45 protein-coding genes and 1 tRNA gene (1 of these 46 running past the window's edge) are annotated in these 57671 nt (G+C 55.9%); 18 read left to right on the top strand and 28 right to left on the bottom strand.

Annotated elements, in window-relative coordinates; translation table 11 throughout:
- Together KUA11_RS14860 and KUA11_RS14855 are read left to right on the top strand one after the other, a co-directional pair.
- Positions 1 to 1237, top strand: the 3' portion of a protein-coding gene (locus tag KUA11_RS14860; protein WP_217411627.1) for a helix-turn-helix domain-containing protein. The gene continues 266 nt to the left of window position 1, outside the view; 1237 of the gene's 1503 nt are visible here — the last part of the coding sequence; its start codon lies beyond the left edge, outside the window; it ends in the stop codon at positions 1235 to 1237.
- Between the two features lie 527 nt (positions 1238 to 1764).
- Positions 1765 to 3639 (top strand): hypothetical protein, encoded by a 1875-nt coding sequence (locus tag KUA11_RS14855; protein WP_217411625.1) that lies wholly within the window; start codon positions 1765 to 1767, stop codon positions 3637 to 3639.
- A gap of 18 nt (positions 3640 to 3657) precedes the next feature.
- On the opposite strand, the gene KUA11_RS14850 is transcribed toward KUA11_RS14855, so the two are convergent.
- On the bottom strand, positions 3658 to 4578 hold the full coding sequence (locus KUA11_RS14850) for a DMT family transporter (RefSeq protein WP_242006149.1): 921 nt from the start codon (positions 4576 to 4578) through the stop codon (positions 3658 to 3660).
- A 366-nt stretch (positions 4579 to 4944) separates the two neighbouring features.
- On the opposite strand from KUA11_RS14850, the gene KUA11_RS17890 reads away from it, so the two are divergent.
- On the top strand, positions 4945 to 6180 hold the full coding sequence (locus KUA11_RS17890; protein WP_217411623.1) for an MFS transporter: 1236 nt from the start codon (positions 4945 to 4947) through the stop codon (positions 6178 to 6180).
- Positions 6181 to 6194: 14 nt separating this feature from the next.
- Here KUA11_RS17890 and KUA11_RS14840 read toward each other — a convergent pair whose 3' ends face one another.
- Genes KUA11_RS14840 through KUA11_RS14825 form a run of 4 tightly spaced genes read right to left on the bottom strand, consistent with a single transcriptional unit; the run spans position 6195 to position 11184 of the window.
- The gene (locus KUA11_RS14840) at positions 6195 to 6929 is read right to left on the bottom strand and encodes a pirin family protein (protein ID WP_217411621.1); all 735 of its coding nucleotides are present in this window, start codon (positions 6927 to 6929) and stop codon (positions 6195 to 6197) included.
- Positions 6926 to 8449 carry an efflux transporter outer membrane subunit gene (locus tag KUA11_RS14835; protein ID WP_217411659.1) on the bottom strand — a complete coding sequence of 508 codons (1524 nt, stop codon included), beginning with the start codon at positions 8447 to 8449 and terminating at the stop codon, positions 6926 to 6928. Before KUA11_RS14835 ends, KUA11_RS14840 begins: the two co-directional genes overlap by 4 nt.
- A gap of 4 nt (positions 8450 to 8453) precedes the next feature.
- Positions 8454 to 9530: an HlyD family secretion protein gene (locus tag KUA11_RS14830; protein WP_217411619.1), complete on the bottom strand. Its 1077-nt coding sequence runs from the start codon at positions 9528 to 9530 to the stop codon at positions 8454 to 8456.
- A gap of 16 nt (positions 9531 to 9546) precedes the next feature.
- Positions 9547 to 11184, bottom strand: a complete 1638-nt coding sequence (locus KUA11_RS14825) for an MFS transporter (protein WP_217411617.1) — start codon at positions 11182 to 11184, stop codon at positions 9547 to 9549.
- 120 nt (positions 11185 to 11304) lie between these two features.
- Here KUA11_RS14825 and KUA11_RS14820 point away from each other — a divergent pair, with 120 nt between their 5' ends.
- Positions 11305 to 12237: a LysR family transcriptional regulator gene (locus tag KUA11_RS14820; RefSeq protein ID WP_217411657.1), complete on the top strand. Its 933-nt coding sequence runs from the start codon at positions 11305 to 11307 to the stop codon at positions 12235 to 12237.
- A 57-nt stretch (positions 12238 to 12294) separates the two neighbouring features.
- On the opposite strand, the gene aldA is transcribed toward KUA11_RS14820, so the two are convergent.
- From aldA to KUA11_RS14775, 9 genes are all read right to left on the bottom strand, one after another.
- Positions 12295 to 13743, bottom strand: a complete 1449-nt coding sequence (gene aldA, locus KUA11_RS14815) for an aldehyde dehydrogenase (protein ID WP_217411615.1) — start codon at positions 13741 to 13743, stop codon at positions 12295 to 12297.
- A 209-nt stretch (positions 13744 to 13952) separates the two neighbouring features.
- On the bottom strand, positions 13953 to 14723 hold the full coding sequence (locus KUA11_RS14810; RefSeq protein WP_217411613.1) for an ABC transporter ATP-binding protein: 771 nt from the start codon (positions 14721 to 14723) through the stop codon (positions 13953 to 13955).
- Positions 14720 to 15778 carry a FecCD family ABC transporter permease gene (locus KUA11_RS14805; protein ID WP_217411655.1) on the bottom strand — a complete coding sequence of 353 codons (1059 nt, stop codon included), beginning with the start codon at positions 15776 to 15778 and terminating at the stop codon, positions 14720 to 14722. Before KUA11_RS14805 ends, KUA11_RS14810 begins: the two co-directional genes overlap by 4 nt.
- A complete protein-coding gene (locus KUA11_RS14800; RefSeq protein WP_217411611.1) occupies positions 15778 to 16428 on the bottom strand; it encodes a Smr/MutS family protein in 651 nt (216 codons plus the stop codon). The genes KUA11_RS14805 and KUA11_RS14800 overlap by 1 nt, the downstream gene beginning before the upstream one ends.
- Positions 16429 to 16599: 171 nt before the next feature.
- Positions 16600 to 16983 carry a VOC family protein gene (locus KUA11_RS14795; RefSeq protein WP_217411653.1) on the bottom strand — a complete coding sequence of 128 codons (384 nt, stop codon included), beginning with the start codon at positions 16981 to 16983 and terminating at the stop codon, positions 16600 to 16602.
- Positions 16984 to 17081: 98 nt separating this feature from the next.
- A complete protein-coding gene (locus KUA11_RS14790; protein WP_217411609.1) occupies positions 17082 to 18524 on the bottom strand; it encodes an efflux transporter outer membrane subunit in 1443 nt (480 codons plus the stop codon).
- Positions 18521 to 21634 (bottom strand): efflux RND transporter permease subunit, encoded by a 3114-nt coding sequence (locus KUA11_RS14785; protein WP_217411607.1) that lies wholly within the window; start codon positions 21632 to 21634, stop codon positions 18521 to 18523. The genes KUA11_RS14790 and KUA11_RS14785 overlap by 4 nt, the downstream gene beginning before the upstream one ends.
- On the bottom strand, positions 21612 to 22694 hold the full coding sequence (locus KUA11_RS14780) for an efflux RND transporter periplasmic adaptor subunit (RefSeq protein ID WP_254454966.1): 1083 nt from the start codon (positions 22692 to 22694) through the stop codon (positions 21612 to 21614). The genes KUA11_RS14785 and KUA11_RS14780 overlap by 23 nt, the downstream gene beginning before the upstream one ends.
- On the bottom strand, positions 22691 to 23329 hold the full coding sequence (locus KUA11_RS14775; RefSeq protein WP_217411603.1) for a TetR/AcrR family transcriptional regulator: 639 nt from the start codon (positions 23327 to 23329) through the stop codon (positions 22691 to 22693). The genes KUA11_RS14780 and KUA11_RS14775 overlap by 4 nt, the downstream gene beginning before the upstream one ends.
- Before the next feature lie 578 nt (positions 23330 to 23907).
- Between KUA11_RS14775 and KUA11_RS17885 the strand changes: the two genes are divergently transcribed.
- Entirely contained in the window at positions 23908 to 25590 is a 1683-nt protein-coding gene (locus KUA11_RS17885) for a DUF6538 domain-containing protein (protein ID WP_217411601.1), read from the top strand.
- A gap of 150 nt (positions 25591 to 25740) precedes the next feature.
- On the top strand, positions 25741 to 27183 hold the full coding sequence (locus KUA11_RS14765; protein ID WP_217411599.1) for a replication endonuclease: 1443 nt from the start codon (positions 25741 to 25743) through the stop codon (positions 27181 to 27183).
- An 84-nt stretch (positions 27184 to 27267) separates the two neighbouring features.
- Here KUA11_RS14765 and KUA11_RS14760 read toward each other — a convergent pair whose 3' ends face one another.
- Positions 27268 to 28008, bottom strand: a complete 741-nt coding sequence (locus tag KUA11_RS14760; RefSeq protein ID WP_217411597.1) for a hypothetical protein — start codon at positions 28006 to 28008, stop codon at positions 27268 to 27270.
- A gap of 201 nt (positions 28009 to 28209) precedes the next feature.
- Between KUA11_RS14760 and KUA11_RS14755 the strand changes: the two genes are divergently transcribed.
- The 5 genes from KUA11_RS14755 (at position 28210) to KUA11_RS14735 (ending at position 31477) form a co-directional block, all read left to right on the top strand.
- Positions 28210 to 28515, top strand: coding sequence for a plasmid mobilization protein (locus KUA11_RS14755; protein ID WP_217411595.1), 306 nt, complete (start codon positions 28210 to 28212; stop codon positions 28513 to 28515).
- A gap of 15 nt (positions 28516 to 28530) precedes the next feature.
- Entirely contained in the window at positions 28531 to 30108 is a 1578-nt protein-coding gene (locus KUA11_RS14750) for a relaxase/mobilization nuclease domain-containing protein (RefSeq protein WP_217411593.1), read from the top strand.
- A 48-nt stretch (positions 30109 to 30156) separates the two neighbouring features.
- On the top strand, positions 30157 to 30492 hold the full coding sequence (locus KUA11_RS14745; protein ID WP_217411592.1) for a hypothetical protein: 336 nt from the start codon (positions 30157 to 30159) through the stop codon (positions 30490 to 30492).
- A 135-nt stretch (positions 30493 to 30627) separates the two neighbouring features.
- Positions 30628 to 31152, top strand: a complete 525-nt coding sequence (locus KUA11_RS14740) for a hypothetical protein (RefSeq protein WP_217411590.1) — start codon at positions 30628 to 30630, stop codon at positions 31150 to 31152.
- 1 nt (position 31153) lies between these two features.
- Positions 31154 to 31477, top strand: a complete 324-nt coding sequence (locus tag KUA11_RS14735; RefSeq protein ID WP_217411588.1) for a hypothetical protein — start codon at positions 31154 to 31156, stop codon at positions 31475 to 31477.
- A 7-nt stretch (positions 31478 to 31484) separates the two neighbouring features.
- Here the strand turns inward: KUA11_RS14735 and KUA11_RS14730 are convergent, their stop codons facing one another.
- Complete coding sequence (locus KUA11_RS14730) at positions 31485 to 32054, bottom strand: hypothetical protein (protein WP_217411586.1); 570 nt, start codon at positions 32052 to 32054, stop codon at positions 31485 to 31487.
- Between the two features lie 163 nt (positions 32055 to 32217).
- On the opposite strand from KUA11_RS14730, the gene KUA11_RS14725 reads away from it, so the two are divergent.
- The 3 genes from KUA11_RS14725 (at position 32218) to KUA11_RS14720 (ending at position 34672) form a co-directional block, all read left to right on the top strand.
- On the top strand, positions 32218 to 32931 hold the full coding sequence (locus tag KUA11_RS14725; protein WP_254454965.1) for a recombinase family protein: 714 nt from the start codon (positions 32218 to 32220) through the stop codon (positions 32929 to 32931).
- A gap of 143 nt (positions 32932 to 33074) precedes the next feature.
- Positions 33075 to 33416, top strand: coding sequence for a DUF5677 domain-containing protein (locus tag KUA11_RS17880; RefSeq protein ID WP_368041038.1), 342 nt, complete (start codon positions 33075 to 33077; stop codon positions 33414 to 33416).
- Between the two features lie 581 nt (positions 33417 to 33997).
- Positions 33998 to 34672, top strand: a complete 675-nt coding sequence (locus tag KUA11_RS14720) for a recombinase family protein (RefSeq protein ID WP_217411584.1) — start codon at positions 33998 to 34000, stop codon at positions 34670 to 34672.
- Positions 34673 to 34748: 76 nt separating this feature from the next.
- On the opposite strand, the gene KUA11_RS14715 is transcribed toward KUA11_RS14720, so the two are convergent.
- Positions 34749 to 35576, bottom strand: coding sequence for a hypothetical protein (locus tag KUA11_RS14715; RefSeq protein WP_217411582.1), 828 nt, complete (start codon positions 35574 to 35576; stop codon positions 34749 to 34751).
- A gap of 726 nt (positions 35577 to 36302) precedes the next feature.
- Positions 36303 to 36376: transfer RNA gene (locus KUA11_RS14710), tRNA-Gln, on the bottom strand.
- Positions 36377 to 36547: 171 nt separating this feature from the next.
- Between KUA11_RS14710 and KUA11_RS14705 the strand changes: the two genes are divergently transcribed.
- Both KUA11_RS14705 and KUA11_RS14700 read left to right on the top strand, forming a co-directional pair.
- Positions 36548 to 37774 carry a Ppx/GppA phosphatase family protein gene (locus KUA11_RS14705; protein ID WP_217411580.1) on the top strand — a complete coding sequence of 409 codons (1227 nt, stop codon included), beginning with the start codon at positions 36548 to 36550 and terminating at the stop codon, positions 37772 to 37774.
- A 42-nt stretch (positions 37775 to 37816) separates the two neighbouring features.
- On the top strand, positions 37817 to 38650 hold the full coding sequence (locus tag KUA11_RS14700; RefSeq protein WP_217411578.1) for an RlmE family RNA methyltransferase: 834 nt from the start codon (positions 37817 to 37819) through the stop codon (positions 38648 to 38650).
- A gap of 9 nt (positions 38651 to 38659) precedes the next feature.
- Here the strand turns inward: KUA11_RS14700 and KUA11_RS14695 are convergent, their stop codons facing one another.
- From KUA11_RS14695 to lptF, 6 genes are all read right to left on the bottom strand, one after another.
- Entirely contained in the window at positions 38660 to 39628 is a 969-nt protein-coding gene (locus KUA11_RS14695; protein ID WP_217411576.1) for a D-2-hydroxyacid dehydrogenase, read from the bottom strand.
- Positions 39629 to 39704: 76 nt separating this feature from the next.
- Positions 39705 to 40532: a 16S rRNA (adenine(1518)-N(6)/adenine(1519)-N(6))-dimethyltransferase RsmA gene (gene rsmA / locus KUA11_RS14690; protein ID WP_217411575.1), complete on the bottom strand. Its 828-nt coding sequence runs from the start codon at positions 40530 to 40532 to the stop codon at positions 39705 to 39707.
- A 10-nt stretch (positions 40533 to 40542) separates the two neighbouring features.
- Entirely contained in the window at positions 40543 to 41937 is a 1395-nt protein-coding gene (locus KUA11_RS14685; protein WP_217411573.1) for a peptidylprolyl isomerase, read from the bottom strand.
- An 88-nt stretch (positions 41938 to 42025) separates the two neighbouring features.
- Positions 42026 to 44353, bottom strand: coding sequence for an LPS-assembly protein LptD (locus KUA11_RS14680; RefSeq protein ID WP_217411571.1), 2328 nt, complete (start codon positions 44351 to 44353; stop codon positions 42026 to 42028).
- 84 nt (positions 44354 to 44437) lie between these two features.
- Positions 44438 to 45559, bottom strand: a complete 1122-nt coding sequence (gene lptG, locus KUA11_RS14675; RefSeq protein ID WP_217411569.1) for an LPS export ABC transporter permease LptG — start codon at positions 45557 to 45559, stop codon at positions 44438 to 44440.
- 1 nt (position 45560) lies between these two features.
- The gene (lptF, locus tag KUA11_RS14670) at positions 45561 to 46664 is read right to left on the bottom strand and encodes an LPS export ABC transporter permease LptF (protein ID WP_217411649.1); all 1104 of its coding nucleotides are present in this window, start codon (positions 46662 to 46664) and stop codon (positions 45561 to 45563) included.
- Positions 46665 to 47082: 418 nt separating this feature from the next.
- On the opposite strand from lptF, the gene KUA11_RS14665 reads away from it, so the two are divergent.
- Entirely contained in the window at positions 47083 to 48069 is a 987-nt protein-coding gene (locus KUA11_RS14665) for a DMT family transporter (protein WP_217411567.1), read from the top strand.
- Positions 48070 to 48373: 304 nt separating this feature from the next.
- Entirely contained in the window at positions 48374 to 48853 is a 480-nt protein-coding gene (locus tag KUA11_RS14660) for an Hsp20/alpha crystallin family protein (protein ID WP_254454964.1), read from the top strand.
- 81 nt (positions 48854 to 48934) lie between these two features.
- On the opposite strand, the gene KUA11_RS14655 is transcribed toward KUA11_RS14660, so the two are convergent.
- From KUA11_RS14655 to KUA11_RS14640, 4 genes are all read right to left on the bottom strand, one after another.
- The gene (locus tag KUA11_RS14655) at positions 48935 to 50488 is read right to left on the bottom strand and encodes an efflux transporter outer membrane subunit (protein WP_408744222.1); all 1554 of its coding nucleotides are present in this window, start codon (positions 50486 to 50488) and stop codon (positions 48935 to 48937) included.
- 12 nt (positions 50489 to 50500) lie between these two features.
- Positions 50501 to 53818: an efflux RND transporter permease subunit gene (locus KUA11_RS14650; protein ID WP_217411561.1), complete on the bottom strand. Its 3318-nt coding sequence runs from the start codon at positions 53816 to 53818 to the stop codon at positions 50501 to 50503.
- Between the two features lie 45 nt (positions 53819 to 53863).
- Positions 53864 to 57040 carry an efflux RND transporter permease subunit gene (locus tag KUA11_RS14645; protein WP_217411559.1) on the bottom strand — a complete coding sequence of 1059 codons (3177 nt, stop codon included), beginning with the start codon at positions 57038 to 57040 and terminating at the stop codon, positions 53864 to 53866.
- A gap of 7 nt (positions 57041 to 57047) precedes the next feature.
- A partial coding sequence (locus KUA11_RS14640; protein WP_217411557.1) for an efflux RND transporter periplasmic adaptor subunit occupies positions 57048 to 57671 on the bottom strand: 624 nt, incomplete at its 5' end.

The following is a 57671-nucleotide window of genomic DNA, read 5'->3' as shown; positions in this document are numbered from 1 at the left end:
CAAATCGGCTTCACTTCGTCCAGCGGAACTTCAGACAGCGGTGAAAGGTGCGCCTGCGCTGGTGGATCGCTTCGTGACGCTCTACCGCGCCTATCGCACATTGGCTGAGCGCGGCGCATCTGAGAGCCTGCATCCGGTCGCAGGAGAAGGGCTGGCCGCTCCACAGGTGGATACGGCTGGCGCACGCGTGGCTTCAGGCTCTGCGATGGATGTGGTGGGGCCTTATGACGCCGTGGGTGACTGGGTGCAGCGCGAGCGCAACTATTTCGATGAGATCGATCGCGCGGCGGAAGACCTGCATGAGAGGGAAGGTTTTTCGGACGGGATGCTGTCGGTCAATCTGGCGCGCTATCTTCAGGACCATCATGGCATCCGCGTCGTAATCGACAATGAACTCGACAGCCGCGCGATGTTGTGGCGTTTCGACAAGCGTGGACGGCGGCTTCTGTTGTCGGATGGTGTGCCGTCGGAAAGCAGCGTGTTCTGGATGGCGCAGGTCATTGGGCGTCTGGGGTATGGCAAACTGCTCGATCGCGTGGTGCGGCGCTCCGGCCTGTCCACGGAAGATGCGCGTGATCTGGCGCGGGTGGGCATGAGCAACTATTTCGCGGGCGCGCTGCTGCTACCTTATCGGCGCTTTCGTGATGCTACGCGGTTTAGACGGCATGATCTCGATCAGTTGCAACGACAGTTCGGCGTGAGTTTCGAGCAGGTCTGTCATCGCCTCTCCACGCTTCAGCGGCCGGGAGAGGAAGGTATTCCCTTCTATTTTATCAAAACGGATATCGCGGGAAATATTCTTAAAGGATATAGCGCGACGCGATTCAATCTGCCACGGTTTGGTGGATTGTGTTCGTTGTGGAATGTCTTCCGCGCCTTTGCCACGCCGGGCGAGTTGCAGGTGCAGGTGTCGCGTAACACGGATGACGCCGTGTTTCTCAACGTGGCGCGAACGGTCGGACATGCCGGGGTGTCATATTTCGACCGTCCGCGTCGGGTGGCTGTGGTACTGGGCTGCTCCATCGCACACGCTTCGGAGCTGGTTTACGCCGCCGGATTGGATCTGTCGGACGAGCGCACCATCATTCCGATTGGGCCGGGGTGCCGCGCCTGTATCCGCACAGAATGCCGTCATCGCGCCATTCCGGCATCCGGGTTCCAGATCGATGCAGGTGGGGAGGAGAGGGGCGTACTACCCTACCACATGGTGCCGATGGATGAGGCACCTATCCTTTAATGTGGCCTGATAAATCAAGATAATTTCTTGAAAGATTGTGTAAGATGAAGTCCTTTTTTCTGATTGTTGTGACGGTTCTTCTGAGCGGTGTGGTTTCTTTTCTTGTTTCATCAGCCAATCTCCCGACGTCATCGATCTCCAGATTGGTTTTTGGAGAAAAGATAAATCCGCAAGACAATATGCCGCATGTTTCCCTGTCGCTTGCAACATCAGATGGCCGCAATCTGAAGACATCCTTTGAAAAAACATCCACGCTGGTCTCAGTGCGGGATTATGCGCCTCAGCACATGGTGGGGGAAGCGTCCGATTTCACTCTGGACCGGCAGGTGAAAGCGGGAGCCAATAGTGTGTTTCTTATCGAAAACAGTTTGATCCATCAGGGTGAACATGTGGTCGGTGAAAACATTCCTCAGGATACAGTCGTTACATCCATTGAAAGCTCTCATCCGGTTTCGAAGGATTTTACATTATCCAAAACAACCTTGATGACAGCTGATGAAAATCCTTACGCTCCGTCCAACGGAGGCATGAGCACGCTTCTTATCGTCAATGAAAATGCACTCGTTCCTATGGGAGCGGATGTCGCGGGCATTGGTATTCCGGCGCATACGCATGTAATCAAAACGGACGGAAACAGAATCTATATCGATAATGATGTAACGCAGACGCTGACGTCTGGTGTGAATATAAAAATATCATGGAAATCCATGAAGGTTTCTCTCTCCGGATCTGTGTCATCAGACATCAATGTGGGTGCCTTTATCGGATTTTACACCCAAGACGATGCTGATGTTTTCCAGCGTGCCGTCAATGCCATGAATGATGGCAAAGGCGGCAATGTGTATGTTCCGGGTGGCGTTTATTATCTTGGGCATATGGTGGTGACACGCCCCAGATCGTCTTTTGTCGTGGCTTCGAGCGTGCAGTTCATTCATGGCTCCGCATCCATAGATTCCGATAATGGCGGATCTCCCTATTCGCAGTACAACCTCTACAGTTCGGCTCATACCCAGCAGCCGGTCGTGATGAATATTTCGCAGAATATTTATAAGACCAATGTTCCAAGTATTCAGGGACAGGCGTTGAGCATCACGCAGATGAACTCGAACTGTGTGCATGATCTTGATGTATGGGGATGTGGAGAACTGGGAGAAGAGATTCACCAGAGTGCTGCCGCCAACGTTCGGCGTGGGCAGTTATGGGCCTATCACAGTACGGCTTACGCATCCGTCGGACAGCTTCTGCACTGGACGGGAGCGGAGCTTGAGTATGAGAACAATTCCGGCTGGTACGGGGCGTTTTCGGGCAATCCGCTTTTGCCCGGCCAGAATGGTCTGCACATCGATGACATAGGCGATACGCCCAATACCAATGCCCTTGAACCAGCAGGGGCGTGGCATGTGGGTGTAGCGTGCGATGGTAATATCATGGACTGGTGTGTGGAGATGGGGGCCGGCCGAAACTCGAACCAGCAGGGCCTGCCAAGCGCCGGAATTGACTCCGCCGGCAGAGTATTTGGCAACAGATTCATAGCCTCGGTTCCCGGTCCCGACACGTTCGACAGTATCGGTGTGGTCACAGCCGAGACACGCTACGCCCAGATGGCGAGTGACGGTGCGGTTTCGGGACAGATCTTCAATGCTGGGACACTCGAAAACATCACAGCCGGCGTGTCGTCTGTCGATATTGTGGATGGCGGCATGTTCAATGCACCCGTTTCACTGGTTGTGGGCGCCCCTCCAGTGTCCGGCGTGCAGGCTGCCCTTTCTGTCGATACTTATGCCTTGAGAGCTGTTCAGGGTGGGATTGCGATAAACGCAACGACGCGCGGGAACGCACCCGATGGGGTTGAGTCGGGAATGGTCTTTGATCTGCCCGGAGGAGAATGCAGGGTTCAGCCGCAGGTGGTGTATGACGGTGCGCGTTTCGCTATCCGCCAAGGAGGGGAATGTGCGCGATTGCCAGATGCCACGATCCCGCTTGGGATGGAGCGCACACGCCTCACGCTGCGCTATGTTTCTGGCGGCTCAGGAAAGCCACAGACTCTGCCAATCATCGAACCGTTATATGGGGTGAGGACGGTTTCCGTGCGTGAGTCCGGAGCCGGATACAACATTGCTCCGGGCGTTCTGGCGATTACGGATCATGTGGACAATAAATGGCGGGGGATCATTTACACGCCGGTAAAAATGAACGTGCATTTGAATGCTCATCCACGCGCCAACGCCATTCATGTTGGATCAAGCCTTATGAGCAGTGAACTGCCTCTACGCTGCTCTCCGGGAGATCTGGTTTATGTTCCTGACGGGCGAAATGCCGGAGAGAGTTCCGGCACAGGTGCCCTTGCGTATTGCAACAATCGCAACGTCTGGATGGTGAATGGCCAGCCTGTCCGGCATTGAAGGAAGCGTGTTGTTCCTTCAATCCTGATTGGCGATATGCGGGTTTTTGGACAGAGCCGTGCCATGCAGGGCGAGGTAACGTGTCACGATCTTCTGGCGGATCCAGTTCACCAGCCCTGAAAGCGTGACAATGGTCACCCCCACGATCTCCCAGATATCGAGGGGTTGCCGGAACAGGGTGTAACTGAGCGCCACGCCCCAGATCATCTGGCTGTATTGTGGCAGAGCCACGCGGTTGGCTGGGGCACTGGCGGTGGCCATCATCAGCAGAAGCTGGCCGAGAGCCGCAAGGAAGCCATAGCCAAAGAGATACGCCCAATCCACGCCCTGCGGCATGGTGGCCCCATGAGCCATGAGAATGCCGTTACCGATCAGTGGGCCGAACAGGCTGGAGCCGAAGAGGGAGAGGCGAGGCGTGTTGTTGCCTGCAAGACGGTAGGCGATCACGCCAACAGCATTGGCCACGGCGGCAACCAGAGCGCAGAGATGCCCAAATCCGAGAGCGCGAAATCCGGGTCTGAGCACGATCAGCACGCCAATGAAGCCCAGCGCGACCGAAAGCCATGCCCAGCCGTTGACCTTCTCACGCAGGAACGTCACCGAGAGAATGGTGACGAAGAACGGCATGAGGAACATCAGCGACAGGGCTTCGGGCATGGACAGCAGCATGAAGGCTTCCACGCTCGAGGCTGTGGCGAGGAACACGGCCAGCGCGCGAACACACCACATCCCGAAATGGGGCGTGTGCACCATATCGGCCCATGATTCATGCTTGAGCTTGATGAAGGGCAGAATCAGGAAGCCAAACACGCCACCGGAAAAGGCCACTTCAAACGGATCGAGACGTCCAGCCAGCAGCTTGGAGAAGGCGTCGCTTATGGAAAAGGACGCATAGGCCAGAAAGGCCTGCAGCATTCCCGACATGGCATTGGTGTACATGACCCGTTCCGTTCTGTTCCGGGGCGGCGGATAGTGCCCGATGCCCTGTAAGAATGACTGCCCCGCTTACTCCTGCTCGATGGTAGGAGAGAAGCCGTTTCCATTTCCATGTCGTGCAAAGCAGCCTTGCGGCGTCCCGATAGGGAGGAATGCTCCGGGCGACCAGCGGAAATCACGCTTGCGTGTGCATTGAGTGGGCATGTGTTGCAGCAAAAGAACACTTCGTTTCCGATAGGTTACATTCCCGATCACGTTCACGGGAAAGGAAATGCGAAATCCTTGCTCGGTTTTCGCCCGTTTCCCTACGGTGAGCGCGCCTTGGCGTAAATCGCCGGTGTGGACGCTGACAAAGGGAAAGAGCTTTCTGTGGATCAAAGGAAGACCGTTCCCCGACTAACGCGGGCTTCATCGCAATATCGCCGCGCCAGTGTGGCGCTTTTCCTCGCAGGATTTGCCACCTTTTCACTTCTTTACTGCGTGCAGCCGTTGCTTCCCGTCTTCGCAAGAGATTTTGGGGTCTCCCCGGCTTCCAGTTCGTTGCCTCTTTCATGTTCCACGTTTGCGCTTGCCGTGGCCATCGTGCTGGCGGCGATCCTGTCCGAGCGGGCAGGGCGACGGGAGCTAATGTTTGCGTCCCTGCTCGCGTCCTCGTTGCTCAATATTGCCTGTGCAGCCGCTCCCACATGGTCCTTTTTGCTTGGCCTGCGATTGCTGGAAGGCTTCACCCTTGGTGGTGTGCCGGCAGTCGCCATGACGTGGCTGGCAGAAGAAGTTGAGCCTGCCGAGCTTGGGCTGGCGATGGGGCTTTATGTGGCGGGCACGGCCTTCGGCGGCATGGTCGGCCGCGTGGGGGCCGGTGTGCTGGCGGAGCACTACGGTTGGCGGGGTGCCTTGGGGAGTGTGGGACTGCTCGATGTGGCTGCCGCTGCAGGTTTTGTGCGCCTTCTGCCGCTTTCACAGCATTTCGCGCCCCGCCGGAATCTCGGAGCGGCCTATCACCTGAAAGCGTGGCGCGGTCATATGGGCACTGCGGAACTCAGGACAATCTATTCGATCGGCGCTCTGGTGATGGGCTGTTTCATGGCTATCTTCAATTATGCGGGTTACCGCCTGATGAGGCCGCCTTACGGTTTTACCCAGACACAGCAGGGCTACCTGTTTCTGGTCTATGTTTTCGGCATTGGCGCCTCGTCTTTCGCAGGGTTTCTGGTGGACCGGATGGGACGTGGCAAAGTGCTGGTCGCAGGCATCGTCACGATGACGCTTGGTGTGTTGTTGAGTGTGTTTGCCCAGATCGGATTCATCGTGGCGGGTGTGGCGTTGGTGACCATCGGCTTTTTTGCGGCCCACGCCGTGGCCAGTTCATGGGTAGGACGACTGGCGCGTACGGACCGGGGGCACGCGACCTCACTTTATCTGCTGTCCTATTACCTTGGCGGCACAATTGCCGGAACGATGGGCGGGTGGTTCTGGAGCCATGATGGCTGGAACGGTGTTGCGGGATTCAGTCTGCTGCTGATGGCGGCGGCCCTCGGTGCCGCCGGGTGGATGCTGAGTCGTGAAAAGCAAACTATGTCGCTTGCCCCCGAAGCCGCCGAGTGATGCTCCGCAAAGTCCTATGCTGCCGCGATGTCCGTGAGCAGCACGACGCCGTTCTCTTCCGCAATAACGATCAGATTGTCCTCGTCTTCTACTGCGGCTCCGTCACCCGGTATGAGCACCTCATTCCCGATGCGCATCTGTCCTGACACTACGACCAGATAAAGATCGCGCCCTCTGCTTGTCTGGTAAGCCGCTCCCTCACCAGTCGGGATCGTGGCCTGAAGAAAACGCGCCCGGGCGCGGAGCACGGCGGGGCTTCCATCTTCCACCACTGTCTTGTCCTCAGGGTCATCCTCAGGGAAACCGGAGGCGAGGATGTGGAAGCCTCCATCCGCCTGAGTCGGATCAGCGGCACGGACGGTCTGCAGCGGCGTGTCGCCTTCCGTATCGTTCATGAGCCAGAACTGAAAGAACTCGGCTCCCTCTTTGTCCGCCGTCCATTGTAGGTAAGTGCAGCCGGTTCCGGTGCTGGCAAGATGCAGATCACCCGCGGACAGATTTTCATGGGGAAACTCATCAATCTGCACGTGCAGGCTACCACGTTTCACCCAGGTCAGGATGTCCACATTGGTTTCCGGCCCAAGGCGACAGGTTGCACTCGACATGAGAGTGGCCTGATTAACCACGCGCAGGCGTCCTTCATGTACATGCGTGGCGTCCTGCCAGTCCGCAAAAGCGAAGTGGCAGTGAAAAGTGACGCCTCCATCATGGGCAATGCCAAGTGTATCGGCGCGGCGGACGGTGATCATGCGTGGCTTCCATGATGGGTGCGGACAGGATAGGCGGTCTCCCAACCGCCCCCGAGCGCACGATAGAGATGGGTAACGGACTCTGCCACACGGGCCGTTGAGGCAACCAATGTGCTCTGGGAGTTCAGCAGCGCGTTCTGCAAAGTCAGCACGTTCAGGAAGTCAGCCGAGCCTTGCACATATTGCGCCTTGGCCGTCTCCACCGCGATCTCGTTTTCATGCACGGCCTCGGCCAGACGGTCACGCTCGTTCTGAGCGGCGGTGAACGCGGCCATCGCGTCGTCGATTTCTTCCCATGCCTTGAGCACGGTGCGCTGAAACACGGTTGCGGCTTCCTGCTGCTGGGCCTTGCGCAGATGAAGTTGGCCGGTCAGGCGCCCGCCCTCGAAAAGAGGCAAGGTGGCTGTCGGACCGAAGCCATATTGCCGCGAGGCCCATGAGCCGAGGCCACTGAACTGAAGCGCCTGCACGTCCAGACTGCCCGAGAGCGTGATGCGCGGGAAGAAGTCTGCAATCGCCACGCCGATGCTGGCAGTTGCGGCATGAAGGCGCTCGACCGCCATGCGGACATCGGGGCGGCGTTCAGCCAGTTGGGAGGGCAGACCCACCGGAATGTCGGTCGGAACGGGTGGCACAGCGGCCGGTGTGCCAAGACGCGCATCCAGTTCGCCCGGTTGGCGGGCGATGAGAAAGCTCAATGCGTTGAGAAGATGGATTTCCTCGCTTTTGAGCGGCGAAAGGCGGGATTCGAACCCATGCAACTGCCCGGTCGCTTCCGCGACATCCAGTCGCGTGGCCGCTCCTTGCTCGAAGCGCAGGGTGGTGAGCTTCACACTGTTTCGCGCAATGTCGATGTTGTGGTTGAGGATACCGATCTGCGACTGCGTGGCGCGTAGATCGATGTAGTCCTGCGCCGTTTCGGCCATGAGAGAGACAAGGATACCGCGCCGCATCTCCTCCGTGCCGCGCATGGCGGCATTGGCCGCCTCCACCTGCCGGCGCACATGCCCCCACAGATCCACTTCCCATGAAGCGCTCATGCCGTATTGCGGCAGATTGAAAGAGGGGTTGCCCACGCTGCCCGGCAGCGCGGCCGGTCCGAAGCCCTGCGTGCCACTGGCGATATTGCCCGCCATCTCCTGTTCCATGGTGCCCATCAGGCCAAGGATGCCGTTGGTGCTGGCGCGCTCGCGGGCATAGGAGGCGTTGGCTTCCATGTGCGGGAACTGCGCGGCACTGGCGATACGCCGTTCCGCCGTGCTTTCCGCCAGACGGAAGGTGGCTGCCCGCAGGTCGAGGTTGGACGCTGCGACCTCGGTTTCCAGTTCCGTCAGCATCGGGTCGTTGAAGATTTTCCACCACGCCGGGTCGGCGGCGGCCGTGGTGATGCGGCTTTCGGCGGCGGGAAGTGGGTCACGCCATGCAGCGGGAGCCTGTGCTTTCGGCTTGTGAAAATCCGGTCCCACCGTGCATCCGGCGAGGGCGGCCAGAGAAAGAGGCAAAAGGAGCGCGCGCTTCATGACGTCACTGCCAGATATAACGGGCGTCATTGGCGTGCGGTCCTTCCGGCTTTGAGGCCGTGTCGATGTTCACTTCCACGGACATGCCCACGCGCACTTTGGCGGCGAGAGGCTGGTCTGGGTCGAAGGTCAGCTTGACCGGAATACGCTGCACGACCTTGGTGAAATTGCCGGTCGCGTTGTCGGGCTGGATCGGGGCGAAGGCCACACCGGTCGCGGGGGCGAGCGAGTCCACATGCGCTTTCAGCGGATGGTTGGGGAAAGTGTCCACCCAGATGGTCGCGCGCTGCCCTGTCTGGACCTTGGTGAGCTGCGTTTCCTGAAAATTACCCAGAACATAGGCCGCCTGCGTCGGCACGACGGCAAGGATTCCAGTGCCCGGATGCACGTAATTGCCCACACGCACGCCACGCTCGCCCACGATGCCGTCGATGGGCGCCGGAATGGTGCAGTAGGACAGGTTCAGTTCGGCCTGCTTTTCGTCGCCTTGGGCCCGCAGCAATACGCCACGCGCGCGTTGGAGCTGGGCTTTCAATATAGCGACCTGACGGATAGCGGCGTCCACGGCGGCCTGATCGCGAGCGATGGCGGCCTGTGCTTCTTTTTCCTGTGCTTCCGAGTGCTGTTTCTGCTCAATGGTGCCAGCCCCGCCGGAGGACAGGTTGCGGTAACGGGTGGCGTTCTGGCGGGCGAACATCAGTTCGGCCTGATCGGACAGCACGGCGGCACGGGCCTCCGCAATCATGGAATCCTGACGGGCCAGTTCGGCTTCCAGATTGGCGACATCGCCCTGCGCCGCCAACACATTGCCTTTCGCGACCTCAAGTGCGGCGCGGTAATCATCGTCCTCAATATGGGCAAGCTCTTCACCTGCATGAACCTGCTCGTTGTCCTGCGCGATCACGCGGTCGATGCGGCCGGACACCTTGGGGGCGACGGTGGGGAAGTCAGCGGTGACATAGGCATCGTTGGTGTATTGATTGACACCATCCCCGTTGACGAGGCGCGTGCCTCCCCATGCGAAAAGGACCAACACGGCGGCGGCGCATCCGGCGTAGAGAAGGGGTTTCTTGTAGATCATCGGGAGCGTTCCGGGTTCAGCGGGCAGGCGTGGTGGGAGAGGGCGCTTGGGGTGGATAGACCCGGTGCGGCAGGATGAGATTCATGACAGCGTAGCCAAGGCAGACCCAGATCAGCAGGTAGTAGATGTCGTTGAGCGCCAGCACGAGGGACTGCTCGTGGACATAGGTGTGGAACACCTGCAGCGAATTGCGCGCGACATGGGCGCTGTCAGGCGACGTTGCGGAAAGCTGCTGGTTGATCGGGTCGCCCATGCCGGCAAGGGCAAGCTGATGCGTGCCGTGGTGATCGAGCAGCATGGTGGAGTGATACTGCTCGCGACGCCGGGTCAGGGCCGAGAACAGGGCGAAGGCGACGGCATTGGCCAGTCCCTTGAGCATGTTCACCATGCCTGAGATGAACGGACCGTCGGCCGGACCCATGGCCATTGTTGCCAGCATGAGCGTGGGGATGACGGTCATGGGTTGCCCGAAGACCTGCAGGATCTGGAGCGGATAGAAATTGTCGCGTACCCAGTCCACGGTCAGCCATGTGCCGAGCCATGCGGAGGCGGCCAGACACAGCATTCCGCCAGCCAGCACGAAGCGGCAGTCCACGCGTCGCGAGTTGCAGATGGCGGCAATCAGGGGAAGCATGATGAGCTGCGGCAGCGCTACCACCAGCGACACGGGAGCCGCTTGAATGGGGCGGTAGCCACGCACGCCTTCGAGATAGGTGGCGGGAATATCGCCCATCATCGCGCAGATGGCGAGGATGCCCACAAGCGACAGCAGGGACGCTTGAATGTTGCGCGACCGCCAGTACTGGATGCGGAAATACGGGCTTGGGTGAAACGCCTCGTTGATGACGAAGACGATGAACGCAGCCCCTCCCCAAAAGGCGAGGTCCGTGATGACGGGGGAGCGGAACCAGTCCAGCCGGTCTCCCTGATACAGCACGATCACGAGCGAGCAGATGGCGGGCAGACCCACGAGAATACCCAGCCAGTTGAACTTCTCGAAGCGCTCGAAATGCATCGGATCGCGCGGCAGGCCGTACGCCATCATCGCAATGGCGAGGGCCGCCGTGGGGATGATTTCCCAGTAAAGCCAGTGCCAGCCGACATGCTCGAACCAGAACGCTTCCAGCGGCAGGCCGAGATTGGGGCCGAAAGTCGCGCTCATGGCGTAGCCACCAATGCCGAACACGCGGATCTGGGGCGGCAGATATTTCAGCATGACCGTCATCAGCACGGGCGGAAGGCAGCCTCCCGCCAACCCCTGAAAGGCGCGCAGGATGCACAGGGAGGTCACGTCCGGCATGAAGGGCGCGGGGATGGAGAACAGCGCCAGTGCTGCCGTCATGAAGATGGAAAAGCGATAGATCGAGAACGTCATGTAGAACCACGGGGTGAAGGCCATGGCCGCGATGTTGAACGCCTCGTAGATGGCGATCACCCACGTGCCTTCATCGTGTCCGATGTGCATCGCGCCCCGAATGTCGGACAGACCGATCTCGGTGACGTGCTCGTTAAAGCCCGCGACATGCACCGCCAGCAGCATACCTAGACAGCCGATGACGGTCCGCAGGCCGAAGGGCGGAATATAGGAAGGCCGTGGCGGCGAGGCGTGGATGACTGGCGCACCGACTGCCTGTGGAAGAGCGGCAGTTGTCATGTCGCGCAATGAGCCGCAGGAAACAGGACCGGACAACCCCTGTTTCCGATAGGCGACGATTCCACTTTTCGGAATGGTTTGTGCTGGTTCCTGCGCTGGGTGGAGTATAAGATCGCGGCCATGCGTGGCTATGATCTGGACCTTCTGCGTTACCTTCAGGTGTTGATCGAGGAGGAAAGCGTCTCCGCCGCCGCCCGCAGGCTCAAGACGAGCGAGCCTGCGATGAGCCGCCACCTCGCCAAGCTGCGCGTGGTGTTTGCCGATCCGATTCTTGTGCAATCAGGACGGCGGATGACGGCTTCTTCTTTTGCTGCGGGCATTCTGGCTCGCGTGCAGGAGGTTGTGCGGGCCGCCGATGGGCTGATCGAGACACAGGCTCTGGCCGATCTGGCCAATATGGAACCGAGTTTCACCATCCGGGCGAATGATCTCATCGTGGCGTCGCTCGGACTGCCGTTACTGCTGGCGTTGCGCAAGGATTGTCCGAAATGCGAGGTGATTTTTGCGCCCGAAGTGGACGATCCGGCGTCCGATCCTCTGCGGCACGACAGTATCGACCTCTATATCGGCGCGACCGATGTGATGAAGCCCGAGATTCGCCGTCAGACGCTGTTTCGGGACCGCATGCGCGGGTTGGTGCGTAAGGATCATCCGATCCTCGACCAGCCTGTCACGCCGGAAACCATGGTGCAGTATGAATATATCAGTGTTTCGCGGCGCCGCAGGGCGCGGGGGCCGATCGACTGGGCGCTGCGTGACCATCATGGTCTGACGCGGCGGATTGCGATGGTGGTGCCGAACTACCACGCCATGGTCGAGAGCATGAAGGACACGGACCTGATCCTTGCCGTGCCGGATGTCGTGCTGGAGCATATCTCGATGGATGCGCTCGGTCTGGCTGCCTTCGAGTTTCCGCTTTCTTTGCCTTATGTCGAGGCGTTTCAGGCATGGCATCCGCGGCGCGACACGGATCCGGTGCATCGCTGGCTGCGTGAGACGCTTTTTCGCGTTTCACGGCAGGTGTATCAGAGCGCGCGCGTGGTGTGTCCCTGAACGAAAAAGCCCGGCCACTATAAGGGGCCGGGCTTTTGCTGTGGAAAGCCGATACGATCAGGCGTTCAGATAGATCGTCTTGGTGTCCACATAGGCTTCCAATCCATGCTGGCCGTCCTCGCCACCGAGGCCGCTATCGCCGTAGCCGTGATGGAAGCCCTGGGGTTCTTCGCCGCCCTCTCGGTTCACATAAACCTCACCGAAGTTCAGTTCCTTTGTCATCCGCAGGATGCGGGCGAGATCTTTGGTGAACAGATAGGCCGACAGCCCGTAACGGCAGTCGTTGGCGCGTTCCAGAGCTTCATCGAAGTCACGCACTTTCAGAAGCGAAAGCACAGGGCCGAAGACTTCGTTGCGAGCGATGTCCATCTCATGCGTGACGCCTGTGATGAGGGTAGGGGCGTAGAAACTGCCCTTGTTATACAGACCGCCCGTAAGCCGCTGACCGCCGATTTCAATCTTGGCGCCTTGTGACGCTGCTTTCTTGACGATGTCATCGACCTTTTTCAGCTCATCCTCGCTCACCTTCGGGCCCATGTCGGTGGATGGGTCCATAGGATCGCCCACCTTCAGGGCGTTGATGCGCGAACGAAGCTTTTCGGCAAAGCTGTCATAGATTGCTTCATGCACATAGGTCCGCTCGTTGCTCGTGCAGACCTGCCCGGCATTGCCAAAACGCGCCACGACAGCGGCTTCCACTGCCTTGTCCAGATCGGCGTCTTCCATGACGATGAAGGGCGCTTTGCCACCAAGTTCCAGCCGCACTTCCTTCAGATGCTCGGCTGCGGCGGCCATGATCTTTTTCCCAGCAGGTGTCGAGCCCGTCATGGTGATGAGCTTCGTATCCGGATGCGTGACCAGGGGGACGCCCACTTCCGGTCCATCGCCCGTTACGATGTTGACTACACCTGCAGGAATTTCGGCCTCTGCCACCAGTTTTGCGAGTGCGAGGCCGGAAAGCGGCGTGAGTTCGTGCGGCTTGAGGACGATGGTGTTGCCAGCCGCAATGGCGGGCGCAATCTTGCGGGCGCACAGGGCGAGCGGGAAGTTCCATGCGGCGATGGCACCGATCACACCGTGTGGCACACGATCAATGAGGATCTTTTCGTTCGGGCGTTCACCGGGAATGATCTCGCCCTGAAGACGACGTGTGTTTTCGGTGGCAAAGCGCAGAAGGCCGATAGCAAAATCCACTTCCTCACGGGCTTCCTTCAGCGGCTTGCCCATTTCGGATGTGATGATCGTTGCGAGTTTTTCTTTGTCCCGTGCGACAAGATCACGCAGGCGATAAAGAGCGTCGGCCCGTTTGGAGGCTGGTGTGTCACGCCATGCGGGAAAAGCTTTCTTTGCGGCAGCCACGGCGGCGTCGACATCTTCCTTATCACCACGCGCGGCTTCACCGAGCTTTTCGCCCGTGGCCGGGCTGCGGATTTCGATCCATTTGCCGCTGTCAGGCTTCTTCCATTCGCCATTGATGAACAGATCGTGGCGGGTGGATGCTGTCATGAAGCAGTCTCCTTGGTGGAGTGTCAGTGAGGGTGGCGTCAGAGTGCCAATGGGAGAAAAACCGCCTGCATGAAGACATGAGGTACATAAGTCTCACCGGTGCCCGATATGCACCGGTCACTCCCAATCACTGTCTCCAACACAGGAAATGCCGTGAGGTTTCACGCAGGGCTGCAACCCACAAGGCACAGAGCCAGTCCGCCGCTTCTTCAGACGACGCCATCCACGCACACCATGGGCATGCCGCTCGCATCGTCTTCCACCCGTGCCTGCACGCCATAGGCTTGTGCCAGAATGGCGGGTGTCACGACCTCGCGCACGGGGCCTGAGGCCAGAACACGTCCTTTTGCAAGCAGCGTGGCCGCGTCGGTGTGGCGCAGGGCCATGCTCAGATCGTGCAGGACAATGACACTCACCATACGGCGCCTTTTCGTCTCGCGGCGCAGCAGATCCATCACTGTGAACTGATGCCGGAGGTCCAGCGCGCTGAGAGGTTCATCCAGAAGCAGCAGATCCGGTGAACGCACGAGAGCCTGTGCCAGACCCACAAGCTGCCGCTGCCCGCCTGAGAGTTCGTCCATGAAACGCAGCGCCATGTTCGCAATGCCGAGACGGGATAATGTCTCCATGGCCTGCGAGAACGCCTCATCATGCAGCGAGTCGCCTTGCACGCGAAGACAGACGAGCACGGATTCCATGACCTGCATGCGGATAGGTGGGGGCAGAGCTTGTGGCATATACGCGCACAGACGTGCATGCGCGGGGCGGGAGAGGGAAGACAGCGCCTGTCCGTTCAGTGTGATTGGACCGTGCGCGGGCAGCAACCCCGCCAATGCCCGCAGGAGCGTGGATTTGCCACTGCCGTTCGGGCCGAGCAAGGCTGTCACTGTTCCGCGTGCAAGAGGACCGAGCGTTACGTCATGAAGGATTGGGCGGCGTCCGATGCGCACGTTCAATGGCCCAGCGACAAGTCCGCTCATGAGGTGCGGCTGTCCCGCAGAACGGTGGCGAGGAAAAAGGGGATGCCCACCAGAGCCGTCACGATCCCGACTGGCAACACTTCTCCCGGCAGCAGACTGCGCGCGGCAAGGGATGCGCAGGACATGATGAGACATCCCACGACAGCGCTGCCGGAGAGGTAAAACCGATGATCCTCGCCCAGCAGGCGGCGTGCAATGTGAGGCGCCACCAATCCGACAAATCCGATCGTGCCGGAAAACGCGACGGCAAGGGCGGCAAGAATGCTGATTCGCATCAGGGATGCGAGCCGCACAGCCGGGACGTTGACCCCAAGACTGGCCGCGCGATCCTCTCCCATGCGCAGTGCTGTCAGGGACCACGCAGATCGTAACGACCACGGCGCCACCAGCAGGCAGGCGCCCCCCAGAACGGCGATCTTGGACCAGTTCGCGCGGGTCATGCTTCCCATCGTCCAGAACACGATATCTTGCAGTGCATCTTCGGACGCAACGAACTGTACCAGTGCCACCAGCGCCTGAAACGTGAAGACAAGGGCAATGCCAAACAGCACAACGGTTCCACGCGCTCCTCCCCGCCATCGCGCGACGAGGTCAAGCAGCAGAGCCGAGCCGATGGCAAAAATGAAGGCGTTGACGGCCACGATGCCTTCACCTCCCCATGCGGCACCGAAGGGCAGGTGCCAGCCCATGACGATGGCGAGGGACGCACCAAAAGCGGCGGCGGCGGACAGGCCGAGCGTGAAGGGGCTGGCCAGCGGGTTGTCGAGGATGGTCTGCATTTCCGCCCCTGCCAGCCCGAGCGCAAAACCGGTCAGGATCGCCATGACGGCGAAGGGTAGTCTCAGGTGCCACACCACCGTGGCGGCAGCACTTCCGTCATCTCCGTGCAGCAGGGCGTGAAACAGGGAGGACAAGGAAAGAGGCACTGGTCCTATGGAAAGATCGGCAAGGAAACATCCGCACAGTGCTGCAGTCAGTCCAGCCAGCAAGCCAAGACGTCGATGGATGAGAGACATCCATGCGTGACGGGCGACGATGACCTCGGAGGACTCCATCACCGACGCGATGCGTTCCTGCGCCGTAGAAGAACACGGACCGCGCCCCGGTTATTCTCATGGCTGTGGGTCGCGGCCAGTATGAGGCGGCGCAGATCGTCGCGCCCCAGCCAGAACGGCAGTTCCCGGCGGAGCACACCACCCTCCGGCCCGGAGCCGAGGCCCGTCACGATTTCCACGCAGCGCAGTCCGTTTCGGTGCGCGCCGATCAGGAATTCATGCAGACGCAGAAAAGCCGCCTGTGCGGTCATGCCATGCAGGTCGAGGCGTCCTTCGACAGGCGTGTGGCCTTTGTGAAGTCGCTTCCAGCTTCCGCTGTCCAACCCGGCCTGAGGTGTGCCGATGAAGGTGTCGGCGTGCTTGGTTTTCTTTAGCGCGCGCCCGCGCAGATGTGCGGCGACGGCCATTTCTCCTTGAGTCAGGAAGGTGAATACGCCGGAACGGGGAATGACGACACGTTCGCGCGGAGGAGCGCGAGAGGGTTCTGGGACAACCGGTCCATTGACTGGACCTTCGGCGTTGCGGCGTACGGTGTCATCGGGACGGGGTGTTGAGGCTGTGGGCGGCACAAGCGGCACGTCTCCCGGTCGGCCGAGCGGTTTTATCCCTCGGACGAAATGCGCCCAGAGTTCGCGTTCCTCTTCGCGCATTGTTCGTCTGCGCCGCACCGCCGGTTCCTCCGCTTCCTCGTGTCCGTCGCCTGTCGTGAGTTGACTATATCCCAACGCGAGGAAAGAGGCACTCCGTTCTCCGGATGACATTAAAACGGGGACGGCCCTATGGACCGTCCCCGCTTCACAGACCGTACGTGCAGCGCCGTTTTATTCTGGAACCTTGCAGCCGATACACAGCTTGTTGCCATCGGGATCACGCAGATACGCCAGATAGAGCGAACCGATGCCCGTGTGGCGCACGCCCGGCGGGTTTTCGATGGCTTCGCCACCGTTTTCCTTGCCGGCCTTGTACCACGCATCCGCCATGGCGGGCGTTTCGGCGGCAAAGCCGATCGTGCCGCCATTGGCGCCTGTGGCGGGTTTGCCGTTGATGGGCTTGGTGACGACAAAACGCACGCCGTGCTTGGCGTAGACCAAGCGGCCGTTTTCGTGAATTTCCGAAGGGGGAATGTCCATGGCGGCAAAGATGGCGTCATAGAATTTCTTGGAACGAGCGATGTCGTTGCTGCCAACGACAATGTGCGTGAACATCATTTCACGTCTCCGGTTGTTGAACCGGACCGCACCTTATCGTGACTGCTCCCTCGCAGATAGGCGCGTGGCGCATGGCATGTGCGTGAAGGCGTTGATCAATGAATGTGGAAGGATGGAGCGATCTTTTTCGCGTCCGTCTCACGGTCCATGGAAAAGCCGCCGCCGATGGCTCTGTACATGTCGAGTGAGGCATCGAGCCACGCGAGACGGGCAGACACCCGCGCCAGTTCCGTTTGTTGCAACGTGGCCTGCGCCGCCAGCACGTCGATCTGACTGGCAAAGCCTTCCTTGAGACGGAGTTCCGTCAGGTTCAGATTCTCCTGTGACGAGGCCACGCGCTTTGCGTCCGCCTCGTCGCGGGTAGCGCTGGTGCGTTCCTCGTTCAGCGCATCGCGCACTTCGCGAAAAGCGGTGCGGATGCTCTGCTGATAGAGGATGGCCTGCTCTTCCTTTTGGGTCTTGGCCAGTTTCACGCCGCTGCGGGTGCGTCCAAAGTCGAGCAGAGGCGTGGCCATGGCGGCTGCCAGTGTCCATGAGCGGGTGGTGGCGCGGTAGAGATTATCGATGTCCACATTGTTCACGCCCGCCAGACTGGCCAGCGAAATGGTGGGGAAATAGGCCGCGCGGGCATAGCCGATGGCGTAGTTGCTGGCGATCAGCCCCTGTTCGCGCATGGCAATGTCGGGGCGACGCTCAATGAGCGTGGCGGGTAATTGCGGCGGGGTGGGAGAGGGAACCGTAATTGCGAGAATATCCCGCCCGCGTGGAAGATCCTGCCCGATGATATCCTGCGGGGAGCGTCCGATCAGCACGGCCAGTGCGCTTTCAGCCTTGCTCCGCTGATCCTGCGCGGCGGGTAGGGCGGCCTGTGCCGTATCGAGCTGTTGATTGACGGTGTTGAGGGTCAGTGCATCGACCGCCCCCACTTCGTACTGTTTCTGCACCAGCGCCAGAAGCTGCGTCTGGGTGTTCACTTCGTCTTGTAGAATGGCGACTTCCGCGTCCAGCGCACGGATACTGAAATAGAGGCGTGTCGTGGTGGCTTCCACCATGATCCGCGCCGCCGCCTGTGCGTAAACGCCGGCTTGCACGCCAGCTTTTGCGGCATCGCTCGCGCTTGCGTTCTTGCCCCACAGGTCCAGTTCATAAGTCAGCATGCCGCCTACAAACCCCAGATTGCTGGTCTTATGGGGAATGGGGAGATTGTCGTTCATGTGAAAACGGCCGAACGCATCCGCGCCCACGCCCGAGATCATGGGAAGCTGGCTGGCGAAGGCGTAGTCATACTCCGCGCGGGCCTGCTGGAGATGGTTTTTCGCCAGTGCAAGGTCATCGCTGCTGCGCAGGGCGTCTTCAACAAGTTGATCGAGAACTGGATCCTCATAGGAGCGCCACCAGTCTATATCATCGGCAGGAGCCGCAGTCGTGGCGGTGCTCCATGTCTGTGGCAGAGAGGGCGTCGGCCGCTTGTAGGTGGGGGAAAGCCAAGAGCATCCAGCGAGAGCCAGCGGCAGAAGGGCGAGCAGCCTTTTCCTCATGGCGTGGCCTCCATGCCGGTCGGTTCCTGCTTCTTTGGCTCCTGCACACGGAACCACAGGACATAGAGCGACGGCAGGAAGATCAGTGTCAGCAAGGTGGCCACGGCGAGACCGCCCATGATGACATCCGCCATCGGGCCCCAGAAGACGCTCGATGCGATGGGCAGCATGCCAAGGATGGCAGCGACGGCCGTGAGCATGATGGGACGGAAACGGATCATGGCGGCGTCCGCCACGGCGTCCCATTCGTTTTTGCCGGCTTCCAGTTCGATTTCGATCTGATGCACCAGAATGACCGAGTTGCGTATGATCATCCCCACCAGAGCCACCAGTCCGAGCATGGCGATGAAGCCCATTGGGTGATCCGTGAGCAGAAGGCCGCTCACCACGCCGATCAGGCCGAACGGGGCGACACTGATCACCAGGGCCAGGCGCTTGAAGTTCTGAAGCTGGATCATCAGCACGGACAGCATGATCAGCACCATGACCGGCATGACCGCAACCACCGATTTCTGCGATTTGTTGGCTTCTTCCACTGTGCCGCCCGCCACTACATGATAGCCGGGAGGGAGCGTGGCGTTGAAGCGACTGATCTGGGGAGCCAGTGCGGCAACGATGGTGTTGGCCTGCACGCCATCCCTCATCTGTGCCTGAATCGTCATGGTCGGCAGTCGGTCGCGCCGCCAGATCAGCGGATATTCCTCCGCATAGGAGACGGTCGCGACAGTGTTCAGTGGCACCGTCATGTCGTTGGGCAGGCGGATGTCGAGTGTGCGGAGAGTGTCGATAGACTGCCGTTCATCGGCGTTGGCGCGCAACACGACGTTGACGAGGTAGATGCTGTCGCGCACCTGCGTGACCGTCTCGCCCGTCACGGTCGCGTTGATGGCCTGCGCAATGGCGGCGGAGGAGAGGCCAAGCCGTCGCGCTTCTTCCTGCCGCACGTCGATGCGCAGTTTGCGCGCCGGATCGCCCCAGTCGAAATTGATGCGGAGCAGATCGCTGTCCGCACCCATGATCTGCGCGACCTGATGGGCATAGCGCCACACCTTGTCCGGGTCGCGTCCGGTGATGCGATATTGCACAGGCCAGCCTACCGGCGGCCCGAGTTCCAGCGGGAACAGGCCGTGCACGACATCGGGCATTTCACGCGCCAGCCGGTCGTTCAATCGCTTGCGCAGGTTCTCACGGGCTTTGGCGCTTTTCGCGACGATCACGGTCTGGGTGAAGAAGTCGTTGGGCAGTTGCTCATCGAGCGAGAGATAGAAGCGGACAGCGCCCTGTCCGACATAAGAACTCCAGTGGTCGATGTCGGGATCGTTGCGGAGCATCGCGTCCAGACGACGCGACACGTCGCTCGTGGCCTTGATGGACGATCCCTGTCGGAGAGACAGGTTGACCAGAAGTTCGGGGCGGTCGGAGGCCGGGAAGAACTGCTGTGGCACCAGCGGTGCTGCCAGAAGGGCCACAATGAGAGCACCAAGGCTGACGAATACCGTCATTTTCGGACGGCGCATGGTGGCCAGCAGCACACGCTCGAAGGTGGCCCGCAAACGAGTCTGCGGCGGTTCTCCCTTGGAGCCTGCTCCCTTTTTAGCTTTGAGGAGGGCAACGCCGATCAGCGGCGCGACCAGAACCGCCACGAACCACGAAATCACCAGCGCCAATGCCACGACGGCAAAAAGCGAGAAGGTGTATTCGCCTGCGACACTGTGGGCGAAACCGACAGGCACGAAACCCGCGACCGTGACCAGCGTGCCGGTCAGCATGGGAAAGGCAGTGGAGGTATAGGCAAAAGTGGCGGCCTTCGTGAGAGGCCAGCCTTCCTCCAGTTTGCTCACCATGCTTTCGACCGTAATCATAGCATCGTCCACCAGCAGGCCGAGTGCGATGATCAGCGCGCCGAGCGAGACGCGCTGAAGGTCGATGCCCATGATCTTCATGTACACAAACACAATAGCCAGTACGAAGGGGATGCAGAACGCCACCACTGTTCCCGCACGGGCGCCAAGGCTGAGGAAGCTCACGCCCAGCACGATGGCAATGGCTTCGAACAGGGCTTCGGTGAAGTCACCGACGGCGTCTTTCACCACCTTTGGCTGATTGGCCACGAGATGGGATTCGATGCCGATGGGCATGCGGGCATGAAGCTCCGTCATCTTGGCTGTGATGTTCTTTTCCAGTTGCAGCACGTTGCCGCCGGTGCGCATGGAGAGCGCCAGTGCGATGGCGTCATGGCCGTTCACGCGGAACATGGTCTGCGGTGGATCGGAATAAGAGCGGGTGATGGTGGCGATGTCGCCCAGCCGCACCTTGCGGTTGCCTGCATAGACCGTGACGTTGGCGATGTCGTTCAGGGAGCCGAACGAACCGGTGGGCTGCACCACGATGCGCTCACGTCCTGTGTCGATGGCACCCGAGGGGACGATGGCGTTCTGCGTGGCGATGGCGGCCGCGATGGCCGCGCCATTGATCCCCATCCGTGCCAGCCGGTGGGTGGAGAAATCGACGTGGATTTCCTCGTCCTGCGCGCCCAGCGTGTTGACCTTGGCGACATCGGGGACGTGCAGCAGTTCATCGCGCACGGTCTCGACATAATCGCGCAGTTCCCGGTGCGTGAAACCATCCGCCGTGAAGGCGTAGATGATGCCGTAGGTATCTCCGAACTCATCGTCGAAGAAGGGACCGACTGTGCCGGGTGGCAGTTCGATTTTGGCGTCACCGATCTTCTTGCGCACCTGATACCAGATGTCGGGCACTTCTGCTTTGGGCGCACCTGACAGCAGGTTGACGAAAATCGTGGTTTTGCCTGCCAGTGTGTAGCTTTTGATGTAGTCGAGGTCTGGCGTTTCCTGCAGCTTCTTTTCAATGCGTTCCGTTAGCTGGTGGGTGGTTTCCTCCACCGAAGCGCCGGGCAGAAGTGCCTGCACCACCATCGTCTTGACCGTGAAGGGCGGATCCTCATTCCGGCCAAGCTGGAAATAGGATAGGATGCCCGCAACACCTGCGATAATCATGAAGAACAGCACGAGTGCGCGGTGACGGAGCGCCCATGCGGAGAGGTTCACGCCTCCCGGCGGCACGGGTTCAAGGTCTGACATCGGCCTCATCCAGAAGGCTGACCTTTTCACCGGGATAAAGTACCTGCACGCCTGCCGTCACCACACGGTCTCCAGCGCGAAGTCCTGAGGCGATACTCACATCGTTCGTGGTGTAGCGCCCGACATTCACCAGCCTCTGTGAAACGGTAAGGGCGTCTGGCGCCACGATCCATACGGCAGGTTTACCGTCCTGCGTCGTCAATGCCGAAGGAGGAAGATGGAAGGTGGCGTCATGACCGGTTGCGGAGATACGTCCCACCACCACGCTGCCGAGTGCCATGGTTGCGGGTGGCTGAAGCAGCAGTGCCTTGGTGCGATAGGTGCGCGTTAGGGCATCGGCATCGGGCGAGATTTCATACACCTGCGCGGGTGAGCAACTCTGGGGTTCGGCATCGAGGCAGACGGAAAGCGGGGTGCCAACTGTCACGCGCGACTGGAGCAGGTCTTCAGGTATGTCGAACTGTGCATCGCGCCCCGCATTGGTGGCGAGACGAAAGATGGCCTGTCCCGGTGCGATGACTTCTCCGGCTTCCGCCATGCGGTCGGTGATGATGCCGTCCTCATCGGCCAGAAGGCGTGTGCGATCCAGTTCTTCCTGAGCGATCCGGACCTGTGCCTGTGTGGCCTGCACCTGTTCCTGAGCGGAGCGGTAACGGCGGACGATATCGTCGTATTCGTTGCGTGAAATGGCCTTGACGGGCAGCAGGACATCGGCCCGTCGTTTCAGAGGTGTCATTTGTGCCAAAGCAGCGCGGGCGGTTCCGGCCTCTGCCGTGGCTGAGCGCAGAGCCTGACGGGGAACGGTGTCATCCAGGCGCGCCAGAAGCTGTCCGGCGTGAACAACGCTGCCTGCGGAGACCGTGCGTTCCACGATCTTTCCGGGCAGCCGGAACGAGAGCGTAAGATAACGGTGGGCGGTCACCTGTCCCGTGAGGGAGAGTGTGTCGGTCCCCTGTTGCGGTTGCACCACAAGGGACCGGACCGGCCGTATTTCGGGAGCGGGTTTCTTCTTGTGGCAACCTGCGAGCGTCAAAGGCAGCAGACAGAAGATCAGTCGGGACTGTCTCATGATGCGGTCTTTTCTGGTACGACACATGAAATGTCAGGCTTAAGAACGCCGTGCATGAAGTTGTTCCAGCATGCATTGAAATAGTGATCCCGATCATCGGGATGAGAGAGAACATGGCGGCCAAACAAGACCTGCTGGTGCGGCCATCCCAGAAGCAGGCCGACCAGTATGCGGCTGGTTTCCTGCAGCTTGCAGTCTGTTTTCAATTGCCCGGCCGTTTCGGCCTGCGTGAGAAAACGTAAGGCCAGTTTTTCGAGAGGGTCGAAGATATGAGCGCCGGCATGGGTAATCAGATCGGGAAAGCGCCATCCTTCTCCGACGAATGTGCGACTCAGGGCGATCGTTTCCGGATCCAGAACAAGATCCAGTAGTCTTCGCAGTGTGCGGTGCAAGGTGGGGAGTGGTTTGTCCGATGAGTGGCTTTCATCGGACGCCACAGCCTTGAGAAAGGTATGACCCAGTTCGGAAATGACCGTCTTGAAGAGGTCTTCCTTGGAGGCGTGCCGCCGATAGATTGTCTGCTTGCCGACCTGCGCCACGGCAGCAATCTGTTCAATGGAGGTTGCGGCATAGCCCTGTTCGCCAAACAGGCGTCCAGCGGTTTTCAGAATCAGCGCATCCAGTTCTTCGGACATTTTCGATCCCGGTCGTCCGGCTGATCGTCTGGTTGCCGCTGTCTTCATAGGGCCTGCTGGTTTCTGGCGGTTTGGGTTGACCAGAAAATAGACGAGACTGTCTCGTTTCGCAATCTGGGAATGGAGAGGCTCTATTGGGGCGTGGGGCAGTCATAGGCGGGAAGGGTGGTGATCTCAGTATTCTGGACTGATGGATGTTACGGGATCACAATCTATCAAGTATTATTTTTTATATTTGAGTGCGTGTATTAAAAAGTATAAATATATATAGATGGTTTTAGGGATTTTTTTTTGAGTACGTATGTATATTTTATAGAGATGTTTAATTTTATATTTTGATGTGTTGTGAATTATATGGAGATTTATATAGCCATATTAAAAAGTTGGGTGAATGGATAGAAAAGAATTTTCTTGTTTATTTAAGTGGGGATTACCAAACGCTGTCTCATAAATAGATCATGCTAGTCAGCTATTTTAGGAGATTACATAAGGAAAATGGCTGGGGGACCTGGACCCATTAGTCAGAACACATGTAAGTCATTAAAATCATTGCATAAAATCCCAGAAAAGACCTGCTGGTGGAGACCTGTCCCCATTTTTGTCCCCACTGGTTCGCTATGCTCAAGCAAAAACATGGCTCTTTTCATTTTCGAAAAATTGTCCCTGAATCATTCCGGGAGGTCATAGGAAAGCGTGAAATATGGGTGTGTTTAGGAACAAACCGGAAAAGAGAAGCGACAGGAAAAGCCTGTCGGGTGTATTCTCAGACCGAGATACTCTTTAATTTTCTCGCCGGTGGTGGTGAATTGCCTAAAAAGTTCGACCTGAAAAAATATCTCATAGGAATGGCAGGCATCCATCCGTCAGATTTTCAGGAAAATTATATCGACGCTTCCAAGAGGCTCCTGGACGTGAAAGGCTCTGTCCTGTCGGGTGCATCTGAACAGTTCATCAGCAATTTCGTGACTGACATTAATACGCATCACAGCGTGTTAATGGCAGAAATCCAACGCCTCGGGACCGAACTTGAAAAAGCAAAACAGGAAGGAAATCCCGAAAAGGAGAGCATGTTAATGAACATGCTGAACGAAGCGATTAACCGTATTCCTAAGCCCGGTAGCGTTCCTGTTGCTGTTCCTTTGGTTCAGCAATTACCGCCCGAACCAGAACCGGAAAAATCAGTGCTGTTCTCGGTGGCTTCCAGACAATATATCGAAATCAAGCGCGGAAGCGTCGGGGTCGAAGAAATCCAGCAAATTCATACAGCTTCAAAGCTATTTCTGCGTTTCATGAAAGATAAACAGCTTCACGAATACACAAGAAAAGACGCAAGACACTTCATCGAATCTGTCCGAAATCTGCCAATACGATACGGAAAATCGCCGGGAGACAGAGGGAAAACGCTAAATCAAATAATAGAAGAAGCAAAACGCCGAGACGGCGAATACGCGACATTATCAACAAAAACAATCAATCGACATGTCAGAAATCTAAACAATATCTGGAAATATGCGATATCTGTTGACGATTTAGAAGATAAAAAAGACAACGAAATCTGGGAAAAACACATTATCACGCCAGTTCGTCAGGAACTCACAGACCGAAGACCATTCAAAGATAGTGAATTAAAAATATTACAGGAAACCCCGTGGAAGCCCCGCGTTCATATCAATACCGTCCGGCAAATCATATCTATTGCGTCATATACAGGTATGCGATTGGAAGAAATTTGCAGGCTCAGGCCCTGCGATATCGAGAAAATTGACGGGATATTATGTTTCAATATCCAACCGCATAAAGACGCAAACGGGAAAACTGTATGGGACCCGAAAACAGAAGCCGGAGAAAGGATTATCCCTCTACATCCATTCCTGAAATCACCTGAACTCGGACTCCTGGAAAGGGCAGAAAACTGCCGGAAATCCGGTAAAGGTATGATTTTCTTCGACTTGTCATATGATAAATCACGGAAAAAATACGGAGTTCAATTCTCCAAACGGTTTTCCGATTTCAAGACGCTGGCAGGGTTGCCCGCCGAAACAGTTTTCCACAGTTTCCGACATCTTGTCAGAACAAAGCTCGGCCATAGGTCAGGCGGGGAAATCTATCCGGTCGAATGGATTGACCAAGTCATGGGGCATGAATCGTCAGGGCAGGGGGCACAATACAACAAAGACGGAACGACTGTTGCAAACCTAAACAAAGTCATCAAAACGCTGAAATATCAGGACTGGGACCCTATGAAAATTAAGATAAAATAGCAGATAACAAAAAAGGAAGGGTGTTTATTCCCTTCCTCTAAAAAAGCCGTGATATAATAAATCGTGCGAACAAATTAAATAACGGCGTTTCCTGATATCTTTATATTATCACATAACTCCGAAATCAAGAAGTTTTGCAAAAGGAGTTAAGTGAATTATGAAAATATCGAGATAATCATACGACAAAATCACCCCCGCATTTGGCAGGACTTATTATCTCTTCACCCCACTTATAAAAATCAGATAACTCGGAAAATCGCAGAAAACTGCGGGGTTTTCGATTGTCATGAACTGGCAGAACAGGTTGTCAGATGGGTTGAATCATGTTCAGAGGATGTCCGAAACGACTTCAAATTGATGTCGTTATCATACGAAGAAATAAGAGAACGTCAACGAATCACAGGACAAAGATTAACGAGAAAATCAAACATATTGCGAAGGAATTTACGACGGATTTTAGATATCCAGCCTGACGCTGATGAATTCCAAAGCCAGTTCGATGCTGATAAATTAGAGTCAGAAAAGACATATGTTATCTTTCAGGATTCCAGAAATGAACAAAATCAATGGACAGCGTTCGACGCAAAGCAAAAGGAATTAAGAAAACGCTATGCCGTAAACCATGCCATTGCCGAGCATTTAGACGATTTCGCCACGAATTTCCTGAATTATCAGGGACTTTTCTTGTCTTTGACTCTTCCCCCGGAGTTCCATAATTGCTCCTATGAAGAGGCAAAATCAGAGAAAAGCAGACGATGGACAAACATCCGAAGAAAGCTGAAATACAGGAATATTCTGCACCTGGGGATGTCTGTTCTTGAATTACAGAAAGATGAAACGCCTCATGATCATATCCAGCTTTACGTATCGCCAGAACACAGAGAAGAGGTTGAATCAATCATATTAGAAGAGTTTCCGAACGAAAACGACCGCAAATCAGATGCCATTCAATCAATATGGGATGCAATCGGATGTATCGGCTATTGTCTGAAAGATAGTGGAAAAACAGATACTTATGTCAATTTCATCGGACTAACGAAAGACATTAAAACCAGATATGACAACGTGTATCACAATCGAAAACATAAAGATTTATCAGATTGGAGATTAACAAAATCCCGGAAAATGATGCAGGAAAACAGGCCAGACGGACGAATTCTGTTGATGCTCCGGGGTTTTGCTGATGTCAGGCTTAATTCGTTATCCGCAAGACATCCTGATTTCTATTATGTGACTCACGATATCCAAAGGCTTCAGGTGTCATATGTTCATTGTATTCATTTCGGCGTGTTCAACGATTTCAATAATAATTCAAAAGAAGAAACAGGTGGTCGTTGTCATGTATTTAAGAAAACCGCAGATGTCAGCCATTTTTATACTTTTGTCGCAAGTCAGGTATATAATAACCAAGAATGTATATGGGATGATTTCTTCTATTGGGAATGCATTAAAAGTAGAGGCCAACCCCCTCCCGTGAGGGAGAGGAAAAAGCTTAATCAAACCGAACAACACAAAACATATCAGCAATTCAGGCAGATTGGCACAAAAAACATGGAAACAGACCAACAGGTGCGGAATCTCACGAATTCGTGATATGAACGATTAAGCCAGACAATAAATATTGTGAATCACGAAAATCAGGCCACCTGCCGGGAACAATCCGGCGGGAATATCATCTCAACGAATACGACGGTCAACTGGCTTGGTTATTCCTGACGGGAATTCCTTTATCCACATAGGGTAGTAGAGATAATAAACTTTATAGAACTCGTGGATATGAGGAATAAAATCATGAGGAAGGGACGCTTTTCCACTATTCATTAATGCATCGGCTACCACCAGCAATCGAACATTGTTTATTTCTTTTTTGTATTCTGCAATTTTTTGTGCTTTTGTATCTACGCAACGTTGGAAATTATCCGCGCTTGGATGAACAAATCCACACATATCGTTTACATAAAGCCATTCGTCGCCATATCCCTTACTAATAAAAATAGTGCCAATTTTATAAGGAAGACCAGATTTTTTCAATGTACCAAGAATATCTACCGTCTCAAAAACTTCTGAGTTATTAATATCAATATTTTTTATGGCGTAGATTATTCCTTCCTCTGAAATTTTCCCACCGTCTGAAACATACTGCAATCTCCATTCGCCTATATACGGATATAGGGAAATACATTTTTCCCTTATCCGTTGCAGTTCTTGATGCCGTCTGATTTCTTCTCTAACCGCATGTGAACCTTTCTTTGAATATTTGCCGACGTGGCATTCGGTCACTTCGAGACCAAATTTTTCAGACAAGTTGGATACAATGAAATCTGGACTCTCTATGGGATGAAGAAGCCAGTCCTCTCCCAAAAGCTTTGACGCATGATCTACGAACATCCTCTCGCGTATTTTCTGCTTATCAAGCAAATAACATTACCTCATGGTGAAAAATCAGCAGTCACTTTTCCTGGCTTCTAACGGTTCAACAGGCGGAGCCTTTGCCAGCTTATTCGGGTCGGTTGTCCGACTTAGAATAGGGCTGGCTACCTAAAAATATAGCTTTCTTCTCTTATCAGTCAAATGCGGGGATATCTGTTATAATGTCCGACAGGTAAGGACATCATAACAATGAATAAAAATAAAAAATTCTCTATCCGACTGACCGAAGATGAACAAAACAGAATAAGGACCAAAGCCAACGGCAAACCGATGTCCGGTTATTGTCGTGCTCTATTGTTAAACGAGATGTCCGGCGGTTCTATGATTGCAACAGAACTGACAGACATTCGCAGAGAGCTTGCGAGCGTTGGGAATAACATCAATCAAATCGCAAAGCGTGTGAACTCTGGGGAATATCCAGACATTAGCGGAATACCCAGAATCATCAACGAACTTCGAGACAAGATTAATAAGAAACTATCGAAAGTCAGATAAATGAGATAGATAAAAATGATTATAAAAAGCAATCCGATAACAGCCAACAGCCTACCGTCTGATATCTTCAATTACTGCACGGCGAACACGAAAAACGAGTCCGTAGAGATGTTGAGCGGTGAATATCAGGACGTTGCGGATTGCTTTTCAGACGCAGAAACATGGAACAGAAAAAATTCTCTTTTACACATGCAGATGTCTTCTAAAGAACCTCTGTCAAATGAGCAGTTTTTAGACCTTCGAGAAAGAGTAAAAAAAGAATTTAATCTGTCAGATAGCGATATAGTCACGTCATCAATACACGAATACACGCGAAAAAATGACCCCGACGCAGACCCGCGTCACCTGCATCTGTTAATCCGTATGATTAATCCGGAAAACGGGAAACCTCTGGACCTGTCCAACAAATACCAACGACAGGAAAAAATTAGTAGAATGTTCGAGGTAGACCACGGGTTAGAACTCGTAAAGGGGCGTCATAACGTCGCAGTTTGGCACAATGTCCCCGAAGAATATAAAGAGAAATTATATCCGTTGACCCTTGGTGATTTACCAAATTCGTTCCTACGCGATGGACAATATCAGAACATGAAGCGGATCGGCGGGAAGCCGTTCGATATCAAGAATGAAGCAATAGAAATTCTGTCCCGTTGTGACAGCTTCCAAGCCTTCCAGAACGCTATCCAAGAGAAGGGCTGGACGATAGAACAAGGAACAAAGAAGCTCATTCTAAACGATGAAAACGGCAAATTCGTCGGTTGCCTGGACAGAGTCCTGGGTATGAAAAAAGCAGACTTCGAACAATTCATAGACGGCCATGAAATTAAGGTAGCCAGCCCTATTCTAAGTCGGACATTACATGTCCCGACCACGAATAAGCTGGCGAAGGGCGATGCCCTGTCGAACCCTGAAGCCGTCCAAAAGACACCAGAAAACAAGCCAGCACCAAAGGCACCACAGAAGCCGGAAACACCCGCCGGTCATATTCATGCAGACCTCGCCAGTGACGCCACACAAGCCACTGACGCTATGACCAGCGAAGAAAAGCAGGCAATCGCATCGCAGAACAGCGACAAAGCACAGGCCCGCCGGACTATGCAAGAGAGCATCGCAAGCCAGGAGAGAATGGCAAAGGCTCTCGAAGACCTGATGAAACAGCAACAGAAAGAGGGAAAATCATGGACTCAAACGATTGACGATGAAGAAAGAAAATTAATCGACATTATCAATATGAAACCCCCAAAACTTAAAGAGATATCTGATAAGTCAGTAAGAAACTGGATATATAAGAATTATTCCGGAGAACTGAAAACAATCAAAGACAGAAAGGAAAAATTATGGGAATTGCGCGACGAAATTAAAGAACTTCGAGCCGGGGCAAGATGGTATAACAGCAAAGAGAAACAAGCAGATAAAAAAGAAACTGACGAAAAAGAAAAAGCTGAAAAACTTCAGCTCATGATTATGCATGTCGTTCATACGATTATGTATGAACTTGGATTAACAAAGGTTTGCCCTAATCCGTGGAATAGCCTGACGAACAAAGAAAAACAGGAATATCTTATCCGGTATAAGAGCAATCAATATGCTTAGTTATTATACGAACAGAAAACAGATACCAATGCAATTAATCGCATTGCATTGCTAAAATCTACTCACAACAATGAAAAAATACAGGAATTTCAAGAAAGACCAGCCGTTCAAGATGCACGCAAGTTACTAACAAAACTGAATAACTTGCGACAAGTTGATGTCAATGAACTCGATACACAGGGGCAGAAAGAACTCAGGGACGCCATGCAAGTGATGGACATTAATTCAGCCATAAAAGCCGTTCGAGACAGTGAAAAGAGGCAGGAAATGGCGGAAATCAGCCAAGAACCAGCCGAACCAGAACAGGAACAACAGGAATACGGCGGGAACGTCATCAAATTCAAACAGAGGAAAAAATATAAATCATATTCCAGATCATTATAATAAAACATATATACAAAAACACGAAAATGACTAAATCTATTGAATAATAAAAATAATTATTATTTTTTACAAAGGTCGCGAGACTTTATGATATAGTAATAAACAAGAGCCGCACAAGAGGGCCGGAGATTGAAAATGAAAGCGAATAATACTGAAAAATTAATAAAAGAAATTGATTCTATGATAAATCATCGTTCTGAACTTCTGTCGAAATCAAATGAGTTCAGAAGAGAATATCTGAAATATATTGATTGTCAGAATGATGATGAATATGAATTATTCATATCAAATAAAGAAAAATCAATCGAACTCGATGAAGAAATAAGAACCATTTCAAAGTCAATCACTCTGAAATTTAAAAAACTCGAAAAATATAAAAACGATATATCTTATCTCGAAAGAAAAATAGAAGAGATTCGTTTAATGTATCTCGATACTTGCGTAGATGAGTCACGTTTTTCATCTTCTGAACTTATCTCATTCATGAATGACGACTATGATCTCGATAGTAATACAATAGTCAGAGATGCATATAGAGATGCAGAAAAAAGAGAAGATGAACTAAACAATAAATACGGAAAATTGCGTAAATTATATTACAACAACGAATATACAAAAGTAATTAGAGAACTCAAAAGGATTGAAAAAGAAGAGAAATAAAATGAGTAGAAAAACGATAAAGTCAGACGGAATACGTCTGACATCAGCAGAAAAAAATAAAAGATATCGTCAGAAGAAAAAATATGAAGAAAAAGAATTCTTACGAATCCTTGTGAAAAGAGTAGAATTCAAGCCAGATACCGGGGAGTTTATCGAACTGATGGAAGATGATCCGGAATATCATTCGATGTGGTACGAAACTTCGGACTATTTAGAATGGCGGTTGAAACTCCTGGAAAACCGGAAAGAACCGACAACAGACGAACGAAATGAAATAAGAATATTAGAGAAACTTCTAAAAGATATATTACCCGATATATTCTGATTCTTTTTCATTTCTGAAGATTTGTCCGGAAGTCAGGGTTATCTGAAATAGCCTTCAGGATAATGGCCATGGCTTTCCGGTGATTGCTGTTCATCAGTCTGTTGCGATGAATGAAGCCTGCAAGTCCCAGAAGAAGGGCTATACCGAAAGCCGTAATGAACAGAACCTGATACTGCGGAACATCAGGCTGGCCGACGAACACAGCCCGTCTTTGCGGAAGACCAATCATCCACCAGAACGCATCGACCACGGCGATAAGAATCAGAATCGCCACGATATATTGTCGCGTCAGACGCCATACACCATGGCCAGTGACAGCAAACGGCAGGCTACCGTTCACAGTCCAACCCGCACCACTGCTGACGTTCTGAACAACAAGATCAGGGCCGGTCTTTGTGCCTTTCATTGCACCCCAGACAACCCGAACCGTCTGGCCATCGCCGACAGCATAGGTTCCCTGAAGCTGTTTTTCCCGGCCACCGGGCGACCTGATCCAGCATTCCTGATGCTGTGTCGTTGTGCTGGTGACTTTCGGCCCGTGTGAAGCATAGACGCCGGGACCAGTTTCATAAGTCATCGTCCGCCCGGATGTCTGGACTGACGTGGAGGCCCACTTTCTGACCCCGTAAACGGTTCCTTCGATTCCGTGTAACCAGAACTGCTTGCCAAAAATATTGATGTCCATCTTTCTACAGGTTCCAATAATTCAGAGATATGAATGGTATTGAGCAGGTGTCCATATGGAACATGTCTCCGGGCATGCAGAAAAGTTCTCTTACGTTATCCCTGAATCATCTGTTTTTGTTACACTGTTCTTACCTAATCCATCCAACACGAATGGATATCAGAAACATGTAACAAAACAGGGGACATCAATTATGGAAAAATATGGATATGCGAGGGTCAGTACGTCTCGCCAGCATACAGACAATCAGGTTCTTGAACTGCAACGGGAAGGCATCCCTTTCAGCCATATGGTTGCGGAAACCATTTCGGGGGCAACGGCATGGAAATCCCGTCCGGCTCTTCGGAAACTCGTCAGGAAGCTTCATGCAGGCGATTCACTGACGGTCTGCAAGCTTGACCGTCTTGGGAGAAATGCGATGGATGTTCTGGGATTGATAGAAATGCTCCGCAAGCGACAGATTTCCGTCAGGGTTCTCAATCTTGGCATTGATACATCTGGCCCGGGAGGAAAGCTGTTTCTCCTGCTTCTCGCGGGCTTTGCGCAGTTCGAACGCGACATTATCCGGGAGCGTGTCATCTCCGGTCTTGATACTGCCCGGTCAAAGGGTGTCCGGCTTGGACGCAGGCCGTCGCTTTCAGAAGCGGATATCGCCAAGGCTCACCGCCTGAAAGCACAGGGGCTTTCCGCTCGTGAGATTGGAGACCTGTTACACGTTTCGCGGATGACCGCGTGGCGGGCGGTCAGTACAGGAAATCCCGTCCCATAATCTCTGCATCATATATGCAATAAGCGAATTTGTGCTATGTGATTTAGGTATATTCCAGAAACAGATGATTTTGGGACTGGGTTTCCCGAAAAGTAATATAAAGAATTTTGACTTTGAATTCTTAAGACGATACATGCACAAGCATGGAAGAAGATATTCCTATTGAGAAATGGCCTGAATGGAAGCTTTTTCATTCAATTCGAAAAAGCGTATCCGAGGTCAAAGAATTAAGTCTAACGATTGAGCCAGATCGGATTGGAGTATTTTTTCCATTTGTTGATTCAATACTGGAATCCATGAAGTCGTTAGAAATTCTTGCCAGAAATGAATATTTGCGAGACGCCTACGTAATTTCCCGAGTGATTTTCGAGACTTCCTTGAATGCAAGCTTTTTGCTTACAGACCCTAAAATAATTAGCAAAAGAGCTCAGTCTCACGCAAAGCAAAAAATCCTACGTGATTTAATACGTGTTATTAGAATATAGGGAAAGGATATAATAAACATTAAATTCAGCGAGGCCGAAAAAATATTAGAATTACCAGAAAATAAAAAAATTTTGGATGAATTTACATCAAAATCAGGAAGAGAAATAGCATCTTGGACACCGGAAAATGTTTACGCCCGCCTGAAAGTAATCTATTTGCAATTTGGTGATAGTATAACAAGGGGGCTTGTTTTCGGTATGTTACTTTACCGTCATGCATCTGAAATCGCTCATGGAACACTCTACGGAATATTGTATTCATGGGGCGCCATGGAAATAAATCGTTCTCCAAATACCCCCGATGATATAGCTATGTTCCGACGCTTGGAATTGCGACATATATTGAGATTAATTTCGTATTCGTTGGAATCTTTTGTTCGTATATTTTCAGTGAAATTTGATCAACATGATTTGGGTATGGCTGCAAAATCCGCAAGAATTCTATACTATAAATACAGATAATGAAATATATTATACATTATATTGTTCTGAGATATTTTTGGATTTATCTCGTTCCGAATAGAGTAAATTCCGAGCGATTGTCAGACGTAATGCAAGGGCAAGGCATCCCATGGCCTGCAATGTTCCGAAATGTCCGCCCGAAATTGATACAATCATTTTCAGATATTTTGGGAGTGATTTTTATGATTTACGGATATTGCAGAGTCTCAACACATAAAAAAGATAAAGACACTGGCGAGTATGTCCAGACCACTGACCTACAGCGTGATGCCTTGGTATCCGCCGGGGTCAGTGCTGATAACATCTATGAAGACAGGATATCCGGAACAACAGCGAATAGACCGGGATTGGATGAACTCTTGACGAAAGTGCAGGCAGGCGATGAAATCATAATATGGAAGCTCGACCGCCTGGGTCGTTCCGCTCGTAATCTCCTGGAACTGGCTGAAAACCTGAAACAGCGTGGGGTTAATATCAGGAGCCTTCAAGATGGCATTAATACCGGCGGAAAGCTTGGGGGCTTCCTGCTGACCATATTAGGAGCCGTGGCGCAACTTGAACGCGAGAATATCAGGGACCGCGTTACCGCCGGTATCGCCACTTCATTAGCAAACGGGGGCAGGATAGGCCGGAAAAAAGCCCTGAATTCATACGCCAGAAAAGAGGTCGTTGACCTGTTCCTAAAAGGGAAAACCGTCACTGAATTGAGCCGGACATTCAGTGTAGGCAGAGCCACTATACAACGCACGTTATCTAATGCTGGCGTGTCCGCTTCATCGCGCGAGAGCATGTGAGGCGAGAGCCTCACATTTACAAAGACAGGCAACAAACACAAGTCATTCGTGAAAAACACTGCGTGTGTCAGAACATTTATTTTACGAATTCATCACGCAGTTCTTGATATAGTCCTTTCGGTAAAACAATATTCTTCTTTATCCACTCCAAGAAAATGGATTTCTCTGCATCACAAAGTTGCGAGATATAATAAACAAATGGATTTGTTTTGTATGCCGATCTTTTCCGTATACGAAGTTCCGTATGAGTGAAGTCTTTTGGAGCAAATGCATTATTATTATCAAGGACAAAATTTCTTATTCCACGATAGTTTTCGTTATTTATTAATTCATGCAAGGGAGAACTCTCTAAGGTAGGCATGTATTCAGGGTTTTCCAAAAATTTTTGACGATATGTTTTTTCTTCACTTGCAAGCTCTCTACTGAGATCACAAGTTAAACGTCTCACGGAAAAAACCAAACTATCCACAAGAAGCATATCATCTACAGAAAAACCGTAACCGTACACACCATACCTATTATTTGGATCACCATTCAAAGACAGATGTTTTATAAATTCTTTTGTTTTTATTTTTTTTCTTCCGCTAATTAATTCATCGGGAATAAGATCAGGGGCTAATTCCTCTAACTTATTATACAACGTGCAGATATCATGAGAGATTCCTCTATCTTTTACGGATACGCCATTTAACGATAAAACAGCCTTAATATACTTTTCTATAGAATGCGCTGCCTGCCAAGACATTTCATTATCTATTCCATTAATCAAACAAACCCTAAACGACATATAATTTTCGTCTGCCGTATGTACAAATAAATCATGTACGAGATTATGCTTTATCCTATCTCGATGTGTTTTTTTATTCTCTTCAATTCTGTTTTTTTCATCATTATTTTCCGACATTAAAGGAACTCCATCATCTATCAAGCATCAGCACGGCAAAGGCATAATTGTAGATAATGACCTTCTTTTATCCATCGCAAAATCAGCCCTTGCACTGCTACCCCTGCGTGCTACACTTCCGCAACACCAACCTGAAAGATATTCGTTATTTTTCAGATGGTTGAGAAGTGCATTCTAAATCTGTGTAGGTTCGAGTCCCGCAGTTCGCACCAACATAATTCACTGTTTTTGTTCACGATTCTGAATTTCCAGAAACGTATGCCCCAGAAACTTTTACACAGACCGACAAGGGGCAGGTGAACAAGGCAGGAAGTCGTTTCCGCTTTCCTTGCCGGGAAAACAATTAGTCAACTGGCAAAAATCCACCGCGTCGGAAGAGCCACTATCCACAGAGTTTTGACAGAAGCAGGTGTGCCAGCTTCATCCCGGCCAGTCATGTGAGGCGAGGGCCTCACATATATAAAAGTAGGTTCGCAGAAAAATTTACAAAATACGAAAACAGACAAAAACGGTAGATATCCGCCGTTTTTTGTGTTCAGTCAATCATATTCGCGGATATCATAAGTCTGGATAAATCAAGCGTTAAAATCACATAACGCCATACGCTAAACGCATCAGAATATGCCAGACGACGAACCGGAAACGACTTAGAATGTCTCCGAGTTTGTCCCCATATTGGGTTTTTTCTGGTTCTTAAGTGATTGATTTTCAAGGGCTTTTGTGTGTTGGCTGGGGGACCTGGATTCGAACCAGGGCTGACCGGGTCAGAGCCGGTAGTTCTACCGCTAAACTATCCCCCAGCAGGGGATCGGAAGCCGTGTTCCGTCGGTGAGCGGCGGAATAGCACCCGGTGTCGTAGGGCACAATCCCCTTTGGTCAGTTTTTTTCGCGGAACTGCATTTCGACTTGCCCATATGAGGGTTTTCCCTGACTATCGTCACAAAATTGCCTCATGCAGAAAGACCCAGACAATGGACCGTTCCGGTGCCAGTCTCCGGAGCCAGAACTCTTCGGAGGCGCCACCTTCAGCTCTCCCCGGCGTATTCCCGGCGTTTCCTGCCGGTGGGGCGGCGTCTGCCGCCGTTCATGATATGGCACAGATACGTTCATTCTCTGCGGCTACGTCCGGTAAGGGGCAGCGTTTTACGTCAACCCGTCATGGAAGAACGCAAGAAGGCGAGGTTTTTGCAGCCTTCGATCTGGGCACCAATAATTGTCGCTTGATGCTGGCACAGCCCGCAGGCGACCGTTTTCGGGTGGTGGACAGCTACAGCCGGATCGTTCGGTTGGGAGAGGGGTTGACCCGGTCAGGTGCGCTTGACGAACTGGCGATGGGGCGGACTTTGGGCGCGCTGCGTATCTGCGCGGGACGACTGACTCGTCACAGCGTGACCCGCGTGCGAGCTGTGGCCACGGAGGCGTGCCGCAGGGCAGTCAACGGAGAGGGTTTTCTTGCGCGGGTGCGTGAAGAGACGGGGCTGGCTTTCGAGATCATCTCAGCCCGGGAAGAAGCGGAACTTGCCGTAGAAGGATGCCGTGAACTCCTGTTCGCCCATGCGGCGCCGGGATGCAGGGTCGAGATGGGAACCCCCGCAAAGACGGATGGACCTGAGTGGGGATTGCTTGTCGATATTGGCGGTGGATCCACGGAAATTGCGTGGGTGCGGTTAGGCGAGGACGGTTTGCGCCACGAGATGGTGGATTATCTCAGCCTTCCTCTGGGTGTGATGACACTTGCGGACCTCTTTCCCAACCGTCGTCCCGGTGTCTATCGCGCCATGGTGGCAAAGGTGCGCGAGCATCTGGCAGAGTTTGAGCATCGTCACGATATCCACGCTCAGCTTCAGGCTGGGCGGGTGCGGGTGGTCGGCACGAGTGGAACCGTGACCACGCTGGCCAGTCTCGATCTGGATCTCCCACGCTATACCCGTTGCGCGGTCGATGGCTATTGCCTCGGGGTAGATAGTGCGAAGCGTGCAATCACCCGTCTGCACCGTATGGGAATGGAGGGAATGCGTGTGCATCCCTGCATCGGGGCGGAGCGGGCAACCCATGTCATGCCGGGATGCGCCATTTTCGAGGCTCTCCTTTCGCAATGGCCTACAAGCGTCATCGTGGCAGACCGGGGCTTGCGGGACGGGATGATCCTGCGGATGATGCGCGAGCAGACGCAGGGCACTCTTCAGTCTTCCTTCTGACGCGTTCCTTCATCCTTTGTCGTAACCGAGGTTTTTCACACTGTGACATCAAAAACGCCCTCTTCAGGTTCCTCCAAACGCGAGGCGTCGGCAGGCGCCACCCCGGCGGTGCGCGTGCCGGGTAGGCGGGCGGCCACGGGCAAGGCGAAGCCGGGGCAGATGACCGGGCAAAGCGATGCGCTTGCGCCCAAATCCGTGCGGGCGAAAACAGTCACGCTGCGCAAGGCTCATGGCAAGACCACGGCGCAGCAGCGCTGGCTGACACGGCAACTCAACGATCCCTATGTTCAGGCGGCACATAAGCAGGGCTGGCGCTCTCGTGCGGCGTTCAAGCTGATTGAACTCGATGACCGCTTTCATCTCCTCAAGCCCGGACAACGGGTGGTGGATCTTGGAGCCGCCCCCGGCGGCTGGACGCAGGTTGCCGTCAAGAGAGGGGCCGCGCATGTCGTGGGCGTGGATCTGTTGCCGGTCGAGCCCGTGGCGGGCGCGGAAATCATCGAAGGGGATTTCACGGACCCTGAATTGCCTGCACGGCTGATCGAGATGCTGGGGGGACGGGCCGACCTAGTGCTGTCCGACATGGCGCCGAACACTACGGGTCATGCGCCGACCGATCATGTGCGCATCCTGTCTCTGGCCGAAGGCGCGCTCGAATTCGCGTTCGATGTGCTGGCCGAAGGCGGTGGTTTCGTTGCAAAGGTTTTTCAGGGCGGCTCTGAGAAACAGATGCTCGATCCGATGAAAAAGGTTTTTCGCTCGGTTCGGCACGCCAAGCCCCCTGCGAGCCGCAAGGGGTCCAGCGAACTGTATGTGGTCGCAACGGGCTTTCAGGCAGAAAATCTGGCGGAATTGCGTCGCGAGCGCGGGTGGTGAGGCAGGCTTTCACGCCACCTGATTGACAAGGTCCGCACCTCTTTCGAGGCGGCGCAGGTTTTCGCGCAGAATGTCGGCCACACGCTGCTCGTAAGCCACTGTGTCACCTGCGGCATGAGGCGTGATGACGACATTCTTCATGTCCCACAACGGGGACGTGGCGGGGAGTGGCTCTTTCTCAAATGTATCCAGCGCTGCGGCTGCCAGCTTTCCTTCTTGGAGAGCGGCAATCAGGTCGGCTTCCACGACGACGGAACCACGCGCCACGTTGACGAGGGTGGCAGTCGGTTTCATGCGCTGTAGAATGTTGCGGTTGAGCAATCCCTGTGTTTCGGGGGTGGCGGGGCAGGTGAGAACCACATGGTCCGCATTACCAATGACATCGGGCAGGGCGCTGTCGTTGACGACCTGAACGTCGGGCCCGAGTGAGACAGAAGTATTGCGTCTCACCACTGTCACTTTCATGCCGAGCGCACGGCAGAAAGCAACCAGCCGGGAGCCGATGGCGCCGAAGCCCACCACCACGACATGGCTGCCGGAGAGTTCCTGACGGCGTGTCGCGGCTTCCTGATATAGTTTTGGCCAGATGTGACCATGCTGATCGTCCCGCGCTTCATGCAGGCGACGTGACAGGGTCAGCAGAAGCCCCAGAGCATGTTCCGCCACGGCATTGGCATTGACGCCCCGGGCACTGGCAAGATGGACGCCATGAGCCCGAAAATCGGCAGGATCATACTGATCGGTGCCCGATGACATGGCCTGTACCAGTCGCAAGCGGGGCGCGAGAGAGAAGTAGCGCGGCTCCCACCACGTCATGGTTGCGAGAATGTCTGCTTGAGGCAGCATCTCCAGCAGTTCGTTCCGACTGCGTGCCCACAGGCACGGCGGCGGAGTGTCCCATGCGTCAATGAACGATTTCACATCGAGATAAGGGTGCGCCACGACAATGGTGGGGAGGTCTTCGCTCCGGTTGTCCACGTTTTCTGTCCTTCCTCGTAACCATGTGCCTTCATTGGGGCGCACAATGCTCACGCATTCAAGAACGGAACGTGCGTCAGGTTCCCTGTGCGAGGAAGATGCGGGCCAGCCGGTCGAATTCGCTCACATCGAGCGTTTCCGCCCGACGCGCGCCATCGATATCGGCGGCGGCTAGAAGTTTCTCCCCGCCGATGCTCTTGAGCGAACCGCGCAGCATCTTGCGGCGCTGGCCGAAGGCGGCGGCCGTCACCTTTTCCATGGCGCGGAACAGTTCCGGTGATGGTTGTTCGGCATGGGGCGTGATCTCCACGACGGCGGACCACACCTTGGGAGGCGGAGAAAAAGCGCCCGGGGGCAGGCGCATGATCGACTCGCAACGGGCACACCACTGGGCAAGAATCCCCAGACGTCCATAGGCTGAGGTGCCGGGGGCTGCACAGATGCGCTCCGCTACCTCAAGCTGGAACATCAGGGTCAATCGTTCCCATGCCGCCGCCTGCCGAAGCCAGCCGACCAGCAGAGGGGTGGCGACGTTGTAGGGCAGGTTGGAAATTACCCGGCGCGGAGCGGGGCATAGCGTGGTGAGATCGAGAGTTGTGGCGTCAGCCTCGATCAGACGCAGTCGTTCCGGCGCTTCGGTGGCCAGTTCATCGATGATAGTGACAGCGCGCGGATCGACCTCCACGGCAAGGATGGAAGCGGCTTCACTGTCGATCAACGCGCGGGTGAGGCCGCCGGGGCCGGGGCCGACTTCCACCACATGACGACCCGCCAGCGGGCCGGACAGTTCGACGATGCGTTCCGTAATGCCGGGGTCCAGCAGGAAGTGCTGGCCGAGCGCATGACGCGCGGCGAGATCGTGCCGCGCGATGACGGAGGCGAGCGGTTCCCGCACCACGCTCATATGGGGCGCCTCAGGACTTCGACCTGATGTCGATCACCGCCCGGCGATGCAGATCGCGGTCAAGCTGCCGGGCCGTCTGCTCCACGCGCTCGTTGAGAAGCTGGTCGGCCAGTTCGCTGGGTGTGCGATCCGCAAAGTTCTTGGTCTGTTTCGAGCAGATCATGAGAATGTCGATGCCGTCGAGCGAGACGAGCGGACGCGTCGGCTTGCCGGGTGGCAGCGTGCTGAGAATCTGCTGCATCTGCGGATTGAGGCGTTCGAGCTGCAACTCACCGGGATTGGAGGGACGGACTTCGCCCAGTTCCTTGTTGGCAGCCGCCAGTTCGTCACAGCTATGGGCTGTCTGGGTGATGTGTACGGCTTTTTCCAGAGCCTGCCGTTGCTGGGCCGTTGGCTGCTCAGGATTCAGGCGCTCCGTGAAAGGAACGAACGCCTGACGCATCTGAAGAAGGGTGCCGGGCTGATGGCCAATAATGCGCTTGCCGTTGACGGTCGCGATTACGTAGCCGCCCGCTACACGGATCGGGTTGGAAATGGCGCCTTCGGGCATCTGGCGCACAATGGCCACGACTTCCGGATCGAGGCTGTCTTCCTGCACCCAGCCCAGAGAGCCGCCATCGAGCGCGCTCTGCGCCTGTGAGAACTGGGCGGCGACGATCGGGAAGGGAGCGCCTTTGCGCAGTTCCTCGATGATGGTCTGGGTGAACTTCAGTTCCGTCTCGGTATGGCGAGGATCTTCAACCGGAACGAAAATCTCGCTGATGAAATATTCCGGACGGCCTTCCTGTTTGCGCAGAGCATCCTGACGCTGCGCGATCTCCTGCGAGGTCATGCGCGCCTTACCCCCCAGTTCCTGCCGCAGCACCTGCGTCCAGCCGATCTGGACACGGATCTGGTCGATGAGCGTTGTCAGAGACACGCCATCCTGCGCCAGCCGGTCGCGTAGGGCGTTAGGTGGCATGCCGTTGCGGCTCTCGATCCCCTTGATGGCGTCGGCGATCTGTTCAGGGGTGACATTGATGTGGCGGGAAAGAATCTCCTGCGTGCGCAACCGCTCGTCAATCATCTGACGTACGATCTGCGGACGCAGACGGCTCATGATGTCTTCGCTGATGGGCAAGCCCGTGGACAGGGCAAAGAGCTTGCCACGATTGTCCACGTCACGCTTTGTCAGCGGAATTCCATTGATGACGGCAATGATGACATCCTGCTGCCCGGAATCGGCCTGGGCTTTGTCGCTGCCAGCCGGACTCTGCCCGTCATCGTCGCTATCCAGCGGGTCTTCGGCGCTTTGTGTGACGGGTGCATGGTGACGGGTTGCCGCCCAGACGTCCTGACCGGCGAACGAACCGGACAGGGCCATCAGGGCTATGGCAGAACCTGTCAGGAAAGGGCTGGTTCGCATGCGGCTTGATCTCTCACCTACGGCTGTCTGGGCCTCTGTTCTATCTCCCGGCTCTCCGCTTTTGAAGCCATGGAAGAAAGATTGCGGCTTACTTGATGCCGAACGCCCCAATGGTCTTGAGCGAAAGCGTGAACAGGACGGTGGAATGACGGCTCTGTCCACCGATACGGGTGTATTGCTTGATATACATCACGTCGAGCCCGAGGCAGTCATTCTGATAGCCCACGTCACCGCCCAGTGAGACAAATTCCTTGCGCGAAAGGGAGCGCCGCGCAAAGCCCGAGGCATGCCAGTTCGCCCATGTGGTGGAGACGCCGCCGCTGATTTCGCTTGTGCGCTGGTAATAGACAGAGGGCGGATTCCCCTGCCGGTAGTCGTTGACGTAGTAGTAATACGGCGTCACCGGCTCGTAGAGGTAGCCGCCGTTGATGCCGAAATGCGGGCCGTGGAGGCTGAACAGAGCGTCGCCGAAATTCACGCGGCCGGTCTTGGGATCGACACGGGCGCGACCGGTCACGCTGAAATACTGGGTCGGCTCGATACGGGCGCGGCCCACCACATCCGACAGGTGATGGTTCAGGCCGGAGTAGGGAATACGATCCTTTTGGATGTGCTCCTGAAAGCTCTCACCGACCAGCACGTCCACCACATGCCCGTTCCATGTCCAGTTTCCATGGATGCCGACATTCGCGCGCAGACCGCCGTCAATGCGGTCTGTGCCCTGAAAGCGATTCAGCGCGAAAAGCGTGGAGTCGGTGAACTCGTAGCTCAGGCTGTCTTCATTGGGCATGTTCCGGTCCGCGCCATCGCCCATGTTGGGGGCCCAGATACCCTGCACGATGGGTTCAAGAATCTGCGTGCCGCGTCCTTTGTCGAAGGTCCGCAGAAAGGGCCAGTTCATCTTGATGGCCAGCGTGGGCACGACCTGACCTTCTGTCGCGGTCTTGGCGTAACGGTAATAATTCGGCTGCTGATAGAGATGGGTGCCACGGTAGATCATGGAATCCAGCCGGGCGGTGAACAGGAACTTCTGCCCCCAACTGCTGCGGAAAGGCCGGTTCCAGTTCAACTGCACCTCTCCACGCTGATCGCGCGCGCCGGTCGAGCGATAGACATTGAAGTCCTGCGTATCGACCGAGAAGCGACCGCCGAGAATATCGGGCTGCGAGAGGAAACTGTACTGATAATGCGGCAGGACGAACGGCAGATCGCTGTTGCGGATCACGCCCTGGTTCAGACCCTGATAGAACTGTCCATCGAGGCGCGAATAGGCTCCCGTGCCGAAACCTTCGATGAAGGCGTCCGAGTTAAGGGTGTCCGAGCCATATCCCTGAATACGGTAATCGCGCATGTAGTTGGCTGAACTTGCCAATCGGACATTGAAGCCGGCGCGCCATGTGCGGTTGATCGAAAACATGCCCTTGGCAAAGACATAACCCTGAATGCCTTTGTCATTCTGGGAGCCAACCGAATCGCCAAAGTCGTTCGTATAGCCGTGATGGCTGTTGGTATCGTAGGCAATGCCGCCCAGAATGCTCAACTGCCCGAAGTTGAAGCGATTGCGATACTGCGCGCTGAGCTGTGGTCCCGTCTTTGTGGCGATCAGAGCCTGAAGCGTAATGTCGGACTGATCGTCGATCACCCAGTAGTAGGGGATCGTGAAATAGGTGCCCAGATAACGGTCATGCGGTGTGATGCCCGCCATCAGGAAGCCACTGTGTCGTTTGGCGGATGGGTCCGTGATGGAGAAAAAAGGCAGATACATCACCGGAACGCCGAGAATGTCCATGTAGACATCGCGGAAATCGATGCGCTGGTGTTGCAGATCCTGCGTGGCGTCATAGGAACGCAATTGCCAGAACGGAGCGCGGGCCGGATTTTTCTTACAGATTTCACAGGCCGTGTACACCGCCCGGGACATGTCGTTGAGCTTGCCGCCCGTGCGCCGCATGCCGTTGGCGGCAAGTTTGGCGTTTTCGGGCAACAGGGCGTGGACCTGGGTCATGATGCCGTCACGCATGTCACCTGTCAGTTCGGCGTAGTGCGAAAACAGAACAGACCCGTCCGGCTGGGTTGAGGCGACATTGCCGCTGGCGGCGATCAGGCCGGTATTGCGGTCGTAGGTGATCTTGTCGGCGCGCAGGATGTGGTCGGCCTGCCAGACCTGCACATTGCCAGTCCATGTCACGACGCCTGCGTGATCGTCATAACTCACATGATCCGCCTGAAAAGTCGCGGGTTCGTGGCTGGACGATTTTGTGCTGCCTGTGTTGACATGCAACGGTGTGGGGACGAACTGCGCGTGCGCTTTGTCTGCGAAAAAAGCAGGTACACCCCATGCCGCGCCAATTCCCAGCCCAAGCCAGAGGGCCTGCCGTCCGCTCTCGTTTGAGGTGCGACGGACGTGACCCGACATACCCTTATGTCGCATCCATGCGGCGAGCGCGCGCCGGACGCGGCGCGCGGACATGCGGCATGAACGAGGGGCGGGAAAGGGCAATCAGCCGTCCTCCAGGTGAAGCAGCAACGAAACAGCGAGACACAGGCCAGCCCCGGTAGGCGCCCAGGCGGCCAGAATGGGCGGCAGCGCACCCGAATTACCAAATTGTTCCGCAACTTTCGAGACCGTGAACAGCAGAAAACCTGCCGCCACACCAGATCCGATCATCTGTGTGACACCGCCGCGACGGGTTGGGCGCATGGAAAAGCCCGCCGCCACCAATGTCATCGTCCCGGCGAGGATGGGGAGCGCCAGAAGAGATTCGAAATGGATGCGATGGCGAATCGATGAAAAGCCGGACCGCTCAAGCATGCGGATGAATTTCGGCAACGCCCAGACCGAAAGCGTGTCGGGAGAGGCGAAGCTTTCTTGCACGCGATCGAGTGTCAGATCCGTGGGCAAAAAGAAGGTCGAGGGAGCTTCGGGCAGTTCATAGGGCCTGAGAACGCGTGCGCCATCCAGCCGCCAGCGTCCCGGTTCCAGCACGCCGGACGGAGCTTCGATGCGCAGGATCATATGCCCGTCATGATCCACTCGAAAGACACTGATGTCGTGAATCGCCAAAATCCCACTGTTCAGATGAGCATCGCGTGAATGCAGAATCGCCACACCGCGCGGATCGATCTCCGTATCGAGCTGCCGCAGCCACAATGACGTCCCCGACATGGTCAGCGGGCCGCCATCGGATTTGAGATACTGCCCGTCGAGCGCTTCCGCCTGCGCATACATCGAAGAAGAAAGCGGCGAGATGACGGCCGTCGTCAGCGCTCCGAGAAACATGGCGCAGGCCAGAGGGGCTGCCAGAAACTGCCATGCCGAGATGCCGGCTGCGCGCGCGACGATCAACTCGGAGGTGCGCGTGAGGCGCCAGAAACACACGATGCCGCCCAGCAGCACACCAAATGGCATGATTTCCATGAAAAAGAACGGGACATGAAGCCCCGCGATCTCTGTGACCAGACTGGTGGGGACGTCCGGCTTGGTCGCGACCCGGCGCAGAAGGTCGATGAAATCGAACAGGCAGACGATCCCCGTCAGCGAGGCCGTCATAGCCATCACGGAGAAAATGAACTGTCGTGCGAGATAGAGAGAGAGCGTGACGGGAATGGTGGAGAGGGACATGTCAGTTACGGCGCCACAGTTCGATGGCGCGGTTTTCGCGCGCCGCCCGGATTTCAGGCCAGAACAGCAGCACAGCGCAGATCAGGCCGGGCAGGATGGATTCCACCACGATAAGAGGGATGAGCGCCATGTTGCGCCCGGCGAGATTCTGGAGAAGCAGGTTCAGCGCCAGCAGACCCACGATTGTCAGCACGGCCGACAGGGGACGCAGAATGTTGCCGTGCCGCGAGAAGGCGCCGCGCAGGATCGCCACGAGTGCGACCATGGCAAAGGAAAACGCCGTGAATGGCGTGGTGAGGCGACGCCATCCTTCCACGGCCAGTTTGCCGCGATCACGGGCGCTGACCTGTGTCGGATCTGGTGAGAAAAGCTGTTTGAGCGACATCTCGGCAGCATCGAGGGAACGCTCGTGCTCGCTCTTGCCGGAGGTGAGATCGACCGTGTTGCGGGTAAACTGGAGCAGGGTCAGCCGACCGGTGCTGTGATCGATTTCCTGCCGTGAGCCATCATAAAGCACGACCCGCGGCTGATCGTTGACGATCAGCATGGTGCCGCGTTCGGCAAAAATGGTAGCCCGGTTGCGCGGGTCGCGGTCGTCCTCGATCATGATGCCACGGAGCGCGCCACTGTGTTCGCGCTGGCGGATATAGACCGTCAGCACATCCGAGACTTTCGTGAAGACGCCTTCCTGCAACAGGAAAGCCGCCATCTTGTTGCGTATCTGGAACTCGTATTGCCGGAAGTCATGATACGACGTGGGCACGATCCACAGATTGAGCAGGAACGTGAGGAGCATGGAAGCCGTGGCGCACAGCATCCCCGGTCGGGCCAGTGCGAAAGGGGAAAGACCCGCCGCCCGCATGACCGTTAGTTCTCTGTCTCCCGCCATCCGCTGAGAGATGAACAGTGTCACGATGAATGTCGTGATCGGCAGAATGACCGCCACAAAGGACGGGACCATGAGGCTCGTCAGTTCCAGAAAGACGCGCAACGACAGACCGCGTCCCACCACCAATGAGACAAAACGCAGGGATTGGGTGAGCCAGATAAGGGCCGCAAGGCCGCCTGTCGTCGCGATGAGGGCAAAGACAAGCTGGCGCAACATATAACGATCGAGCGTCGTAAGTCTCAGCACGGAAGGCTGATCCTGACACGACAGGGGGAACGATCTTTTTCGGCCGCTTGCTGCGGTGACCCGGCAGGCTCGGTGCGACGCCGTTCTGGAGTGGGCGCAGGCACTTCACGGTTGTAGGGGCGAGAGAAGATCATGCCTTCTCTCTACTCCTTGCTCCCTAGGAACGGCAAACGTTCTTGTAACGTCCTGAAACGCTGAGTGACCACGGAATAGTCTCGTCTGCAGGTGACAGTGAAACAGAAGAAAATCCGTGATGTCGTGCCGTCACCAATGCACGTATTTTTGTTGGATCATGTAAGCATTTTGTGGATTGCAGAAATCATCACACCGTAGGAAATGCCGCCAGACATTGACGTGTGCCGTTATGCGCCCAACCCGAGCGGACGAAATGATGAATGAACGAAAGGAAATTGACGCGCGGGTCGTGATCGTGATGGCCCTGCTGTGCGCAGTATGGGGCTTTCAGCAGGTCGCGATGAAAGCGGTGGCGCTGGACATGGCTCCTGTTCTTCAGGCGGCCGTCCGCTCGGGTGGTGCCGCCGTAGTGGTGGGTATGCTGGTGGTGGTGCGGCGGGAGGGGCATGCGCTGTATGAAATCCCGCGCGTTCCAGCGCTGGCGGTAGGTCTGTGTTTTGCGCTGGAGTTTCTCTTGGTGGGTGAAGGGCTGCGGTTTACCAGCGCCGCTCATATGTCGATCTTTCTTTATACAGCGCCCGTTTTTATCGCTCTCGGACTGCATCTGCGCCTGCCTGAAGAGCGATTGGGTTCGCGGCAGTGGATTGGTATTGGGCTGGCGTTTCTGGGCATTGTGGTCTCCTTCGTCGGTCGTGGCACCGGGATGCCGTCAGGCAGTGGAAACCAAGAGTGGATTGGCGATCTCTGTGGAATTGGCGCAGGCGTGTCCTGGGCGCTGACGACTTTGATCATCCGGTTCTCGCCACGACTGGCAAGTGCTCCCGCAACCGTCATGCTTCTGTGTCAGCTTGCGGGAGCATTTGTGCTGCTGTTGATCGCGGCAGGACTGACAGGTCAGATGAAGGTAACGGTAACGCCGTTGCTGGTAAGCAGTTTGGTGTTTCAGACCTTTATCGTTTCGATTCTCACGCTCCTTGTGTGGTTCTCTTTACTACGGGTCTATCTTGCATCCCGGCTGGGAGCGCTATCGTTCATGACGCCCCTGTTTGGGGTGATGGCGAGTGTCGTGGTTTTGCATGAAGTGCTCGATCGATCCTTTCTCGAAGGCGGCGCGCTCGTCATGGTGGGGATCGTGCTCGTAAACGGTCGCATGCGTCGAAAAGGCCAGTCTGTAGCCGCGTCTCCGAAGGCTGTACCCTTTCCGGAGAACGCATCCTGTCCGCTGGAGCCGCCTGTTTAGAGAAAGGGTCGATGCAAGTTTTTCGATATGGGGACTGACATCTTTCAATAAAAGCAAACGAAAACGAATGCCTGCTTCCCGCATCGGGATTTTTCGCTCAACGCTCTGCCGGGTAAGTCTTTTTTGCGTGATCGGCAGTCGATCACAAATATGAGTTGATAAAGATCAAGGAAGTTCCGTTCTCTCTGATGCCGAATGAAGCCGTGGCTTTCACCGAAAGGGATTTCGGGAAACACCTGAGAAAATCAGGAACTCTGTTCTTTTCTCGATGAAAGAGAACGGAGTTCATCAGAGGAAAGATGACATGACCAGCAACACCAATCCCAATGGCCGCTCACAGTTCGTTCGTGTTCCGGGTGGGGTCGTGCGCGTGGCGGATCCTTTCACTGTGCTGGAACGCCAGATGGTTCGGCTGTTCGATGATTTCAAAGATCCGGCGCAGGCCAAAGGTATGCGTATTGGCGCTACGGATGTGACGGAAGACGCCAAAGGCTACACAATCAGTATCGAAGTGCCCGGCTGCGAGGAAAAAGATATCAAGCTTTCCACATCGGGCGGAACGCTTGCCATCAGTGGCGAGAAGAAGAAGCCGGAAGTGCCGGAAGGCACGAAACAGCATGTTGCGGGACGTGCGTTTGCGTCTTTTGAAGATGCTTTCGCCATTCCGGAGGATGCTGATGCGGACAAGATTACGGCGGCTCTCAAGAATGGCGTGTTGACCATCACGCTGCCCAGAAAGGCAGAGATCAAGCCTGCGGAACGTACGATCGCTATCCAGTCGTAAGCTCGTTTCCGCCCATCCCGATGATGGGCAAAATGGAAAACAGGCTGGAAAACCGGAGTGCAATGACACTCCGGTTTTCGGTCATTTGTTCGTATCGGGCTGGATGAATTCCGGCAGGAAAGGATTGTCTTTCTGCATAGAGTTCTTCGACGGCAGGGAGGAGGCATCCCATCCGCCGCCAAGGGCTTGCACGAGATTGACCGAGGCGAGCACACGGTTTTGCTGGATGGACAGCACCGTTTCCGCGTTGGAAAGCGCCGTCACTTCGGATGTGATGACGGTCGTGTAGATTTCGGTGCCTGCCAGATACTGGTTCATCGCCACTGTGACCGCCTTGTTGGCGGCATCGAGTGCGATCTGTTGCTGCGCGGCCTGGTCGGCAAGAATGCGCAGATTTGAGAGATTGTCTTCCGTAGTTTGAAGAGCGCTCAGCACCGTCTGGCGATAGGCGGCTGTGTAGGAATCATAATTCGCGTTCGCTTCCCGCACGGCGGCTGTTCGCGCGCCGCCCTCGAAAATGGTCTCGGTCGCGGCGGCACCCAATGACCAAATGCGGTTGGCGACCTGCACGAGTGCTCCGACCGGATCGCCGCTATAACTGTAGGACGCGGTGAGTTGGACATCGGGATAGAATGCCGCGATTTCAGCGCCGATCGTCGCGTTGTATTCTTCCATCCGCCGCTCTGCCGCAGCGATGTCGGGACGGCGCTGAAGCAGCGCGGCCGGTACGGTCACGGGGATGGGTGGAATGGTGCGTGTGAGGCTGCCCGGTGCGATGGTCAGAGACGCGGGAGCCTCCCCCATCAACACGGCGATGGCATGTTCATACTGCGCCCGTGTCTCGCCTGTCTGGATTTCCTGCGCGCGGGTCTGCTCAAGCTGCGTCTTGGCCTGAAGCACGTCCGTGGGAGAAGCGACGCCTGCGTCATACTGGTTTTTGGTGATCTGATAGGAGCGTTCATAGAACAGTACGTTGCGGTGCAGCAGTTCCTTCAGGCTGTCCTGATAACGCAGATTGAAATACGCGGTCGCCAGCTCGCCCTGATAGGACAGGGTGGCATTGGCAAGGTCGGCAGCACTTGCCTGAGCCTCGGTGACCTGCGCCTGAATCTGGCGACGGATCTTGCCCCACAGATCGAGATCCCAGCTTGCTGTCGGCCCCATCCCATAGGTGGTCTCTGTCGAGTTGGAAGGTGTGTAGGATGTGGTGGTGGAATCGGTCCCGTAGTTCACTAGTACGCCTGAGGATGCATTGCGCGAGCCGCGTCCGGTGCTATTGCGGTTGAAGCTGAGAGAGCCGCTCAGGGTTGGGAAAAGTTGCGCACGGATGGCGTTGATCGTCGCGCGGGCGTTGTGATAGCGCGCCTCGTATTGCGCCACGTTCTGGTTGTTGATGGCGACCTTTTCCTCGAAACTGTTGAGAAGCGGATCGTTATAGATCTCCCACCATTTCCCTTTGGGCAGTTCCGCCAAGGCGGGTTTGGCATAGTCCCAGCCCGGAGCCGGCCGCAGTTCCTTGAACTGGGGCGAGATGATCGCGCTGGGCCGCTTGTAATCGGGGCCGACCATGCAGCCAGCCAGCACGAGCGGGGCCAGCAGCAGAGCGGCGCGGCGTGGGAAGCGAGGAGGCAGCATGTTCATTCCGCGTCAGACGTCCTGGGGTGTGGCGTGGAGAGTGGGGCGATGGAACCTGCGACGCAACCGCAGGGCAAGCCGGTCGAGGGTGAGATAGATCACCGGCGTCGTGTAGAGCGTCAGCGCCTGACTGACCAGCAGCCCGCCCACGATCGCGATGCCCAGCGGCCGGCGCATCTCGGAGCCGTAGCCGTTACCGAAAACGAGAGGCAATGCACCGAGAGCCGCCGCCAGTGAGGTCATGATGATGGGGCGGAAACGCAGAAGGCAGGCTGTGCGGATGGCTTCAAGCGGTGTGTGGCCTTCCTCACGCTCGGCGTGGATGGCGAAATCCACAAGCATGATGGCGTTCTTCTTCACGATGCCGATCAGCAGGATCACGCCGATCATTGCGATCAGTGAGAAATCTTCCCCGAACAGTTGCAGCGCCAGCAGCGCGCCCACTCCCGCTGAGGGAAGGGTGGAGAGGATGGTGAGGGGATGGACGTAGCTTTCGTAGAGGATGCCCAGCACGACATAGACCGCGACCAGTGCTGCGAGGATCAGCAGCGGCTCATCGTTGACCGATTTTTGAAACTGCGCGGCATTGCCCGCAAAGCTGCCATGGATGCCCGCAGGCATGTGCAGACCCACGGTTTCCTCGTTGATGATGGCGACGGCTCGGCTGAGCGCTACGCCTTTGGCAAGGTTGAAGGAAATGGTGCTCGCCACCGATTGGCCGTCATGATTGATCGACAGCGCCGTGCGGGCATGGGTGATGTCGGTGATGAAAGTCAGCGGCACCATGGTGGAACGACCAGTGGAGACCGCAGAGCCGGTGGATGTCGAAGTGCCGCCCGCCAATTGGTTGGCGATCTGGTTGCGGAAGTTCTGGGAACTAACGGTCGCTGTGGCGCTACTGGCTGAACTTGCTTCCGAGGAACTGGAGGTGACGACACGAATGGTGTTCGATGCCGTGCCGCCATTGGCTGTGCCGCCGGAAGCACTGACCCACATTTGCCGTATGGTGATGGGATCGCGCCAGAAGGAGGGCTCGGCCACCATGACCACATGATACTGGTTGAGTGTGTTGTAGATCACGGAGGCCGAGCGTTGTCCGAAAGCATCGTAGAGCGCATTGGAGATAAGCTGAGGCGTGATGTTCAGCCGCGCGGAGGTGTCGCGATCAATCTTCGTGACAATGGACTCGCCGCCTTGCTGTACATCGGTCGAAAGATCGAGGATTTCGGCATGTTTGCGTAAGGCCGCCACCAGTTTCGGCGTCCATGCATACAGATCGGGCGCGGAATCACCTTGCAGCGTATATTGATAGGACGCGTTGCCCTGTCGTGCGCCAGCTCGCACACTGCCCGGTTCCATGAGAAAGAATTGCGCCCCCACTAGAGTGCGCAGCCGGTGGGCGATCCGCAGCATCAGGGAGGCCGCCGGTCCCCGCTCGCTCTTGTCGGTCAACTGGAGGAACAGGCTAGCCTGATTGGAGGAGCCACGCCCACCGACGAAACCGGCCACGCTGCTCACCTCCTTGTCCTTGAGAATGGCGCTTTCGACCTGATCGATCTTTTGCGTCATCGCGCCGAAGGAAATGGACTGATCGCCCATCAGGTGTCCCATGAGCATTCCGGTGTCTTCGGTCGGGAAGAAGCCTTTGGGCATGGCCATGAACAGCGCCACCGAGAGCCCGATGGTCGCGGGAATGGTGAGAAGCACGAGCAGGTTATGACGTAGGGCTATTTCCAGTGAGCGGGCATAGGCGTTCTCGGTTCGCGTGATGATGCGCGCGCAGAAGGCTCCGATGGCAGTGAAGAAACGCTTCAGCCATCCGCCCGATGTTGCAGATGCGGACGGTGCCATACCCGGACGCAGAATGCGCGAAGCGAGCATGGGGGTGAGCGAAAGCGAGAGCAGCATGGAGATGACGATGGTGACGGAAACCGTCATCGCCAGTTCGTGGAAAAGGCGACCGGCCAGTCCTCCAAGCAGCAGGATGGGCAGGAACACCGCAATCAACGAGACTGAAATCGAGATGACGGTGAAGGCCACTTCTTCCGCGCCTTTCAATGCGGCTTCACGCGGCGGAATTCCGGCCTCGATGTGACGGGCAATGTTCTCAAGCACCACGATGGCGTCATCGACGACAAAGCCGGTTGAGACCGTCAACGCCATGAGCGACATGTTGTCGAGAGAAAAGCCCAGCAGCCGCATGACGCCGAAGGTGCCGATGATGGATGTCGGCACGACAATGGCGGGAATGAGCGTCATGCGCACGGAGCGCAGAAAGACGAACGTCACAAGCACCACCAGCACAACGCCGATAATGAGCGTGGCCTGCGTGTCCTCCAGCGAGGCGCGAATGGTCAGGGAGCGATCGAGCGCCACATGCAGCGCTACATCCGCAGGCAGCGCTTCCTTGAGATGCGGCAACTGGCTGCGGATGTCGTCGATCGTGTGGATGACGTTCGCGCCGGCCTGCGGGAAAATGACAGCGATGACGGCGCGCTGCTGGTTGAAGAACCCGGCATTGCGAACGTCTTCCACGCCATCGCTCACTTTCGCTACGTCGGACAGGCGCACCGGACGGTTGTTGCGGTACGCCACGATGAGGTCACGATAGGCTTGAGCCGATCGCGCCTGATCGTTGGTGTCGAGCGTGAAGCGCAAGCCGTTCTGGTCGATCACGCCTTTGGGCGTATGGGCATTGGCCGAGGCCAGCGCGGCGCGAACGTCCTCGAAGCCGATGCCATACTGGAACAGCATCAGCGGATTCATCTCCACCCGTACGGCGGGCAGGGCGCTGCCCGAGATCTGCACCATGCCCACGCCGTTCACCTGCGAGAGATGCTGCTGGAGCACATTGCTTGCGAGGTCGTACAGCACGGCGGGCGTGCGGGTGGGAGAGGTGAGGGCGAGAATGAGAACGGGCGCCCCGTTGGGGTTGGCCTTGTTGTAACTCGGGTTCTGGCGCAGCGATGAGGGAAGGTCGGCATGCGCGGCCTGAAGGGCGGCCTCCACGTCGCGTGCCGCGCCGTTGATGTCCCGGTCCAGCGCGAACTGGAGCATGATCCGCACTTGGTTCTGGGAGGACTGGGACGTCATCTCCGTCAGGCCCGCGATCTGCCCAAGCCTGCGTTCCAGCGGTGCGGCAACCGAACTTGCCACTTCGTTGGGCGAGCCGCCGGGCTGCTGGGCCTGCACCATGATGACGGGAAAATCGACGTTGGGCAGGTCCGCCACCGGCAGGGAGCGATAGCCCAGCATTCCGAAGATCAACAGGGCTACGGTCAGCAGCGTGGTCGCCACCGGTCGTTCGATAAAGAGGCGGCACGGACTCATGTCCGTAACTTTCGCGTTGCGGTTTTCATCAGCCGCCACATGAGATCAACCCTGATCCGGAGCGGGGCCAGAGGCATGGTGTGTGGCGAAGCGCGCGCGCCATCTGGCGGCCAGCGTGTCGAGCGCGAGATAGATGACCGGTGTGGTGAATAGCGTGAGCAACTGCGAGACGGCCAATCCGCCGATGATGGCAAGCCCCAGCGGGCGGCGCAGTTCCGAGCCTGTTCCGCTGGAGATGACCATCGGCAGCGCGCCGAGCATGGCGGCCAGCGTGGTCATGAGGATCGGACGGAAACGCAGTGTCGCGGCCTGTCGGATGGATTGAAGGGAGGACATGCCGTGCTCGCGCTCCGCTTCGAGCGCGAAGTCGATCATCATGATCGCGTTTTTCTTCACGATGCCGATCAGCAGCACGAGGCCGATGATGCCCATCACGTCCAGACCGGCACCTGCGATCCACAGTGTGATCAGTGCGCCGATACCCGCCGAAGGCAGGGTAGAGAGAATGGTGACGGGATGGACAAAGCTCTCATAGAGAATGCCCAGCACGATATAGACCGCGACCAATGCTGCCGCGACGAGGAAAAGCTCGTTGCTCAGCGAGCCTTGGAACGCGGCGGCCGTTCCCTGAAACGAGGTCTGGAAGGCTGAGGGTAGGCCCAGCTTTTTCTCCACGCGCTGGATGGCGTCAGTCGCCTGTCCCAGCGAGTAGCCGCTTGTCACGTTGAAGGAGATGGTGGTGGCGGGAAACTGGCCAAAATGCGTGATGACCAGCGGGGCCGTTTCGCGGGTGACGGTCGTGACGGCCGCCATGGGCACGAGGCCGGAGGTGGGCGAACGTGTGGGGCCGGATGTGCTCTCGCCCGAATTGCCGGAAATGCCGGGAAGATAGAGCTGGTTGAGTGAGCCGAGAGACGTCTGGAAGGCCGGATCGGCTTCAAGAATCACGCGATACTGGTTGGACTGCGTATAGATCGTTGAGATCTGCCGCTGCCCAAACGAGTCATAGAGCACATTGTCGATGGTCTGCGGCGTGATGGAGTAACGTGCGCCGGTCGAGCGATCGAGTGTCAGACGGGCGACCAGCCCTTCCGCCTGAAGATCGGATGTTACGTCGGCCAGCGCGGGTTCCTTGCGCAGGGCTTCGAGTAATTTCGGTACCCATGTCTTGAAGGCGTTGTAATCCGGATTTTCCAGCAGGAACTGGTATTGCGTGGCGGCGATGCTGGTATCGAGCGAGAGATCCTGTACCGGTTGGGCATAAAGCTGGATGCCCGGAATGTTGGCGGTTTCCTGTGACAGCCGTGTGGCGATTTCCGACGCTGTAACGGAGCGCTCGTCATGGGGTTTGAGGTTGATAAGGAACCGGCCCTGATTGAGCGTCGCGTTCTGACCGTCCACACCTACGAAAGACGACAGCGAGGTGACGTCGGGATCCTTGAGGATCGCGCGGGCAAGCTCCTGCTGGTGCTGCTTCATGGCCTCGAAGGAGGTGGACTGCGCGGCAACCGAGAGGCCCTGAAGCACGCCCGTGTCCTGAACGGGAAAGAAGCCCTTGGGGATCAGCCAGCCGAGCAGTCCTGTCAGCAGCAATGTGGCGGCAAAGATGGTCAGCGTCGTCTTTTCATGGGCCAGCACCACGTCCAGCGCGCGGTCATACCCTGCGATCAGCCGGTTGGTGGCCACTTCCATCCGTGCCGACCAGCGCTGGAAGGCCGTGCGGGCCGTGCTCACATCATGCGGACGTTCGGAGAGCATCCGGTCGCACATCATCGGCACCAGTGTGAGCGACACCACGGCGGAGAGGATGATGGTGATGGCCAGCGTGACGGCGAATTCGTGGAATAGGCGGCCCACAACGTCGCCCATGAACAGCAGCGGGATGAGCACGGCGATCAGCGAGATGGTGAGGGAGATGATGGTGAAGCCGATCTCGCCCGCGCCGCGTATGGCGGCTGCCATACGGTCCTCGCCCGCTTCGATATAGCGAGAGATGTTCTCGATCATGACGATGGCATCATCGACCACGAAGCCTGTGGCGATGGTGAGCGACATCAATGAGAGATTGTCGAGCGAGAAACCCATCAGGTCCATCACGGCAAAGGTGCCGATGATGGAGAGCGGTACCGACAGGCTGGGGATGATCGTGGCCGGGATGTTGCGCAGGAACAGGAAGATCACGGCCACGACGAAAGCGAGCGCCAGAAACAGTTCCAGCTCCACGTCCGCGACAGAGGCGCGGATGGTCGTCGTGCGGTCAGTCAGCGGCACGATGTCGATGCCGGGCGGTAGGGACGTGCGAAGCTGCGGCAGCGTGGCCTTGATGTTGTCCACCACCGAGATGACGTTCGCACCAGGCTGACGCTGCACGCTCAGTACAAGACCGGGCGTGGTGTTGGCCCATGCGGCAAGTTGCGAGTTTTCCGCTCCGATGACCACGGACGCCACATCGCGGATGCGCACCGGCCCGCTGTTCTGATAGGCGATGATCTGGTTCATCAACTGATCGATGCCAGCGATCTGTCCGTCCACGCGCAGGGTGGCGGCTCGTGTGGGGCCGTCGAAGGTGCCAGTGGGAGAGTTGACGTTGACGTTGCCGATGGTGGTGCGCAACGTGTCCAGATCGACGCCGAAGGATGTCAGTTTGGGAATGTTGACGCGAACGCGGATGGCCTTGCGGTTGCCGCCTGAGAGTGTGACCAGTCCCACGCCCGAGATCTGGCTGATCTTCTGTTCCAGTCGCGTATCGACGTAGTCTTCCACTTCCGGCAGCGGAATGGTCTTGGACGTGATGCCAAGAGTGATGACGGGCGTGTCAGCTGGGTTCACCTTGGCGTAGATCGGAGGGGCGGGCAGGTCGGTGGGCAGAAGCGAATTGGCCTGATTGATGGCTGCCTGCACCTCCTGCTCCGCGATATCCATCGACATGGACAGCCCGAAGCGCAGGGTGATGACCGAGGCGCCGCCAGAAGAGCGCGACGTCATCTGGTCGAGGCCCGGCATCTGGCCGAACTGCGTTTCCAGTGGCGCCGTGACGGATGTGGCCATCACGTCTGGCCCCGCGCCGGGGTAGAAGGTCTGCACCGTGATCGTGGGATATTCCACGTCCGGCAGGGCTGAGACCGGCAGGAAATGATAGCCGAGCAGGCCGGCTATCATGATCGCGAACATCAGGAGCGTGGTGGCGACCGGGCGCTCGATAAAGATGCGTGACGGATTCACGGGCGGCTCAGTTCGCGGGCTGGGAAGGCTTTGTGGACGTCTTGTCGTCCGGGATCGTCACCTTGATGCCTGCGCGCAGATGATCGGTGCCGTCCGTGACGACCCGGTCTCCTGCCACCAACCCCGTGCTGATCACGGTCTGAGTGCCATCCGTGATGCCGGGAGTGACATTGCGGACATCGACCGTGCTGTCGGTCTTCACGACATAGACGAACTGTCCGTTGGGGCCGGTCTGAAGCGCGTTGTTGGGAACCATGATGGCATTGTGCAGCGTATCGACCAGCAGCCGAGCATTGACGAACTCATTGGGGAAGAGATGTTCGTCCTGATTTGGGAAAATGGCGCGCAGGCGCACGGTGCCTGTGGCTGTATCGATCTGGCTGTCGAGCACGCTGACGGCACCGGAGGCGATTTTCTGCGTGTTGGAACTGTTCCATGCATCGACTGGCAAAGAGCCGGTGGCGCGCAGGCGATCCGCCACCTGAGCAAGCTGGTCCTGCGGGAGCGTGAAGATGACCGAGATCGGCTGCATCTGCGTGAGGATGGCGAGACCACCTGACTGTCCCGCCGTGACATAGTTACCGCGATCCACGGCGCGGATGCCCACGCGCCCGTCCACAGGGGCCGTGAT

It is taken from the genome of Acetobacter estunensis (assembly GCF_019083805.1).
In the GTDB taxonomy this organism is placed as follows: domain Bacteria; phylum Pseudomonadota; class Alphaproteobacteria; order Acetobacterales; family Acetobacteraceae; genus Acetobacter; species Acetobacter estunensis_A.
This window is presented reverse-complemented; position numbering and strand designations above follow the sequence as displayed.

What these genes read in the sequence shown, in the direction of transcription:
- KUA11_RS14855 (WP_217411625.1), top strand. Translation starts at nt 1,765, where the DNA reads ATGAGCACGCTTCTTATCGTCAATGAAAATGCACTCGTTCCTATGGGA.
- KUA11_RS14850 (WP_242006149.1), bottom strand. Translation starts at nt 4,578, where the DNA reads ATGTACACCAATGCCATGTCGGGAATGCTGCAGGCCTTTCTGGCCTAT.
- KUA11_RS14840 (WP_217411621.1), bottom strand. Translation starts at nt 6,929, where the DNA reads ATGATCACCGTCCGCCGCGCCGATACACTTGGCATTGCCCATGATGGA.
- KUA11_RS14835 (WP_217411659.1), bottom strand. Translation starts at nt 8,449, where the DNA reads ATGAAGCGCGCGCTCCTTTTGCCTCTTTCTCTGGCCGCCCTCGCCGGA.
- KUA11_RS14830 (WP_217411619.1), bottom strand. Translation starts at nt 9,530, where the DNA reads ATGATCTACAAGAAACCCCTTCTCTACGCCGGATGCGCCGCCGCCGTG.
- KUA11_RS14825 (WP_217411617.1), bottom strand. Translation starts at nt 11,184, where the DNA reads ATGACAACTGCCGCTCTTCCACAGGCAGTCGGTGCGCCAGTCATCCAC.
- KUA11_RS14820 (WP_217411657.1), top strand. Translation starts at nt 11,305, where the DNA reads ATGCGTGGCTATGATCTGGACCTTCTGCGTTACCTTCAGGTGTTGATC.
- aldA (WP_217411615.1), bottom strand. Translation starts at nt 13,743, where the DNA reads ATGACAGCATCCACCCGCCACGATCTGTTCATCAATGGCGAATGGAAG.
- KUA11_RS14810 (WP_217411613.1), bottom strand. Translation starts at nt 14,723, where the DNA reads ATGAGCGGACTTGTCGCTGGGCCATTGAACGTGCGCATCGGACGCCGC.
- KUA11_RS14805 (WP_217411655.1), bottom strand. Translation starts at nt 15,778, where the DNA reads ATGGAGTCCTCCGAGGTCATCGTCGCCCGTCACGCATGGATGTCTCTC.
- KUA11_RS14800 (WP_217411611.1), bottom strand. Translation starts at nt 16,428, where the DNA reads ATGCGCGAAGAGGAACGCGAACTCTGGGCGCATTTCGTCCGAGGGATA.
- KUA11_RS14795 (WP_217411653.1), bottom strand. Translation starts at nt 16,983, where the DNA reads ATGTTCACGCACATTGTCGTTGGCAGCAACGACATCGCTCGTTCCAAG.
- KUA11_RS14790 (WP_217411609.1), bottom strand. Translation starts at nt 18,524, where the DNA reads ATGAGGAAAAGGCTGCTCGCCCTTCTGCCGCTGGCTCTCGCTGGATGC.
- KUA11_RS14785 (WP_217411607.1), bottom strand. Translation starts at nt 21,634, where the DNA reads ATGAGGCCGATGTCAGACCTTGAACCCGTGCCGCCGGGAGGCGTGAAC.
- KUA11_RS14780 (WP_254454966.1), bottom strand. Translation starts at nt 22,694, where the DNA reads ATGAGACAGTCCCGACTGATCTTCTGTCTGCTGCCTTTGACGCTCGCA.
- KUA11_RS14775 (WP_217411603.1), bottom strand. Translation starts at nt 23,329, where the DNA reads ATGTCCGAAGAACTGGATGCGCTGATTCTGAAAACCGCTGGACGCCTG.
- KUA11_RS14755 (WP_217411595.1), top strand. Translation starts at nt 28,210, where the DNA reads ATGAATAAAAATAAAAAATTCTCTATCCGACTGACCGAAGATGAACAA.
- KUA11_RS14750 (WP_217411593.1), top strand. Translation starts at nt 28,531, where the DNA reads ATGATTATAAAAAGCAATCCGATAACAGCCAACAGCCTACCGTCTGAT.
- KUA11_RS14740 (WP_217411590.1), top strand. Translation starts at nt 30,628, where the DNA reads ATGAAAGCGAATAATACTGAAAAATTAATAAAAGAAATTGATTCTATG.
- KUA11_RS14735 (WP_217411588.1), top strand. Translation starts at nt 31,154, where the DNA reads ATGAGTAGAAAAACGATAAAGTCAGACGGAATACGTCTGACATCAGCA.
- KUA11_RS14730 (WP_217411586.1), bottom strand. Translation starts at nt 32,054, where the DNA reads ATGACTTATGAAACTGGTCCCGGCGTCTATGCTTCACACGGGCCGAAA.
- KUA11_RS14725 (WP_254454965.1), top strand. Translation starts at nt 32,218, where the DNA reads ATGGAACATGTCTCCGGGCATGCAGAAAAGTTCTCTTACGTTATCCCT.
- KUA11_RS17880 (WP_368041038.1), top strand. Translation starts at nt 33,075, where the DNA reads ATGGAAGAAGATATTCCTATTGAGAAATGGCCTGAATGGAAGCTTTTT.
- KUA11_RS14720 (WP_217411584.1), top strand. Translation starts at nt 33,998, where the DNA reads ATGTTCCGAAATGTCCGCCCGAAATTGATACAATCATTTTCAGATATT.
- KUA11_RS14715 (WP_217411582.1), bottom strand. Translation starts at nt 35,576, where the DNA reads ATGTCGGAAAATAATGATGAAAAAAACAGAATTGAAGAGAATAAAAAA.
- KUA11_RS14705 (WP_217411580.1), top strand. Translation starts at nt 36,548, where the DNA reads ATGGACCGTTCCGGTGCCAGTCTCCGGAGCCAGAACTCTTCGGAGGCG.
- rsmA (WP_217411575.1), bottom strand. Translation starts at nt 40,532, where the DNA reads ATGAGCGTGGTGCGGGAACCGCTCGCCTCCGTCATCGCGCGGCACGAT.
- KUA11_RS14685 (WP_217411573.1), bottom strand. Translation starts at nt 41,937, where the DNA reads ATGCGAACCAGCCCTTTCCTGACAGGTTCTGCCATAGCCCTGATGGCC.
- KUA11_RS14680 (WP_217411571.1), bottom strand. Translation starts at nt 44,353, where the DNA reads ATGTCGGGTCACGTCCGTCGCACCTCAAACGAGAGCGGACGGCAGGCC.
- lptG (WP_217411569.1), bottom strand. Translation starts at nt 45,559, where the DNA reads ATGTCCCTCTCCACCATTCCCGTCACGCTCTCTCTCTATCTCGCACGA.
- lptF (WP_217411649.1), bottom strand. Translation starts at nt 46,664, where the DNA reads ATGTTGCGCCAGCTTGTCTTTGCCCTCATCGCGACGACAGGCGGCCTT.
- KUA11_RS14665 (WP_217411567.1), top strand. Translation starts at nt 47,083, where the DNA reads ATGATGAATGAACGAAAGGAAATTGACGCGCGGGTCGTGATCGTGATG.
- KUA11_RS14660 (WP_254454964.1), top strand. Translation starts at nt 48,374, where the DNA reads ATGACCAGCAACACCAATCCCAATGGCCGCTCACAGTTCGTTCGTGTT.
- KUA11_RS14655 (WP_408744222.1), bottom strand. Translation starts at nt 50,488, where the DNA reads ATGCTGCCTCCTCGCTTCCCACGCCGCGCCGCTCTGCTGCTGGCCCCG.
- KUA11_RS14650 (WP_217411561.1), bottom strand. Translation starts at nt 53,818, where the DNA reads ATGAGTCCGTGCCGCCTCTTTATCGAACGACCGGTGGCGACCACGCTG.